53 protein-coding genes (1 of these 53 cut by a window edge) are annotated in these 54,940 nt (G+C 70.5%); 35 read left to right on the top strand and 18 right to left on the bottom strand.

Annotated features, from left to right (window positions below; genetic code table 11):
* Positions 1 to 11: 11 nt before the first annotated feature.
* Positions 12 to 1,109: a hypothetical protein gene (locus ACNYS0_RS16175; RefSeq protein WP_422474352.1), complete on the bottom strand. Its 1,098-nt coding sequence runs from the start codon at positions 1,107 to 1,109 to the stop codon at positions 12 to 14.
* A 107-nt stretch (positions 1,110 to 1,216) separates the two neighbouring features.
* On the opposite strand from ACNYS0_RS16175, the gene ACNYS0_RS16170 reads away from it, so the two are divergent.
* Entirely contained in the window at positions 1,217 to 2,392 is a 1,176-nt protein-coding gene (locus ACNYS0_RS16170) for a cystathionine gamma-synthase (protein ID WP_422474350.1), read from the top strand.
* 1 nt (position 2,393) lies between these two features.
* Here the strand turns inward: ACNYS0_RS16170 and ACNYS0_RS16165 are convergent, their stop codons facing one another.
* The 3 genes from ACNYS0_RS16165 to ACNYS0_RS16155 form a co-directional block, all read right to left on the bottom strand.
* Positions 2,394 to 2,648, bottom strand: a complete 255-nt coding sequence (locus tag ACNYS0_RS16165; protein WP_422474348.1) for a hypothetical protein — start codon at positions 2,646 to 2,648, stop codon at positions 2,394 to 2,396.
* A complete protein-coding gene (locus ACNYS0_RS16160; protein WP_422474346.1) occupies positions 2,645 to 3,124 on the bottom strand; it encodes a sigma factor-like helix-turn-helix DNA-binding protein in 480 nt (159 codons plus the stop codon). The genes ACNYS0_RS16165 and ACNYS0_RS16160 overlap by 4 nt, the downstream gene beginning before the upstream one ends.
* Positions 3,125 to 3,202: 78 nt before the next feature.
* Positions 3,203 to 3,688, bottom strand: coding sequence for a MarR family winged helix-turn-helix transcriptional regulator (locus ACNYS0_RS16155; protein ID WP_326018767.1), 486 nt, complete (start codon positions 3,686 to 3,688; stop codon positions 3,203 to 3,205).
* A gap of 175 nt (positions 3,689 to 3,863) precedes the next feature.
* Between ACNYS0_RS16155 and ilvA the strand changes: the two genes are divergently transcribed.
* From ilvA to ACNYS0_RS16140, 3 genes are all read left to right on the top strand, one after another.
* Positions 3,864 to 5,105: a threonine ammonia-lyase gene (ilvA, locus tag ACNYS0_RS16150; RefSeq protein ID WP_422474344.1), complete on the top strand. Its 1,242-nt coding sequence runs from the start codon at positions 3,864 to 3,866 to the stop codon at positions 5,103 to 5,105.
* Positions 5,106 to 5,231: 126 nt separating this feature from the next.
* The gene (locus ACNYS0_RS16145) at positions 5,232 to 6,227 is read left to right on the top strand and encodes an ATP-binding cassette domain-containing protein (protein WP_422474342.1); all 996 of its coding nucleotides are present in this window, start codon (positions 5,232 to 5,234) and stop codon (positions 6,225 to 6,227) included.
* Complete coding sequence (locus ACNYS0_RS16140) at positions 6,224 to 7,030, top strand: ABC transporter permease (RefSeq protein ID WP_422474340.1); 807 nt, start codon at positions 6,224 to 6,226, stop codon at positions 7,028 to 7,030. Before ACNYS0_RS16145 ends, ACNYS0_RS16140 begins: the two co-directional genes overlap by 4 nt.
* A gap of 73 nt (positions 7,031 to 7,103) precedes the next feature.
* Here the strand turns inward: ACNYS0_RS16140 and greA are convergent, their stop codons facing one another.
* Together greA and ACNYS0_RS16130 are read right to left on the bottom strand one after the other, a co-directional pair.
* Positions 7,104 to 7,601, bottom strand: coding sequence for a transcription elongation factor GreA (gene greA, locus ACNYS0_RS16135; protein WP_422409291.1), 498 nt, complete (start codon positions 7,599 to 7,601; stop codon positions 7,104 to 7,106).
* A 195-nt stretch (positions 7,602 to 7,796) separates the two neighbouring features.
* Positions 7,797 to 8,201 carry a DUF4307 domain-containing protein gene (locus tag ACNYS0_RS16130; RefSeq protein ID WP_422409293.1) on the bottom strand — a complete coding sequence of 135 codons (405 nt, stop codon included), beginning with the start codon at positions 8,199 to 8,201 and terminating at the stop codon, positions 7,797 to 7,799.
* Positions 8,202 to 8,332: 131 nt separating this feature from the next.
* On the opposite strand from ACNYS0_RS16130, the gene mca reads away from it, so the two are divergent.
* Together mca and ACNYS0_RS16120 are read left to right on the top strand one after the other, a co-directional pair.
* Positions 8,333 to 9,214 carry a mycothiol conjugate amidase Mca gene (gene mca, locus ACNYS0_RS16125; RefSeq protein WP_422474338.1) on the top strand — a complete coding sequence of 294 codons (882 nt, stop codon included), beginning with the start codon at positions 8,333 to 8,335 and terminating at the stop codon, positions 9,212 to 9,214.
* Entirely contained in the window at positions 9,207 to 9,449 is a 243-nt protein-coding gene (locus tag ACNYS0_RS16120) for a hypothetical protein (RefSeq protein ID WP_422409296.1), read from the top strand. Before mca ends, ACNYS0_RS16120 begins: the two co-directional genes overlap by 8 nt.
* 127 nt (positions 9,450 to 9,576) lie before the next feature.
* Here ACNYS0_RS16120 and ACNYS0_RS16115 read toward each other — a convergent pair whose 3' ends face one another.
* Complete coding sequence (locus ACNYS0_RS16115; protein WP_422474336.1) at positions 9,577 to 12,837, bottom strand: tetratricopeptide repeat protein; 3,261 nt, start codon at positions 12,835 to 12,837, stop codon at positions 9,577 to 9,579.
* 119 nt (positions 12,838 to 12,956) lie between these two features.
* Between ACNYS0_RS16115 and ACNYS0_RS16110 the strand changes: the two genes are divergently transcribed.
* On the top strand, positions 12,957 to 14,987 hold the full coding sequence (locus ACNYS0_RS16110) for a thioredoxin domain-containing protein (protein WP_422474334.1): 2,031 nt from the start codon (positions 12,957 to 12,959) through the stop codon (positions 14,985 to 14,987).
* Between the two features lie 42 nt (positions 14,988 to 15,029).
* Here ACNYS0_RS16110 and trhA read toward each other — a convergent pair whose 3' ends face one another.
* Positions 15,030 to 15,713 carry a PAQR family membrane homeostasis protein TrhA gene (gene trhA / locus ACNYS0_RS16105; RefSeq protein ID WP_422474332.1) on the bottom strand — a complete coding sequence of 228 codons (684 nt, stop codon included), beginning with the start codon at positions 15,711 to 15,713 and terminating at the stop codon, positions 15,030 to 15,032.
* A gap of 229 nt (positions 15,714 to 15,942) precedes the next feature.
* Here trhA and ACNYS0_RS16100 point away from each other — a divergent pair, with 229 nt between their 5' ends.
* Positions 15,943 to 17,781 (top strand): phosphoenolpyruvate carboxykinase (GTP), encoded by a 1,839-nt coding sequence (locus tag ACNYS0_RS16100; protein ID WP_422474330.1) that lies wholly within the window; start codon positions 15,943 to 15,945, stop codon positions 17,779 to 17,781.
* 62 nt (positions 17,782 to 17,843) lie between these two features.
* Here ACNYS0_RS16100 and ACNYS0_RS16095 read toward each other — a convergent pair whose 3' ends face one another.
* Both ACNYS0_RS16095 and ACNYS0_RS16090 read right to left on the bottom strand, forming a co-directional pair.
* A complete protein-coding gene (locus ACNYS0_RS16095) occupies positions 17,844 to 18,254 on the bottom strand; it encodes an SCO4983 family protein (protein ID WP_422474328.1) in 411 nt (136 codons plus the stop codon).
* A gap of 126 nt (positions 18,255 to 18,380) precedes the next feature.
* Complete coding sequence (locus tag ACNYS0_RS16090) at positions 18,381 to 19,592, bottom strand: pyridoxal phosphate-dependent aminotransferase (RefSeq protein ID WP_385763448.1); 1,212 nt, start codon at positions 19,590 to 19,592, stop codon at positions 18,381 to 18,383.
* A gap of 251 nt (positions 19,593 to 19,843) precedes the next feature.
* On the opposite strand from ACNYS0_RS16090, the gene ACNYS0_RS16085 reads away from it, so the two are divergent.
* Both ACNYS0_RS16085 and ACNYS0_RS16080 read left to right on the top strand, forming a co-directional pair.
* Positions 19,844 to 20,461, top strand: a complete 618-nt coding sequence (locus ACNYS0_RS16085; protein WP_422474326.1) for an alpha-ketoglutarate-dependent dioxygenase AlkB — start codon at positions 19,844 to 19,846, stop codon at positions 20,459 to 20,461.
* Between the two features lie 76 nt (positions 20,462 to 20,537).
* A complete protein-coding gene (locus tag ACNYS0_RS16080; RefSeq protein ID WP_422474324.1) occupies positions 20,538 to 21,191 on the top strand; it encodes a hypothetical protein in 654 nt (217 codons plus the stop codon).
* Positions 21,192 to 21,200: 9 nt separating this feature from the next.
* On the opposite strand, the gene ACNYS0_RS16075 is transcribed toward ACNYS0_RS16080, so the two are convergent.
* Entirely contained in the window at positions 21,201 to 22,805 is a 1,605-nt protein-coding gene (locus ACNYS0_RS16075; RefSeq protein WP_422474322.1) for an N-acyl-D-amino-acid deacylase family protein, read from the bottom strand.
* 257 nt (positions 22,806 to 23,062) lie between these two features.
* Positions 23,063 to 24,373 (bottom strand): amino acid deaminase, encoded by a 1,311-nt coding sequence (locus tag ACNYS0_RS16070; RefSeq protein ID WP_422474320.1) that lies wholly within the window; start codon positions 24,371 to 24,373, stop codon positions 23,063 to 23,065.
* 133 nt (positions 24,374 to 24,506) lie between these two features.
* On the opposite strand from ACNYS0_RS16070, the gene ACNYS0_RS16065 reads away from it, so the two are divergent.
* From ACNYS0_RS16065 to ACNYS0_RS16040, 6 genes are all read left to right on the top strand, one after another.
* Positions 24,507 to 25,583, top strand: coding sequence for a sugar kinase (locus tag ACNYS0_RS16065; RefSeq protein WP_422474318.1), 1,077 nt, complete (start codon positions 24,507 to 24,509; stop codon positions 25,581 to 25,583).
* Positions 25,580 to 26,329, top strand: coding sequence for an IclR family transcriptional regulator (locus ACNYS0_RS16060; RefSeq protein ID WP_422474316.1), 750 nt, complete (start codon positions 25,580 to 25,582; stop codon positions 26,327 to 26,329). The genes ACNYS0_RS16065 and ACNYS0_RS16060 overlap by 4 nt, the downstream gene beginning before the upstream one ends.
* A gap of 26 nt (positions 26,330 to 26,355) precedes the next feature.
* Positions 26,356 to 26,766, top strand: coding sequence for a RidA family protein (locus tag ACNYS0_RS16055; protein WP_422409318.1), 411 nt, complete (start codon positions 26,356 to 26,358; stop codon positions 26,764 to 26,766).
* A gap of 113 nt (positions 26,767 to 26,879) precedes the next feature.
* Positions 26,880 to 28,361 carry a GntP family permease gene (locus ACNYS0_RS16050; RefSeq protein WP_422409320.1) on the top strand — a complete coding sequence of 494 codons (1,482 nt, stop codon included), beginning with the start codon at positions 26,880 to 26,882 and terminating at the stop codon, positions 28,359 to 28,361.
* Between the two features lie 77 nt (positions 28,362 to 28,438).
* Positions 28,439 to 28,936 carry a hypothetical protein gene (locus ACNYS0_RS16045; RefSeq protein ID WP_422474314.1) on the top strand — a complete coding sequence of 166 codons (498 nt, stop codon included), beginning with the start codon at positions 28,439 to 28,441 and terminating at the stop codon, positions 28,934 to 28,936.
* 52 nt (positions 28,937 to 28,988) lie between these two features.
* Positions 28,989 to 30,320: an Nramp family divalent metal transporter gene (locus ACNYS0_RS16040; RefSeq protein WP_422474312.1), complete on the top strand. Its 1,332-nt coding sequence runs from the start codon at positions 28,989 to 28,991 to the stop codon at positions 30,318 to 30,320.
* A 64-nt stretch (positions 30,321 to 30,384) separates the two neighbouring features.
* Here ACNYS0_RS16040 and ACNYS0_RS16035 read toward each other — a convergent pair whose 3' ends face one another.
* A complete protein-coding gene (locus ACNYS0_RS16035) occupies positions 30,385 to 31,404 on the bottom strand; it encodes a chitinase (protein WP_422474310.1) in 1,020 nt (339 codons plus the stop codon).
* A 280-nt stretch (positions 31,405 to 31,684) separates the two neighbouring features.
* Between ACNYS0_RS16035 and ACNYS0_RS16030 the strand changes: the two genes are divergently transcribed.
* The 11 genes from ACNYS0_RS16030 (at position 31,685) to ACNYS0_RS15980 (ending at position 41,070) form a co-directional block, all read left to right on the top strand.
* Entirely contained in the window at positions 31,685 to 32,626 is a 942-nt protein-coding gene (locus tag ACNYS0_RS16030) for a hypothetical protein (RefSeq protein WP_422474308.1), read from the top strand.
* 46 nt (positions 32,627 to 32,672) lie between these two features.
* Positions 32,673 to 33,392: a Flp pilus assembly protein CpaB gene (cpaB, locus tag ACNYS0_RS16025; RefSeq protein ID WP_422474306.1), complete on the top strand. Its 720-nt coding sequence runs from the start codon at positions 32,673 to 32,675 to the stop codon at positions 33,390 to 33,392.
* A 157-nt stretch (positions 33,393 to 33,549) separates the two neighbouring features.
* Complete coding sequence (locus ACNYS0_RS16020; protein WP_422474304.1) at positions 33,550 to 35,133, top strand: CpaE/TadZ family protein; 1,584 nt, start codon at positions 33,550 to 33,552, stop codon at positions 35,131 to 35,133.
* 104 nt (positions 35,134 to 35,237) lie between these two features.
* Positions 35,238 to 35,570, top strand: a complete 333-nt coding sequence (locus tag ACNYS0_RS16015) for a TadE/TadG family type IV pilus assembly protein (RefSeq protein ID WP_422474302.1) — start codon at positions 35,238 to 35,240, stop codon at positions 35,568 to 35,570.
* 9 nt (positions 35,571 to 35,579) lie between these two features.
* The gene (locus tag ACNYS0_RS16010) at positions 35,580 to 36,962 is read left to right on the top strand and encodes a TadA family conjugal transfer-associated ATPase (protein WP_422474300.1); all 1,383 of its coding nucleotides are present in this window, start codon (positions 35,580 to 35,582) and stop codon (positions 36,960 to 36,962) included.
* Positions 36,959 to 37,912 carry a type II secretion system F family protein gene (locus ACNYS0_RS16005; RefSeq protein WP_422474299.1) on the top strand — a complete coding sequence of 318 codons (954 nt, stop codon included), beginning with the start codon at positions 36,959 to 36,961 and terminating at the stop codon, positions 37,910 to 37,912. Before ACNYS0_RS16010 ends, ACNYS0_RS16005 begins: the two co-directional genes overlap by 4 nt.
* 7 nt (positions 37,913 to 37,919) lie before the next feature.
* Positions 37,920 to 38,822 carry a DUF5936 domain-containing protein gene (locus ACNYS0_RS16000; RefSeq protein WP_422474297.1) on the top strand — a complete coding sequence of 301 codons (903 nt, stop codon included), beginning with the start codon at positions 37,920 to 37,922 and terminating at the stop codon, positions 38,820 to 38,822.
* A 189-nt stretch (positions 38,823 to 39,011) separates the two neighbouring features.
* Entirely contained in the window at positions 39,012 to 39,215 is a 204-nt protein-coding gene (locus ACNYS0_RS15995) for a hypothetical protein (RefSeq protein ID WP_422482665.1), read from the top strand.
* Positions 39,216 to 39,250: 35 nt separating this feature from the next.
* Positions 39,251 to 39,823 carry a pilus assembly protein TadG-related protein gene (locus ACNYS0_RS15990; RefSeq protein ID WP_422474295.1) on the top strand — a complete coding sequence of 191 codons (573 nt, stop codon included), beginning with the start codon at positions 39,251 to 39,253 and terminating at the stop codon, positions 39,821 to 39,823.
* Positions 39,824 to 39,844: 21 nt separating this feature from the next.
* Positions 39,845 to 40,432 (top strand): hypothetical protein, encoded by a 588-nt coding sequence (locus ACNYS0_RS15985; protein ID WP_422474293.1) that lies wholly within the window; start codon positions 39,845 to 39,847, stop codon positions 40,430 to 40,432.
* 2 nt (positions 40,433 to 40,434) lie between these two features.
* Positions 40,435 to 41,070: an OmpA family protein gene (locus ACNYS0_RS15980; protein WP_422474291.1), complete on the top strand. Its 636-nt coding sequence runs from the start codon at positions 40,435 to 40,437 to the stop codon at positions 41,068 to 41,070.
* Between the two features lie 26 nt (positions 41,071 to 41,096).
* On the opposite strand, the gene ACNYS0_RS15975 is transcribed toward ACNYS0_RS15980, so the two are convergent.
* Positions 41,097 to 42,407, bottom strand: coding sequence for a cytochrome P450 (locus tag ACNYS0_RS15975; protein ID WP_422474289.1), 1,311 nt, complete (start codon positions 42,405 to 42,407; stop codon positions 41,097 to 41,099).
* A 199-nt stretch (positions 42,408 to 42,606) separates the two neighbouring features.
* Between ACNYS0_RS15975 and ACNYS0_RS15970 the strand changes: the two genes are divergently transcribed.
* Both ACNYS0_RS15970 and ACNYS0_RS15965 read left to right on the top strand, forming a co-directional pair.
* Positions 42,607 to 43,428 (top strand): class I SAM-dependent methyltransferase, encoded by an 822-nt coding sequence (locus ACNYS0_RS15970; protein WP_422474287.1) that lies wholly within the window; start codon positions 42,607 to 42,609, stop codon positions 43,426 to 43,428.
* 61 nt (positions 43,429 to 43,489) lie between these two features.
* Positions 43,490 to 44,182, top strand: coding sequence for a DUF6882 domain-containing protein (locus ACNYS0_RS15965; RefSeq protein ID WP_385763497.1), 693 nt, complete (start codon positions 43,490 to 43,492; stop codon positions 44,180 to 44,182).
* Positions 44,183 to 44,203: 21 nt separating this feature from the next.
* Here the strand turns inward: ACNYS0_RS15965 and ACNYS0_RS15960 are convergent, their stop codons facing one another.
* Positions 44,204 to 44,554, bottom strand: a complete 351-nt coding sequence (locus ACNYS0_RS15960) for an ArsR/SmtB family transcription factor (protein ID WP_399227676.1) — start codon at positions 44,552 to 44,554, stop codon at positions 44,204 to 44,206.
* Positions 44,555 to 44,633: 79 nt separating this feature from the next.
* Between ACNYS0_RS15960 and ACNYS0_RS15955 the strand changes: the two genes are divergently transcribed.
* Positions 44,634 to 46,625, top strand: coding sequence for a heavy metal translocating P-type ATPase (locus ACNYS0_RS15955; protein WP_422474285.1), 1,992 nt, complete (start codon positions 44,634 to 44,636; stop codon positions 46,623 to 46,625).
* A 481-nt stretch (positions 46,626 to 47,106) separates the two neighbouring features.
* On the opposite strand, the gene mgrA is transcribed toward ACNYS0_RS15955, so the two are convergent.
* Positions 47,107 to 48,144 carry an L-glyceraldehyde 3-phosphate reductase gene (gene mgrA / locus ACNYS0_RS15950; RefSeq protein WP_422474283.1) on the bottom strand — a complete coding sequence of 346 codons (1,038 nt, stop codon included), beginning with the start codon at positions 48,142 to 48,144 and terminating at the stop codon, positions 47,107 to 47,109.
* Between the two features lie 108 nt (positions 48,145 to 48,252).
* Between mgrA and ACNYS0_RS15945 the strand changes: the two genes are divergently transcribed.
* The 4 genes from ACNYS0_RS15945 to ACNYS0_RS15930 all read left to right on the top strand — a co-directional run bounded on the left by ACNYS0_RS15945 (position 48,253) and on the right by ACNYS0_RS15930 (position 53,276).
* Positions 48,253 to 49,026, top strand: coding sequence for an isoprenyl transferase (locus tag ACNYS0_RS15945; protein ID WP_422474282.1), 774 nt, complete (start codon positions 48,253 to 48,255; stop codon positions 49,024 to 49,026).
* 302 nt (positions 49,027 to 49,328) lie between these two features.
* Complete coding sequence (locus ACNYS0_RS15940) at positions 49,329 to 50,654, top strand: RNA 5'-3' helicase PhoH2 (RefSeq protein WP_422409363.1); 1,326 nt, start codon at positions 49,329 to 49,331, stop codon at positions 50,652 to 50,654.
* A 417-nt stretch (positions 50,655 to 51,071) separates the two neighbouring features.
* The gene (locus tag ACNYS0_RS15935; protein ID WP_461858460.1) at positions 51,072 to 51,794 is read left to right on the top strand and encodes an aggregation-promoting factor C-terminal-like domain-containing protein; all 723 of its coding nucleotides are present in this window, start codon (positions 51,072 to 51,074) and stop codon (positions 51,792 to 51,794) included.
* A 108-nt stretch (positions 51,795 to 51,902) separates the two neighbouring features.
* Positions 51,903 to 53,276, top strand: coding sequence for an AI-2E family transporter (locus ACNYS0_RS15930; protein ID WP_422474278.1), 1,374 nt, complete (start codon positions 51,903 to 51,905; stop codon positions 53,274 to 53,276).
* A gap of 95 nt (positions 53,277 to 53,371) precedes the next feature.
* On the opposite strand, the gene ACNYS0_RS15925 is transcribed toward ACNYS0_RS15930, so the two are convergent.
* Together ACNYS0_RS15925 and ACNYS0_RS15920 are read right to left on the bottom strand one after the other, a co-directional pair.
* The gene (locus ACNYS0_RS15925) at positions 53,372 to 53,902 is read right to left on the bottom strand and encodes an alkyl hydroperoxide reductase (RefSeq protein ID WP_422474276.1); all 531 of its coding nucleotides are present in this window, start codon (positions 53,900 to 53,902) and stop codon (positions 53,372 to 53,374) included.
* Positions 53,903 to 53,904: 2 nt separating this feature from the next.
* Positions 53,905 to 54,459, bottom strand: a complete 555-nt coding sequence (locus tag ACNYS0_RS15920; protein ID WP_389269919.1) for a peroxiredoxin — start codon at positions 54,457 to 54,459, stop codon at positions 53,905 to 53,907.
* Between the two features lie 132 nt (positions 54,460 to 54,591).
* On the opposite strand from ACNYS0_RS15920, the gene ACNYS0_RS15915 reads away from it, so the two are divergent.
* A protein-coding gene (locus ACNYS0_RS15915; RefSeq protein WP_422474274.1) for a LysR substrate-binding domain-containing protein crosses the window boundary here: on the top strand, positions 54,592 to 54,940 show its 5' portion. Its footprint extends 614 nt past the window's final position; 349 of the gene's 963 nt are visible here — the first part of the coding sequence; it begins with the start codon at positions 54,592 to 54,594; the stop codon falls past the right edge of the window.

The following is a 54,940-nucleotide window of genomic DNA, read 5'->3' as shown; positions in this document are numbered from 1 at the left end:
ACGGCACCGGGTCAATGGCGAAGCGTCGCCGGGCTTCCGCCGTTCGCCTCGTAACCGGCGACCGCGAGCGCCCGGTACACCGCGTACGACGCGGCCGGGTCCGGCTCCGCGGTCCACGGGATCGCGCCCACGTGCCCGTCCACGTGCACCAGCTGCTGCATCGCCTCGGACCAGCGCTCGCTGCGCACCAGGAAGAACACCAGCAGGTGCCGGACGTGCGCGAGCATCGGGTCGTCCGGCCGCGCGGAGTGCACCGCGAACAGCGCGCCGTGCAGCGCCTTCGTGACGACCTCGCTCTCGTAGAAGCCGCGCACCAGGTTCACGTCGGGCACGTGCTCGTACAGCGCGAACAGCGGCAGCGCTGCGAGCAGCGAACCGCGCGGCGCACGCGCGGCGGCGGCCTCGGCGAACGAGAAGGCCTGCTCGCGCGAGCCGTGCCACTTCTCCGTCCAGTACCGCAGACCGGCCAGATGCGCGCCCATGTGTCCCGGCGCGGTGTCGAGGATCTTCAGCCACAGCTGCTCGAACTCGGCCTGCGAATAGCCGAGTCCGCGCGCCACGGCGAGGTGCGTGATGTGCGGGACGGGGTCGCCCGGAGCCAACAGCGCCGCCTGGTCACAGGCGCTGCGCGCCTCCTCCAGGACGATCCGCTGCTCGTCGGGGGTGCCGCCGCCGCGCCACGCCTGCTGCACCAGGAACTCGGCGAAGACCTGCGCCCCGCCCGCGTCCTTCGGTGCCTGCGAGCGCCACGCGTGCAGCCACCCGGCGCCGAGCCGCGGCGTCTGCTGGGCCTCGAGGGCGGCGGCCCCGGCGACCGCCTGCACCCGCTCCCAACGGGTCTCGGTCTCCTTGCCGGTCCCCGCGAGCAGCTGGGAGGCGGCCGTGAAGTCCTGATTGCGCTGCACGACCGCCATCACGTCGAGCAGGTCCTGGTCGGGCCCCGGCAGCCGCACGTCCAGGTCCTCCTGGAGCATGAACCCGTAGTCCGCCGGGTCCGCGGCGTCCGGGGACCCGGGCGCGACCTGACGAATCCCGCCGCGGCGGCGCATCAACTGCGACACCACGAGCCCGATCATGACCGCGGACATCAGCCCCCAGAGAATTCCCATATCAACAACGCTAACGTGCCGGTCCGACACCGGGTTCCCGACGGCGGTGGCGACAAAAGGGCGCTGCGCCCCACCTCCGCGCTCCCGAGCGCCTACGCTCGGGCGCCATGAGCGACACGCACAGCCACAGCGGCAGCACCCCGCGCGGCTTCGAGACCACCGCCATCCACGCAGGCAACACGGCCGACCCCGTGACAGGCGCCGTCGTCCCGCCGATCTACCAGGTCTCCACGTACAAGCAGGACGGCGTGGGCGGCCTGCGCGGCGGCTACGAGTACAGCCGCAGCGCCAACCCGACCCGTACCGCACTCGAAGAGAACCTCGCCGCCCTCGAAGGCGGCCGGCGCGGGCTCGCCTTCGCCTCCGGGCTCGCCGCCGAGGACTGCCTGCTGCGCACGCTGCTCGGCCCCGGCGACCACGTGGTCATCCCGAACGACGCGTACGGCGGCACGTTCCGGCTGTTCGCGAAGGTCGTGACGCGGTGGGGCGTCGAGTTCTCGGTGGCCGACACCGGCGACGTCGAGTCGGTGCGCGCCGCGATCACCCCGCTGACCAAGGCCGTGTGGGTGGAGACGCCCTCCAACCCGCTCCTCGGCATCACCGACATCGCGGCCGTCGCCCAGGTCGCCCACGAGGCCGGGGCCCTGCTCGTCGTCGACAACACCTTCGCGAGCCCCTACCTCCAGCAGCCGCTCGCCCTCGGCGCCGACGTCGTCGTGCACTCGATGACCAAGTACATGGGCGGCCACTCCGACGTCGTCGGCGGCGCCCTCGTCGTCAACGACGACGCCCTCGCCGACGAGCTCACGTTCCACCAGAACGCCATGGGGGCCATCGCCGGGCCCTTCGACGCCTGGCTGGTGCTGCGCGGCATCAAGACGCTGCCCGTGCGCATGGACCGGCACAGCGAGAACGCGACCCGCGTCGCCGACATGCTCACCCGCCACCCGCGGGTCACGAAGGTGCTCTACCCGGGTCTGCCCGAACACCCCGGGCACGAGATCGCGGCCAAGCAGATGAAGGCCTTCGGCGGCATGGTGTCGTTCCAGGTCGAGGGCGGCGAGGAGGCGGCCGTCGAGGTCTGCAACCGGGCGAAGCTGTTCACCCTGGGCGAGTCCCTCGGCGGCGTCGAGTCGCTCGTCGAGCACCCCGGCCGGATGACGCACGCCTCCGTCGCGGGCTCCGCCCTGGAGGTCCCCGCCGATCTCGTACGCCTCTCCGTGGGCATCGAGTCGGTCGACGACCTGCTGGCCGACCTCCAGCAGGCGCTCGACAAGAAGTAGGTCACCAGCCGGTGAGCTGTGGAGTCGTCTTCGACGGCGGCTCCACCCACGGCCGCTCGACCGTCGCCCACACCACGAACGCCACGACGGCGACGATCAGCACGCACCACATCAACCGGGCCACCGCCCTGCGCCGCCTCCGCACGCGGCCGCCCCTGCGCATCGCGTCCGCGCACAGCTCCGCCGGCACCACGGGCGCGGGCCCGTGGTCGAGCACGGCACGCACGGCCGCCTCATTGCGCTCCTGAAGACTCATGCCGGGGCCGCTCCCCGCAGGTCCTGTACGGAGTTCTGGCGCGGCGGGTGCAGGACGAGGGCCATCGCCCGCGCGTGCACGGTACGGACGCGCTCCGCGGGAAGGCCGAGCAGCGAGGCGGTCTGCTCCTCGCCGACCCCTTCGAAGAGCCGCAGCACGAGGACGAGGCGCTCCTGCGGGCTGAGCCGTGCGAGCGCGCCGCCCCGCGCGCGGTGCCGGCGCCAGGCGCCGCGGGCGAACCGGACGGCCAGTTCCTTGCGCGCGCAGTCGTAGGGATCCTCGCCCCGAAGGCGGTCCCAGGAGGCATACGTCCGGCCGAGGGCGGCCGTGAGCAGCTTCCGCGCGCGGGGGTTGGCGTCCGCCGGTTCCCCCGTCAGGAGTGTCGCGGCACGCAGCAGCCGCCCGGCCGCGCCCGCGACGAACGCCTCGAACTCACGGGCCCGGCGGGCGTCCTGCAACGCCTGCCGTTCTCGCACCCTTCATATGAGGCCGACCGCGGCTCCCCGGTCAAGAGGCGGGAGCCGCTCATGCCGTACCGGTGTGCCCGGGAACCGTCAGGAGTCGGCGGGCGGCGTCGGCTGGCCGTGGCGCGCGGAGAGCGCGGAATTGAAGCGTGCGAGGAGCGCGCAGAACTGCTCGCGCTCCTGCGGCTCCCACTCCTGCGTCAACTGCGCCATCAATTCCTGCCTGGAAGTGCGTACCTCGTCGAGCCGGGCAGCACCGCGCGGCGACAGCTGCAACACCACCGCACGTCCGTCCTCCGGGTGAGAGGTGCGCTTGACGAGACCCGTGTCGACGAGCGGGGCGACCTGGCGGGTCACCGTCGAGGAGTCGATCCCCATGCTCGACGCGAGCGCCTTGACGCCCATCGGGCCTTCCTTGTCGAGGCGGTTGAGCAGCAGGTAGGCCGCTCGGTCCATCGAATTGCGCACCTGCCCGACCCCGCCGAGCCGGGTCTGTTCGGCGCGACGGGCGAAGACCGCCACCTCGTGCTGGAGCGTTTCGAGGAGGCCGGTGTCGCCGGCGGTCGTCATGTCCATCGTTTCCTGTGGTGTGGGCATGGCCGGGGGCTCACTTCATGCGTGGGTGGTGGATTGCACTGGATTGGCCCACAGGGTACGCGGCGAAAGCGCTGGCCGTACCGGCCGTGCGCAATCCGGTCTCGCAGCGTGAGCATCACGAGAGGCGTGCGCCGTGAGCTGCAAGACTTTCGTCATGAGCAACAGCGCGTCTGACTACTTGCCGGCCCCGACGCCCGCGGTGACCCTCGACGATGTCCGCGGCGCCCAGAAGATGCTTTCCGGGGTGGCGCGCGTGACGTCGATGGCGCACAGCCACCACCTGTCCCAGCTGGCCGGGACGCCGGTCCACCTCAAGTGCGAGAACCTCCAGCGCACCGGATCCTTCAAACTGCGCGGCGCCTATGTGCGGATCGCGGGCCTGCTGCCGGAGGAGCGGGCCGCCGGGGTGGTGGCCGCGAGCGCGGGCAACCACGCGCAGGGAGTGGCCCTCGCCTCCTCGCTCCTCGGCGTGCGCTCCACGGTGTTCATGCCGGTCGGTGCGCCCCTGCCGAAGGTCGCCGCGACCCGCGAGTACGGCGCCGAGGTCCGGCTGCACGGCCAGGTGGTCGACGAGACCCTCGCGGCGGCCCAGCAGTACGCGGAGGAGACGGGGGCGGTGTTCATCCACCCCTTCGACCACCCGGACATCGTCGCGGGCCAGGGCACGCTCGGCCTGGAGATCCTGGAGCAGTGCCCGGAGGTGCGGACCATCCTGGTCGGCGTCGGCGGCGGCGGACTCGCGGCCGGCATCGCCGTCGCGGTGAAGGCGCTGCGGCCCGACGTGAAGGTGATCGGTGTCCAGGCCGCGGGCGCGGCCGCGTACCCGCCCTCGCTGGCCGCCGGGCACCCGGTCGCGATCGAGTCCCTGTCGACGATGGCCGACGGGATCAAGGTGGGGCGGCCCGGCGACGTCCCGTTCGAACTCGTCTCCGGTCTGGTCGACGACGTCCGCACGGTCTCGGAGGACGCGCTCTCCAGCGCCCTGCTGCTCTGCCTGGAGCGCGCCAAGCTGGTCGTCGAGCCCGCGGGCGCGAGCCCCGTCGCGGCGCTCCTGAGCGAGCCCGGGGCGTTCGAGGGCCCGGTCGTCGCGCTGCTGTCCGGCGGCAACATCGACCCGCTCCTGATGCAGCGCGTGCTCACCCACGGCCTGGCCGCCGCGGGCCGCTACCTGTCGCTGCGGCTGCGCCTGACGGACCGCCCCGGCGCCCTGGCCACGCTCCTCCAGGTGTTGTCAGTGGCCGACGCTAACGTCACCGATGTGAGCCACGTACGGACCGATCCGAGGCTGGGGCTCACGGAGGCGGAGGTGGAGCTGCACCTGGAGACCAAGGGTCCCGCGCACTGCACGGAGGTCGAGGCGGCGCTGCGGGAGGCGGGCTACACGGTCATCGGGTAATTCCGTGGCGGTACGCGATACATCGCGATAGCGTGTGGCGGGCTTCACGGCTTTGCCGGGCGCGGGGAACCCGACAAATTTACACTTTCCTCACAAAGGTAGTCATCGACACACTGGGGGAACGGCATGCCAGGCGCTATCTACGCCGAAGGCCTGGTGAAGACCTTCGGCGATGTAAAGGCTCTGGACGGCGTCGATCTGGACGTACCGGAGGGCACGGTCCTCGGCCTGCTCGGGCCGAACGGGGCGGGGAAGACGACGGCCGTGCGCTGTCTGACGACGCTGCTCACGCCGGACAGCGGCAAGGCGGTCGTCGCGGGGATCGACGTACTGAAGAACCCGAACGAGGTCCGGCGCTCCATCGGCCTGTCCGGCCAGTTCGCCGCGGTCGACGAATACCTGACGGGGCGCGAGAACCTCCAGATGGTCGGGCAGCTCTACCAGCTGTCCAAGAAGGCCGCCAAGCAGCGGGCCGGCGAACTCCTCGAGCGCTTCAACCTCACGGACGCCGCCGACCGCCCCTCCAAGACGTACTCCGGCGGCATGCGCCGCAGGCTCGACCTCGCGGCCGCGCTCGTCGTCTCCCCGCCGGTGATGTTCATGGACGAGCCGACGACGGGCCTCGACCCGCACAACCGGCAGCAGCTCTGGGAAGTGATCCAGGAGCTGGTCGCCGGCGGCACGACGCTGCTGCTCACGACGCAGTACCTGGAAGAGGCCGACCACCTGGCGCACGACATCTGCGTCGTGGACCACGGCCGCGTCATCGCCCGCGGCACCGCCGACCAGCTCAAGGCGCAGACCGGCGGCGAGCGCGTCGAGGTAGTGGTGCACGAGCAGGAGCACATCGAGGCGGCCCGAGAGATCCTGGCCGGCTACGGCAAGGGCGAGACGACCGTCGCCGAGCACACCCGCAAGCTGACCGTCCCGGTCACCGGCGGCGCGAAGCTCCTCGCGGAGGTCATCCGCGACCTGGACGCGCGCGGCATCGAGATCGACGACATCGGCCTGCGCCGCCCGACCCTGGACGACGTGTTCATCTCGCTGACGGGCCATGTCGCCGAGGAACCGGCGGCCGACGCGGCCGAGCCGGCCGAGGGCCCGAAGGGGGCGAGGAAATGAGCGCCTGGAGCGACTCCCTGGTCGTCGGCAAGCGCAATCTGATCCGGATGACCCGGATCCCCGAGATGATCCTTTTCGGGATCATCCAGCCCGTGATGTTCGTGGTCCTGTTCACGTACGTCTTCGGCGGCTCCATGAGCGTGGGGGGATCGACCGACCCGGACGTCTACAAGAACTTCCTGATGGCCGGCATCTTCGCCCAGACCGTCACCTTCGCCACAGCGGGATCGGCCGCGGGGATCGCGGACGACATGCAGAAGGGGCTCGTCGACCGTTTCCGCTCGCTCCCGATGGCCCGCGGCGCGGTCCTGACCGGTCGGACGATGGCCGACCTCGTACAGACCGCCGTCACGCTGCTCGTCCTCGCCGTCGTCGCCCTGATCGTGGGCTGGCGCACGGGTGCCCCGGACCCGACCAACGCGGGGCGGGTCCTGGGAGGCTTCGGCCTGTTGCTGCTCCTGGGCTACGCGTTCACCTGGATCGGCGCGCTGATCGGCCTGTCGGTGCGTACCCCGGAGGCGGCGACCTCCGGCGGGATCATCTGGCTCTTCCCGGTGACGTTCATCTCGAACGCCTTCGTGGACACCGGCATGATGACGCCCTGGCTGCGCCACGTGGCGGACTGGAACCCGTTCAGCGCCACCGTGCAGGCCTGCCGCGTGCTGTTCGGCAACCCGGGCGTCTCACAGTCCTCGGCCTGGCCCATGCAGCACCCGGTATGGGCATCCCTCATCTGGTCCGTGCTGATCATCGTCGTCTTCCGCACCCTCGCTGTGCGCAAGTACCGCAACGCGACGGCCTGACACCCGGGCCCTGACACACGAGTGGGGCCCCGCGGCACGCATGCCGCGGGGCCCCACTCGTGTCCGTCGTGCGTCAGCCGTTGAAGGGCTCCGCCTTGAGGATCTTGACCGAGGCCTTCTTGCCGTTCGGCAGTTCGTACTCGGCGTCCTCGCCGACCTTGTGGCCGTTGACCCCCGTGCCGAGCGGGGACTGGGGCGAATACGTCTCGAAGTCGCTGCTCGCGTACTCGCGCGAGGCGAGCAGGAACTCCAGGGTGTCGTCCTCGTCGCCGTCGAAAGCGATCGTGACGACCATGCCGGGCGCGACGACGCCGGTCGCCGCCGGGGCCTCACCGACCTTGGCCTTCTCCAGGAGCTGGGTCAGCTGGCGGATGCGGAGCTCTTGCTTGCCCTGCTCCTCCTTGGCCGCGTGGTACCCGCCGTTCTCCCGCAGGTCGCCCTCCTCGCGCGCCGCGGCGATCTTCTGGGTGATCTCCTCGCGCGCGGGACCAGACAGGTACGCCAGCTCGTCCCTGAGCTTGGTGTACGCCTCCTGCGTCAGCCAGGTGACGTCTTCGCTGGTCTGGGTCACAGGTCGCTCCTCGTAGGTACTGGGTATACAAAGCATCGCCCTACTCAGAAGGATGTTCCCTACTGAGTGGGCGAAACCACGAGCCTAACAATTCAGGCGTGAAAGGGGGAGGACAAAAGGCATCAGTGTTGCGTCGGCGCAGGTCAGCGCCCGCGCCAGGTATCGACAATTGGTCGGATCGTCGGACCGGGCCGATCAGTCGGCGTGACAGCCGATGAGCTCCGCGGACGTGGCCCTGCCGGTGGTGCGCAGCGTGACGACCTTGTCGATCCGGTCCTGCTTCTGGTCGAAGCGGAAGTCCGCGCGGCCCACCTCGGCGCCGTCCTCGCTCTGCGAGCGGATCGTGCAGTAGCCGGTGGCGTCGGAGTCCTTACGGATCTCCATGTGCACCTGGACGTTGTTCTTGTTCGTGTCGAAGGCGATGAGCTCGCCGCTGAACTTGCTGCCGCCGACGACGTAGTACCAGCCGAACCAGACCATCATGGCCGCGAACAGCGTGCCGAGGACGATTCCGGCGATCTTCAGCTTGCGGTCGGCGCGGGCGTCGGCGGAACGCGAGGATCCGTATCGGCCCTCGGGCAGCTGCTGCACGGCGCTCATCGCCCAGTTCCTCTCGCGTCGCCCGACCGTGGACGGGCACCGGAATTTTCCGCCCCCCGGTTCCGTCACTATAGAAGCTGCCCGTTGCACTCCAGGCATCCGGGCGCCCACATCTCACCGAGGAACTTGTCTTGACTGAGCAGCTGCGACTCATGGCCGTTCACGCCCACCCCGACGACGAGTCGTCGAAGGGCGCGGCCACGATGGCCAAGTACGTGTCCGAGGGGGTGGACGTGCACGTCGTGACCTGCACGGGCGGTGAACGCGGCTCCATCCTCAACCCGAAGCTCCAGGGCGACAGGTACGTCGAGGAGAACATCCGGGAGGTCCGCCGCAAGGAGATGGACGAGGCGCGCGAGATCCTCGGCGTGAAGCAGGACTGGCTGGGCTTCGTCGACTCGGGGCTGCCCGAGGGCGACCCGCTGCCGCCGCTGCCGGAGGGCTGCTTCGCCCTGGAGGACGTCGACCACGCGGCCGGCGCCCTGGTCAAGCAGATCCGCAGCTTCCGTCCGCAGGTCATCACGACGTACGACGAGAACGGCGGCTACCCGCACCCCGACCACATCATGACCCACAAGATCACGATGGTGGCCTTCGAGGGCGCGGCCGACGCCGAGAAGTACCCCGAGGCCGAGTTCGGCCCCGTCTTCCAGCCGAAGAAGCTCTACTACAACCAGGGCTTCAACCGGCCCCGCACCGAGGCGCTGCACAATGCGCTCCTCGAGCGCGGCATGGAGTCCCCGTACGGGGACTGGCTCAAGCGCTGGGACGACATGGCGCGCACCGAGCGCACGCTGACCACGCACATCCCGTGCGCCGACTTCTTCGGGATCCGGGACAAGGCGCTGATCGCGCACGCCACGCAGATCGACCCGGACGGCGGCTGGTTCCGCGTGCCGATGGACATCCAGCAGGAGGTCTGGCCGACCGAGGAGTACGAGCTCGCGAAGTCGCTCGTCGATACCTCCCTCCCCGAGGACGACCTCTTCGCGGGCATCCGACACAATGCCTGATGTGAACGCGAATCTGGCATTGACCCATCTCGTCCCCCTTGCCGCCAAGGAGGTCGACGAGAACAAGGTGACTCCGGGTGTGCTCGGCTTCATCGTCTTCGCCGTGATGGCCGTCGCGGTGTGGGGCCTGATGAAGTCGATGAACAGGCACATGGGCAAGGTCGACTTCAAGGAGAAGTCGGACGAGCCCGCCGGCGCGACGAGCGGCAAGGACGCCGGGCAGAAGTCCGCCTGAACCCGCCGTCGGCCCCGTGCGCCCAGGGTGCGCGGGGCCGCTGTGCTGTCCTTCGCGCCCGCCCGCCTGTCATGTTCAGGGCGGGCAGGGGGCGGGGAGAGCCGGGCGTGCGGGGAGAGTGCCGCGCCTATGAGCGCTGGGCCTCCTTGGCGACGCCCATCACGTCCCGCGCGTGCCGGTTCGGCACCATGCCGAGGCGCCAGGCCTGCCAGCCGGCGTCCAGGTCCACGCCCCGCTCCAGAAGCAGCTGGTACGCCTCCACGTAGTCGTCGAGCTTGCCGTCGCGGGCCGGATGCGTGGCCGCGGCGAGCTGGGACAGCTCCTCCTGGGCGACCGCCGTGCCGACCTCCGAGCCGCCGGGGGAGGCGTACGGGAGCAGCGTGCAGCGCAGGAACGTCGCCCAGTCCTCGCCCCTTCGGTCCTCGTACCCGGCGAAGATGGCCGCCGCCTCCTCGCACAGCTCCATCGCCTGCGCGAGCCGCGCGTTGCCCGCGTCGACCACCGCGAGCTCCAGGATCGTCCACCCCTCGCCGTGCGGCACGCCGATGCGTTGGAAGTCGGCGCGCGCGTCGACCAGGAGCTGCCGCGCGAAGCCGGAATTGCGCAGCGAGCCCGTCTGCGCCGCCCGTTCGTCACGGGTGACCCGCGCCGAGTGGTGGCGGGCGCAGGCGAGCCCGTACACGTCACGCATCCGGGAGAACATCGTGCGCGAGCGCTCCAGCTCCCGCACCGCCTTGTCGAGGTCGCCGGTCTCCTCCAGGGCCTGGCCCAGGTAGTAGTACGTCCACGCCTCGCCCCGCGCGTCCTCGTTCTCACGGTGCCGGGACGCCGCCTGACGCAGCCCGTCGACCGCCGCGGACGCCTCGCCGTCGATCAGCCGGGCGCGGGCCAGCTCGGTCAGCGCCCAGGCCTGGCCGCGGTTGTCGCGGGTCTGCCCGTACAGATCGAGCGCCTCGCGCAGCTCCTGCTCGGCGCGCGGCACATTGCCCATCCGCAGGCAGAGCTGGCCGAGCTGGAAGTGCGCCCACGCCTCGCCGTGCAGCGACTCGTTCTCGCGGTGCAGGGCGAACGCGTCGGTGAGCAGGGCCAGCGACATGCGGACGTTCGCGCGGTCGCGCTCGACCGCCGCGAGCGCGTGCAGCGTCCAGCCGCGGTCGCCCTTCGTCTCCGGCGTCGTCTGAAGGTCGAGCGCCTCCCGCAACTTGGCCGCCGCCTCGGTCAGTTGGCCCTGGTGGTGCAGCGTGATGCCGAGGGAGCACAGCGCGCGGCCCTCGCCCGCCCTGTGGTGCGCCTCGCGGTACAGGTCGACCACCGAGGTCAGCGTCGTACGCGCCTTGTCGAGCTCGCCGAGCTGGCGGGCCGCGATACCCGTGCGCCACTGGACCGAGCGCATGAGCAGGCCCTGGTCGATGGACTGCGTCAGCTCCTGGATCTCGCCGAGCCGGTAGAGGTCGCCGCGCAGCAGGCAGTAGTCGCACAGCGCGCCCAGCAGGCCGAGGACCGCGTCCTGGTTGACGCCCTCCGCGTGCCGCAGCGCCGCCGTGATGAAGCTCGACTCGTCGTCCAGCCAGCGCAGCGCCGCGTCCAGGGACGTGAAGCCGTGCGGCCCCGTCTGGCCCGCGCGCGTCGACATGTTGCCGTCGACCAGGCGGATCACCGAGTCGGCCAGATCCGCGTAGTTCTGGATCAGGCGTTCCTGCGCGGCCGTGCGCTCCGCGGGCTCCTCCTCGTCGGCGAGCCGGGCCTGGGCGAAGGCGCGGACGAGATCGTGCAGCCGGTAGCGGCTGCCGCGCACGTGGTCGACGAGCCCGGCCCCCGCAAGCGCCGTCAGATACCGCTCCGCCTCCGCGGTCGTGGTGGCGAGCAGTGCGGCCGCCGCGGCAGCGCCGAGCGAGGCACGCCCGGCGAGCGCGAGCCGCCGCAACAGACGCCTGCCCTGCTCGGACTGGTCGGTGTAGCGCAGCCACAGCACCCGCTCGACCGGGTCCACCGGACCGTACGCGCCGAGGTCCGCGGCGAGCTGACGCGTCGTCCGCGGCCCGATCGCGGAGCCCGCGACCCGCAGTGCCAGCGGCAGGCCGCCGCACAACTCCCTTACGGCATCCGAGGATTCGGCGTCGTACGTCCCGCCCGTCTCCCGCCGCCGCCCCTCCAAGGAAGTCGCTTCGCTCTCCATCCCTTTCGGGTCCTCCGCGGCCTCCCGCAGCAGTTCCTCCGCGCCCGCCGCGTCGAGCGCCTGAACGGGCAGGTGGTGCACCCAGGCGGGCGTGTCGTCGCCGAGGTCGAGAGGCTCGCGGGACGTGACGATCACGAGACTGTCGGAGCGCTCGGGAACAAGTGTGCGCACCTGCTCGGCACTCGCCGCGTCGTCGAGGACGATCGTCACCGGCAGCCCCGTCAGATGCTGGTGGTACAGCTCGCTGAGCCGCTTGACCTGCTGCTCCTGCGAGGACCGCTCACGGAACAGCAACTGCTCGCGCGGCGCCCCGAGCCGGTTCAGCAGATGCAGCAGGGCGTCCCGCGTCGGCAGCGGCGGAGTGTCCGGGCGGTCGCCGCGCAGATCCACCACGCACGCCCCGCGGAACTGGTCCCGCAGCTCGTGCGCCGCCCGCACCGCGAGCGTCGTACGCCCGGATCCCGGGTCCCCGTGCAGCACCACCACGGTCGGCCGGGTCTCGGTACTGGCCCGCGCCGCGTGCACCCACTGCGCGATCTGCGACATGGCGACCCGGCGGCCCGCGAACGGCCCCTCCGGCTCCGGCAGTTGGCCGAACGACTGCTCAAGGACGCTGCGCCGCCGCGCCGCCGCGCTCTTGTCGGTCCGCCGCAACTGCGGCCCCACCGTCTTCTTCGACGTCCCGGTGCTCGCGGCGAGCACCCGCTGCTGATCGAGGAACGGCCGGATGCCCCGCACCTCGAGCGCCGTCAGCCACTGCAACCGCAGCTGCTCGGGCCCGCCCGGCTGATTGCGCGCCCCGGCACTGCGGCTCGCGGCCGGCACGTGCGAAGCGGTCACCTTCGCGACGGTCGCGGCGGAACCCAGTACGGCGACGGCGACACCCGCGCCCACGGCCGTCCCGGCCCCGGCGCCCAGCACCAGATCCGCCACGCAGGCCGTGACCGCGCCGACCCCCGCCACCATCAAAGGAGTTGACCCGCCCTCCTTGGCGAACCGCTGCCCGAACGTCATCCGCCCGGCATCGGCCTCGTCGAGGGCCCGCGTGAACGCGTCGTACTCGTCCGCCGCGCTGCGCCCCATGGAGTCGAGCGCACCCTTCGCCCGCGACAGCAGCACGGCCCCGTCCGCACGCCCTCCCGAACGCCTGACCTCTTCCTCCACGGCCCGAGCCAACAGCCGTTCGGCTTCCGCCCGATGGCTGTCCCGCATCTTCGGTCCCCCTCCGGTGGCGACAGTACGGGGTCAAGTGTGCTGCGTATGGGGTGTCGGCGCGAGGGTCCCGGCGATCGGAGACGCGACGTGGATCGCCATGAGCGAGGATGGGAGGCATGCCGAACCGACTGGCCCATGAGACGTCCCCCTACCTCCTCCAGCACGCCGACAACCCGGTGGACTGGTGGCCCTGGTCGGCCGAGGCCTTCGCGGAGGCGCGGCGGCGGGGGGTGCCGGTGCTGCTCAGCGTCGGGTATTCGAGCTGTCACTGGTGCCATGTGATGGCCCACGAGTCCTTCGAGGACGGGGCCACCGCCGCCGTCCTGAACGAGAACTTCGTCAACATCAAGGTCGACCGCGAAGAGCGCCCCGACGTCGACGCCGTCTACATGGAGGCCGTGCAGGCCGCCACGGGCCAGGGCGGCTGGCCGATGACCGTGTTCCTGACGCCGGACGCCGAGCCGTTCTACTTCGGTACGTACTTCCCGCCCGAGCCGCGCCACGGCATGCCCTCGTTCACCCAGGTCCTGCACGGTGTGCGGGACGCGTGGACCGATCGGCACGGCGAGGTCACCGAGGTCGCCGGGAAGATCACCGCCGATCTGGCCGCGCGGGAACTGCCCTTCGGGAACACGGAGTTGCCGGGCGAGAACGAGCTGGCGCAGGCGCTGCTCGGGCTCACGCGCGAGTACGACGCGACGTACGGCGGCTTCGGCGGCGCGCCCAAGTTCCCGCCGTCCATGGTGATCGAGTTCCTGCTGCGGCACCACGCGCGCACCGGCGCCGAGGGCGCGCTTCAGATGGCCGTGGACACCTGCGAGCGGATGGCGCGCGGCGGGATCTACGACCAGCTCGGGGGCGGGTTCGCGCGGTACTCGGTGGACCGGGAGTTCACGGTGCCGCACTTCGAGAAGATGTTGTACGACAACGCGCTGCTGTGCCGTGCGTACGCGCATCTGTGGCGCTCGACCGGCAGTGAGCTGGCCAAGCGGGTCGCTCTGGAGACCGCCGACTTCATGGTGCGTGAGCTGCGGACGAACGAGGGCGGCTTCGCCTCCGCGCTCGACGCCGACAGTGAGGACCCGGTGAGCGGGAAGCACGTCGAGGGCGCGTACTACGTGTGGACTCCGGCGCAGTTGAACGAGGTGCTCGGCGAGGAGGACGGTGCCGTCGCCGCCCGCCACTACGGCGTCACGCCGGAGGGCACCTTCGAGGAGGGTGCCTCCGTGCTCCAGCTTCCGCAGGAGGACGGGGTGCTCGACGCCGGGCAGGCCGAGCGGATCCGGGAGCGGCTGCGCGAGGCCCGGTCGCGGCGGCCCGCGCCCGGCCGGGACGACAAGGTCGTCGCCGCGTGGAACGGGCTGGCGATCGCCGCACTGGCGGAGACCGGTGCGTACTTCGGTCGCCAGGATCTCGTGGACGCCGCCGTGTGCGCGGGTGACCTGCTCGTACGCCTGCACATGGACCCGCTCGCCCGGCTCGCGCGGACCAGCAAGGACGGGCGCGTCGGCGCCAACGCGGGTGTCCTGGAGGACTACGCGGACGTTGCCGAGGGCTTCCTCGCGCTCGCGTCGGTGACCGGCGAGGGCGTGTGGCTGGAGTTCGCCGGGTTCCTGCTCGACCACGTCATCGACCGGTTCACGGACCCGGAGAGCGGCGCCCTGTACGACACCGCGAGCGACGCCGAGCAGTTGATCCGGCGGCCCCAGGACCCGACCGACAACGCGACGCCCTCCGGGTGGACCGCCGCGGCGGGCGCCCTCCTGTCGTACGCCGCGCACACCGGTTCCGAGCCGCACCGCACCGCCGCCGAGCGCGCCCTCGGCGTGGTCAAGGCGCTGGCCCCGCGGGCGCCGCGGTTCATCGGGAACGGGCTCGCGGTCGCCGAGGCGCTGCTCGACGGGCCGCGCGAGGTCGCGGTCGTGGGGGAGGTCGGCGGGCGACTGCATCACGCGGCGCTCACCGGGACCGCTCCCGGGGCCGTCGTCGCGGCGGGCGAGGAGGGCAGCGGCGAACTGCCGCTGCTGGCCGACCGGCCGCTGGTCGACGGGGGCGAGGCGGCCTATGTCTGCCGCCACTTCGTGTGCGACGCGCCGGTGACGGACGCCGACGGCCTGAAGCGGGCCCTGGGCGAGACGCAGGAGTAGAGCAGGGGTGGAGAAGGCGCGGGCTGACCCCGGCTTCCGGGGTCAGCCGTGCTGGTACGCGACCAGCGAGATGCCGACGTAGTGCACGACGAACGCCGCGAGGGTGAGCGAGTGGAAGACCTCGTGGAAGCCGAACCAGCGCGGTGAGGGGTTCGGGCGCTTGATGCCGTAGATGACGCCGCCCGCGCTGTAGAGCAGCCCGCCGACGATCACCAGGACGAGCACCGCGATGCCGCCCGTGCGCATGAAGTCCGGCAGGAAGAAGACGGCGGCCCAGCCCATCGCGATGTAGCAGGGCGTGTAGAGCCAGCGCGGGGCGCCGACCCAGAAGACCCGGAAGATGATCCCTGCCGCGGCGGCCGCCCAGATGCCCCACAGCAGCCACTGGCCCTTGGCCTCGGGCAGCAGCAGCATCGTCAGCGGCGTGTAGGTGCCGGCGATGATCAGGAAGATGTTCGCGTGGTCCAGACGGCGCAGTACGCCGCCGGCGCGCGGGCCCCAGTTCCCCCGGTGGTAGAGCGCGCTCACGCCGAACAGCAGGCAGGCCGTGAGGACGAAGATCCCGCATGCCACCCGGCCGCGCGTGGAGTCCGCGAGGGCCGTGAGGAAGATGCCCGAGATCAGCACGGCGGGGAACATGCCCGCGTGCAGCCAGCCGCGCAGTCTCGGCTTCAGCGCGGAGGGCTGGGAGGCGGGGACTTCGGGGTGCTCGGTGGCGACACTCATCCCCGCATGGTACCTACGCGACCGTAGGTAACGGGCCCCGTACGTGGTGATGCTCACCTCGCTCACCTGTGAGGCCCCCTGGACAGATGGGCGTTTCGGTCGGATGATCAAATGAGTGCGGTCGGCACCGGATGAGCGCCCACTGAGCTCCAGTGGACTGGGAGGCGCAGCGTCCGGGTCGCAGCCCCCACGGGGCATCAACCTCAAAACCCCTCATTTAGGAGCGATCGTGGCGCGCGACATCGCGGCTCCCTCCCTGGACACCCTCCCGACGAACCACCAGGAACTGATCTCGTGGGTCAACGAGATCGCCGAACTGACGCAGCCGGACAGTGTCGTCTGGTGTGACGGCTCAGAGGCCGAGTACGAGCGCCTCGCCGAGGAGCTCGTCGTGAAGGGGACGTTCAAGAAGCTCGACCCCATCAAGCGCCCCAACTCGTACTACGCCGCCTCCGACCCGTCCGATGTCGCGCGGGTCGAGGACCGTACGTACATCTGCTCCGAGAAGGAGGAGGACGCGGGTCCCACGAACCACTGGAAGGCCCCCGCCGAGATGCGGGAGATCTTCCGGGGCAACGAGGGGAACGGGGGGATCTTCCGCGGCTCGATGCGCGGACGGACCATGTACGTCGTCCCGTTCTGCATGGGACCGCTCGGCTCGCCGCTGTCCGCGATCGGCGTCGAGATCACCGACTCGGCCTACGTGGCCGTCTCCATGCGCACGATGACCCGGATGGGGCAGCCGGTCCTCGACGAACTGGGCGAGGACGGCTTCTTCGTGAAGGCCGTGCACACGCTGGGCGCCCCGCTGGGTCCCGACGAGGCGGACGTGCCGTGGCCGTGCAACTCCACGAAGTACATCTCGCACTTCCCCGAGGACCGCGAGATCTGGTCCTACGGCTCCGGCTACGGCGGCAACGCCCTGCTCGGCAAGAAGTGCTACGCGCTGCGCATCGCCTCCGTCATGGCGCGCGACGAGGGCTGGCTCGCCGAGCACATGCTGATCCTCAAGCTCACCCCGCCGACCGGTGAGTCGAAGTACGTCGCCGCGGCCTTCCCGAGCGCCTGCGGCAAGACGAACCTCGCGATGCTGGAGCCCACGATCTCCGGCTGGACCGTCGAGACCATCGGTGACGACATCGCCTGGATGCGGTTCGGCGAGGACGGCCGGCTCTACGCGATCAATCCCGAGGCCGGTTTCTTCGGCGTCGCGCCCGGCACCGGCGAGCACACCAACGCCAACGCCATGAAGACGCTGTGGGGCAACTCGGTCTTCACGAACGTCGCGCTCACCGACGACGGCGACGTGTGGTGGGAGGGGATGACCGAGGAGACCCCGGCTCACCTCACGGACTGGAAGGGCAACTCCTGGACCCCGGACTCCGGCGTCCCGGCCGCGCACCCCAACGCCCGCTTCACCACCCCCGCCTCGCAGTGCCCGATCATCGCGCCCGAGTGGGAGGACCCGAAGGGCGTGCCGATCTCGGCGATCCTCTTCGGCGGCCGCCGCGCCTCGGCCGTGCCGCTGGTGACCGAGTCCTTCGACTGGAACCACGGCGTGTTCCTCGGCGCCAACGTGGCGTCCGAGAAGACCGCCGCCGCCGAGGGCAAGGTCGGCGAGCTGCGCCGCGACCCGTTCGCCATGCTGCCGTTCTGCGGCTACAACATGGGGGACTACATGGCGCACTGGGTGAAGGTGGGCGCCGGCAAGGATGCCGCCAAGCTGCCGAAGATCTACTACGTCAACTGGTTCCGGAAGAACGCGGACGGCAAGTTCGTGTGGCCCGGCTTCGGTGAGAACTCGCGCGTCCTGAAGTGGATCGTGGACCGCCTCGACGGCCGCGCCGAGGGCGTCGAGACGCCGATCGGCATCCTGCCGACCAAGGAGTCCCTGGACACGAACGGCCTCGACCTGGCCGAGTCCGACCTGGACTTCCTGCTGACGGTGGACAAGGAGGCCTGGCGCGACGAGGCCTCGCTGGTTCCCGCGCACCTCAACACGTTCGGCGACCACACGCCGACGGAGCTGTGGGACGAGTACCGCAAGCTGGTGGACCGGCTCGGCTAGAGCCGTGCGACATGCAGAAGGGGCGCGGCGGAAGCCGCGCCCCTTCTGCATGTCCACGTCGGTCACACAGCGACGAGATCCCCCGCGGAGGCGTGCGCCTCCATGCGCTGCGCGGCCAGAATCGCGGCCGCCGTGTCCGCGCGGGACGCCGCGACCACCAGAGCGCGACCCGCGAGGGCGTGCGCCCGCTGATGCAGCGCCGCGACGTGCGGCTCGTGGACCGAGGCCGCCACGGCCGAGCGGACCGGAGTGTGGCCGCCGCGGAGCCGGGCGACCTGCGCGGCCAGCGCGTCGGCCGCCTCGTCGAGGTCGGCCGCGGACTCCAGTGCGCGCAGCTCGTCGGTGATCGCGAGCAGCGCGCTCAGATGCCCGGCGAGCTGGATGTCCAGCTCCTCCTCGCGGGAGCGGTGCGGGAATTCGCCGCTGTCGGCCGCCGTCGAGTGGACCGACTTGGTGCGGATCGGCTCGTACATGGGAGGCCTCCAGGGCATGCGTGTCAGCTTGGCCTCCATCGTACCTTAGATCTTGTCTAAGTTAGAACCTGTCCAAAGTAGGAGTGTCGCGAAGGGAATGGGGGTGTCACGGCTGGAGCGGGAGCGTCACGGCTGGCTGTAGCCGTCCAGGAAGTTTCCGATCCGGGTGACCGCCTCCGTCAGCTGCCGGGTGTCGGGCAGCGTGACGACGCGGAAGTGATCGGGCTCCGGCCAGTTGAAGCCGGTGCCGTGCACCACCATGATCTTCTCGGCCCGCAGCAGGTCGAGCACCATCTGCCGGTCGTCCTTGACCTTGAACACCTTCGGGTCGAGCCGCGGGAAGAGGTACAGGGCACCCTTGGGCTTCACGCAGGTCACGCCAGGGATCTGCGTCAGCAGCTCGTACGCGACGTCCCGCTGCTCCTTCAGCCGCCCGCCGGGCAGCACCAGATCGTTCACCGTCTGGCGTCCGCTGAGCGCCGCGACGACGCCGTGCTGGCCCGGCATGTTCGCGCACAGGCGCATGTTGGCGAGGATCGTCAGGCCCTCGATGTACGACTCGGCGTGCGCGCGGGGCCCGGAGATCGCCATCCAGCCCACCCGGTAGCCGGCCACGCGGTACGCCTTCGACATGCCGTTGAAGGTGAGCGTCATCAGATCCGGGGCGATGGCGGCGGTCGGGGTGTGCGTGGCGCCGTCGTAGAGGATCTTGTCGTAGATCTCGTCGGAGCAGACGAGGAGGTTGTGGCGGCGGGCGATGTCGGTGATGCCGCGCAGCATCTCGTCGCTGTACACGGCGCCGGTGGGGTTGTTGGGGTTGATGACGACGATCGCCTTGGTGCGGTCGGTCACCTTGCGCTCGATGTCGGCGAGGTCCGGCATCCAGTCCGACTGCTCGTCGCAGCGGTAGTGCACGGCGGTGCCGCCGGAGAGCGAGACCGCGGCCGTCCACAGCGGGTAGTCCGGGGCGGGGACGAGGACCTCGTCGCCGTCGTCGAGCAGTCCCTGCATGGCCATCACGATCAGCTCGGAGACGCCGTTGCCGATGAAGACGTGCTCGACGTCGGTCTCCACGCCGAGGGTCTGGTAGTGCATCATCACGGCGCGGCGGGCGGCGAGCAGGCCCTTGGCGTCGCCGTAGCCGTGCGCGTCCCCGAGGTTGCGGAGCATGTCCTCGAGGATCTCCGGCGGGCACTCGAAGCCGAACGCCGCCGGGTTGCCGGTGTTGAGCTTCAGGATGCGGTGCCCTGCCGCCTCCAGCCGCATCGCTTCCTCGAGAACCGGGCCACGGATCTCGTAGCAGACGTTGGAGAGCTTGGTCGACTGGATGAGCTGCATCCCCAAACTTTACGGCCGTGTTTCGGGATGCCGCGCGCCGTTTGTCGGCCGGTGGAGCGGTGGGTCCGGCGCGGGTTTCGGATGCGGTGGCACGGGGTGCCGGATACCTCCGGAACGGCGGGTTCCGGGGTGGGCGCGGCTTTGATGGGGCGGGTCGGCGGGGCGGGTGAGATGGGCCACGCCCTCGCCCGCGGGGGCGGCGCGACTCGATTAATCGAGCGAACGTTCGAAACATTGGTTACGGTGGGGCCATGCTTCAGGGATCGCTGTTCGACCAGGCCGAGGAGATCGCACTCGGGTCGCTCGGAGCGGTGCGGCGCACCGCGCTCGGCGACGGTGCCTGGATCGACGTGCTGCCGGGCTGGCTGAGCGGGGCCGACGCGCTGTACGAACACCTCGCCACCGCCGTGCCGTGGAAGGCCGAGCGGCGGCAGATGTACGAGCGGATGGTCGACGTGCCCCGGCTGCTCAAGTTCTACGGGGCGGGGGAGCGGCTGCCGCATCCGGTGCTCGACGCGGCGCGGGACGCGCTGTCCGCGCACTACGCGCGGGAGTTGGGCGAGCCGTTCAGGACGGCGGGCCTGTGCCACTACCGGGACGGCCGGGACAGCGTCGCCTGGCACGGCGACCGGATCGGACGCGGCGCCCGCGAGGACACGATGGTCGCCATCCTGTCGGTGGGCACGCCGCGCGACCTCGCGCTGCGGCCCGTCGGCGGCGGCCCGGTGGTGCGCCGCCCGCTCGGGCACGGCGACCTGATCGTCATGGGCGGGTCCTGCCAGCGGACCTGGGAGCACGCGATCCCCAAGTCGGCCCGCGCGGCCGGCGGCCGGATCAGTGTCCAGTTCCGGCCGCACGGGGTGCGTTGAGGCCGGTTCGCGCGGTCTGTGGACGTATCGCCGACGACTGTCCCACGGACCCCCACAGTCCCTACACTTCGCCCTCATGTCCTGGCAGCACTCTCGTCCCGGTGACGAACCCGTCGTTCCCGAGGTCGTCTACGACCCGGACCGGGCGGCCCACGCGTACGACGGGTACGTGGATCCGGCCGCCGCGCACGGCTGGCAGGAGCCGGCCGACGCCTCGGGCGACACGGCGCCGCTCCCGCGCGTACCGGCCGCCGGACGCGGGCCCGCGCACGCGCGGAGCAGTGCGGTGTTCGCCGACGGCTCCGGGCGTCGTCGCCGCCTCATGCGGGTCGGCGGCATCGCGCTCGGGGGTGTCTGTGTCGTCTTCCTCGGCGCCGTCGTCACCGGGCTCTTCGGGTCGAGCCCGTCGGGCGGTCCGCTGCCCTGGGGCGGCGAAGAGGACGGCAAGAAGCAGCGCGCCGAGCACTCCGCGCCCGCGTCGACCGGGCCCGCGCCCGCCCCGAGCGGCTCCGTGTCGAGGCCCGGCCCGTCGGCCACGCCGACCGGCACGGCCGGCGCGGCGTCCAAGAAGCCGAAGGAGAAGGCCGCGGACCCGACCGGCTCTCCGTCGGCGTCCGCGACGGCGGCGCCGACGGCCACTGCGTCCACCACCGCGCCCGCCCGGGGGAACTCCGGGAACAACCCCGGACGGGGGAACGCCTCACCGGGGGCCGGCAAGGGCCCCAAGTGACCGGACGGCTCAGCCGCCGACGGTCCTGCGCACCGACCGGCCCGCGAGGACGTCCGTGCGCTTGCCGTCCTCGATCACGAACTTTCCGTCGACGAGGACGTGCGGGATGCCGACCGGCAGCGTGCGCGGCGCCTCGAACGTGGAGCCCGCGGCGACCGTCTCGGGGTCGAACAGGACCAGGTCGGCGCGGTAGCCCTCGCGCACCAGGCCGCGGTCGGGGAGCCGCAGCCGGGCCGCGGGACGCGAGGTCAGATGGGCGACCGTCTCCTCCAGCGACATGACGCCGAGATCGCGGGCGTAGTGGCCGAGGTAGTGCGGGAACGTGCCGTACGCGCGCGGGTGCGGCTTGTAGCCCTGGAGGATGCCGTCGCTGCCGCCCGTGTGCACGGAGTGCTGCATGATCGCGCGGACGTTGTCCTCGTGACCCACGTGCTGAAGGATCGACGAGCCGAGGTTGTCGTTGATCAGCAGGCGGCGGGCGGTGACCCACGGGGCCTCGCCGCGCTCCGCGGCGGCCTGCGCGACGGTCTTGCCGACGCAGGAGGCAAGGCCCGGGTCGGAGACGCCCGAGATCTCGATCTTGTCCCACTCGATCGGCACGCCGTGGCAGCCGTCCGCGCCGATCTCCTCGACGTGGTGCCGGATCCGCTCGGCGATTTCGTCGTCCTTGAGGCGGGCGAGCGTGGCGTCGGGGCCGCCCTCGTTGGCCCAGCTCGGCAGCATCGCGACGAGCGTGGTCGCGCCCGGGGTGTACGGGTACGTGTCCAGGCTGATGTCGGCGCCGTCCGCGATGGCCCCGTCGAGCAGGGCGAGCAGGTCGACGCCCTTGCCCTTGTTCACACCGAAGTTCATGGTGGCGTGCGCGAGGTGCAGGGAGCAGCCCGCGGTGCGGGTCAGCTCCACCATCTCCCGGTACGCGTCGAGCGCGCCGGCGCCGTAACTGCGGTGGTGCGGGCAGTAGTAGCCGTCGTACTCGGCCACCACCCGGCACAGCTCGGTGAGTTCGGCGTCCTTCGCGTACATGCCCGGGGTGTAGGTCAGCCCGGAGGACATTCCCACGGCGCCCTGCTCCATGCCCTCGGCGACGAGCTGCTTCATGCGCTCCAACTCGGCCGGGGTGGCGTCCCGGTCGTCCCAGCCGACCGCGTACATGCGCACGGTGCCCTGCGGGATCAGGTACGCGGCGTTCACCGCGATGCCCTGCCGGTCGATGCGGTCCAGGTACTCGCCGACCGTGCGCCAGTCGAAGTCGATGTCCGAACCGTCGCCGTTCCAGCCGGTGATGGCCTGGCGGACCTGGGCGAGGGTGCGGTCGTCGACGGGGGCGTACGACAGGCCGTCCTGGCCGAGGACTTCGAGGGTGACGCCCTGGGCGGCCTTCGCGCTGTGGTCCGGGTCGCGGAGCACGGCGAGGTCGCTGTGCGCGTGCATGTCGATGAAACCGGGGGAGAGGGCGAGCCCTTCGGCCTCGACGGTTCGCTCCGCGGTGGGGCGGGGGCCGGTCCCCTCGGGGGTGATCCCGGCGATGCGGCCGCCGTCGACGGTGACGTCGGCTCGGTAGGAAGCGCCGCCGCTGCCGTCAATGACGCGCGCGTCGCGGATGACCAGGTCCATTTGGGGTGCCTCTCTTGTTCAAGCCCCTGTGGCACGTTGCCGCAGGCGGGGGGTGGGCAAATCAAGCCCCTGCGGCGATTGAGCAGCGGGGTCCGGGGCGGAGCCCCGTGGCGTGAGCGGCGGCGGGGTTGGGGCCGTCGTATCGGCGCGCGGCACCGGGGCCGCCTTGCCCACCCTGCCTTCCCCAAGCTCTCCGACAAGCTCCGAGCAGGGGAGACCCCATGAGGCGGCAGATTGCCCAAGGCGGCGCAGGGCGCCTAGAAGTACGTGCGGATGTAGTCGACGACCGTGCCGTCCGATTCCACCAGCGGGATCAGCTGCCACTTGTCGAAGGACGTGCACGGGTGCGAAAGACCCATGCCGAGCCAGTCGCCCACCTCGACGTTGGCGCCCGGCTCCGTGCGAACCCACCCGTGCTGGTCGGAGAGCCCGGTCACCGCGACCCCCGTGGCCTCCCGGACCTCGCCCGTCCGCGCGTCCCGCACGACCTGCGCCTCCGGCAGATCGATGTCGTACGCGGCGTCCCGCTTGCCCGCGTTGGTGAACGCCTGCCCCTCGTTCGGCCGCGAGACGAACTGCGCCCACAGCCGGAACGCCGGCTCAAGGGCGCCCTCCTCCGGGACCCGGTTGAACGGGGTGAGGTGCCGGTAGTGGCCGTCGTCGTGCGAGACATACGCGCCCGAGCGCAGCAACTTCAGGACCGGGGCGCCCAGTTCGGGGATCTCCGCGAACACATCGGCCACCGCGTCGAACCACGCGGAGCCGCCCGCGCTCACCACGATCTCGTCGAGGCCCGCGAAGCGCCCCGCCTTGTCGAAGTCCGCCGCGAGCGCCACAAGGCGACGCAGCCAGGCGCGCACCCGCTCGCCGTCGGCGTCCGGCACCTCGCCCTCGTACCCCGCGACGCCGACAAGGCGCAGTGCGGAGGAGGCCGCCACCGAGTCCGCGATCTCCGCGCAGTCCGCCTCGGAGCGGGCCCCGGTGCGCGCGCCGTCGCCCGCGCCGAGCTCCACCACGACGTCGACCGGGCGGCCCGCGCCGGCCTCGGCCAGGGCGGCCTGCATCAGTTCGACGCCGCGCACGGAGTCGACGTAGCAGATGAAGCGGAAGGACGGGTCGGCGTCCAGCTCCTTCGACAGCCACTTCAGGGCCGCCGCGTCGACGAGCTCGTTCGCCAGGAAGATCCGGTCGATGCCGAACTCCCGTGCCACGCGCACCTGGTGGGGCACGGCGAGGGTGATGCCCCACGCGCCGTGCTCCAGCTGCCGGTGGAAGAGCTGCGGCGCCATGGACGTCTTGCCGTGCGGGGCGAAGGCGAGGCCGTGCCGGGCCGAATAGGTCTCCATGAGCGCGAGGTTGTGCTCCAGGCGCTCGGCGGAGAGGGCGAGGACGGGGGTGGTGAAGCCGTCCGTGAAGAGATTCAGGCGGCGGGCGGCCAGCTCGCCGACCGTCGCGCCGTCCGCCTCGGGAGGCAGTCCCTTGAAGCGGAAGTCCACCCGCTCCGTCGCCAGCTCCTCAAGACGAGCGGTGCGGCGCTCGAAGGCATTGTCGGCGTTCTGGGCGGTCACGGCGCCTCCTCCAGGCAGCCCGTTGCACCATTTGCAACGGTCATTGCGTATGTCGCTTCATGCTGTCTAACATCCGAGCCAACGTCGGGTCAACGGAGCCCGAGGACCCCTGCCGCGAGGAGTGCGACCCACCGTGACCGCCACCGGACCCGCAGTACCGACCAGCGCCGTCGATGTCGCCGATGGCGCCGACGTAGTCGCGCTCGGCGAGTCCATGGTCACGTTCCGGCCCTCCGTCCCCGGGCGGCTCGCCGACGTGCCCTCGTTCGATCGCGGGATCGGCGGCGCCGAGTCCAACGTGGCGTGCGTGCTCGCCGCCGCCGGGCACCGCTCCGCCTGGGTCAGCCGGGTCGGCGCCGACGGCTTCGGCGACCACCTCGTGGAGGCCATCGGCGCGTACGGCGTCGACACCTCCGCCGTCCGCCGTGATCTGCACCGGCCCACCGGCATCTACTTCCGCACCGCGGGTGACCGGGCCACCGCCGCCCACGAGGTCGCCTACTACCGCGCCGGGTCCGCCGCCTCCGCGATGTCCACCGCCAACCTGGACCAGGACGCGCTGCGCTCCGGCCGGATCCTGCACCTGTCCGGGATCACCGCCGCGCTCTCCGCCACCTGCCTCGGCCTGCTGCGCGAGCTGACCGCCCCGAGCGCCGGACGCCCCCTCGTCTCCTTCGACGTCAACTACCGGCCCGGCCTGTGGCCGGGGTCCGACGAGGGCCCCGAGGTGCTCCTGGAGCTCGCGCGCGGCGCCGACATCGTGTTCGTCGGCGACGACGAGGCCGAGGACGCCTGGGGCATCACCGGCGGCCCCGACGCCATCCGCGAGGCCCTGCCCGAGCCCGCGCTGCTCGTCGTCAAGCGCGGCGCCGACGGCGCGGTCGCGTACGACGAGGACGGACGCCACGAGGAGCCCTCCCCGCGCGTCGACGTCGTCGCCGCCGTGGGCGCGGGCGACGCCTTCGCCGCGGGCTTCCTCTCCGCCACGCTGCGCGGACTGCCCGTCGCCGAACGCCTCCGGCACGGCCACCTCTGGGCCGCCGTCGCCCTCACCGAGCCCGGCGACCTCGCCGCCCCGCCGAGCCGCGCCCGGGCGGACCGCCTGGTCGGCCTCGACGCGGCACAGTGGGGGACACTGCACGTCGGCCCCGGTTGGGCGGCAGCCGATGCCACCGACGAGCCGGCCGCAGAGGAGGTACGTACGCCATGAGCCAGACCGTCGACCGCGCGCTCAGCATCCTGCCGCTGCTCGCCGAGGGACCCGCCGACCTGGGACAGGTCGCCGACCGCCTGGGCGTGCACAAGTCCACGGCGCTGCGCCTGCTGCGGACGCTGCACGAGCACGGCCTGGTCTACCGGCAGACCGACCAGCGCTACCGCCTCGGCGCCCGCCTCTTCGCGCTCGCCCAGGAGGCCGTCGAGAACCTCGACGTCCGCGAGATCGCCCACGCCCATCTCGTCGAACTCAACGAGAAGGTCGGGCACACCGTCCACCTCGCGGTGTACGCGGAGAACGAGGTCCTCTACATCGACAAGGTCGAGAGCCGCTACCCGGTGCGCATGTACTCGCGCGTCGGCAAGCCGGTCGCCATCACCGTGGCCGCCGTCGCCAAGCTGCTCCTCGCCGACCTCCCCGAGGCCGAGCGCCGCGCCCTCGCGGAGAAGCTCGACTACCCCATGTACACGGCCCGTTCGACCCCCAACGCCGCAGCGTTCCTGCGGGAGTTGGAGAAGGTGCGCGAACAGGGCTGGGCCACCGACCTCGGTGGCCACGAGGAGTCCATCAACTGCGTCGGCGCCCCCATCCGCGGCGCGGACGGCCGGGTCGTCGCCGCCATGTCGGTCTCCGCGCCGAACGTCGTCGTCACCGCCGAGGAACTCCTCACCCTGCTCCCGCTGGTGCGCCGCACGGCGGAAGCCATCAGCCGGGACTACTCCGGTACCCCTCCCAAGTAACACCCCTCCGAAGGAAGCCAGTTCACATGTCCGAGAAGACCGCTCTCACGCCCGCCACCCACACCACCCCGCCGGCGAAGTTCTCGCACGGCGTCAAGAAGGGCAACATCCTTCAGGTCGCAGGACAGGTCGGCTTCCTGCCGGCCGAGGAGGGCAAGGCCCCGACCCCCGCGGGCCCGACCCTCAAGGAGCAGACCCTCCAGACCTTCGCCAACGTCAAGGCGATCCTCGAAGAGGGCGGCGCGAGCTGGGACGACGTCATGATGATGCGCGTCTACCTGACGGACGTCGACCACTTCGCCGAGATGAACGCCATCTACAACGAGTACTTCGAGGGCGAGGGTCTCAAGGAGGCCCCCGCCGCCCGCACGACCGTCTACGTCGGTCTGCCCAAGGGCCTGCTCATCGAGATCGACGCGCTCGCCGTCCTGAGCTGAGCCACCCCCTCCGCGCCACGGTGCGGCGCCCCGCGGGGCGCCGCACCGCGATCCCACCTGTCTGAAAACGCTGGAAACGCCCCGCATCCCCACATGTACTTACGAGGTCAACGATGTCCCCGTACGCCCCCCTCACGTCCGCCGCCGCGGACGCGCCTGAGCACACCGGTGGTCTGCTCCTCCTCATACCCGGCACCGCCGGCCTGCTGACCGTTGCCGTCCTCGGCATCGTGCTGCTGCTCTTCCTGATCATCAAGGCCAGGTTGCAGCCCTTCGTGGCCCTCCTGACGGTCTCCATCGCCGTCGGCCTCGCGGCCGGCCTCTCCGTCACGGAACTCTTCGGCACCGTCCAGAAGTCCACCGCCACCTCCGTCATCGAGGACGGAATGGGCGGCACCCTCGGACACATCGCGATCATCATCGGCCTGGGCACCATGCTCGGCGCGATCCTGGAAGTGTCCGGCGGCGCCGAAGTACTCGCGTCCCGCCTCATCCACCTCTTCGGCGAGAAGCGCGCCCCCATCGCGATGGGCCTCACCGGACTCATCTTCGGCATCCCGGTCTTCTTCGACGTCGGCATCTTCGTGCTCGCGCCGATCGTCTACGCGGCCGCCAAGCGCGGCGGCAAGTCGATCCTGCTGTACTGCCTGCCGCTGCTCGCCGGCCTGTCGATGACCCACGCGTTCCTGCCCCCGCACCCGGGGCCCGTCGCCGCGGCCGGTCTGCTCCACGTGGACCTCGGCTGGGTCATCCTCATGGGCATCGTCTGCGGCATCCCGGCCGTGCTCGCCGCCTGGGGCTGGGCCGCCTGGATCGGCAAGAAGATCTTCGTGCCCGTTCCGCAGGACATGGTCGAGGCCGCCGACGAGGCGAAGGCCGCGCTCGCCGAGGAGCAGCGCAAGGACGGCATCACGCCCCGCGAGGACCCGGTCCCGCTCGGCATCGTCTTCACGATCATCGCCATCCCGCTGGTGCTGATCCTCGCCGCCACGTTCTCCTCGATCGCCATGGACCCGTCCACGGCCCGCTCGGTCATCGAGTTCTTCGGCAACCCGTTCGTGGCGCTCACCATCGCGCTGTTCGCCGCGTACTACCTGCTCGGCCTGCGCCGCGGCTGGTCCCGCAAGTCCCTGGAGACGGTGTCCACCGCGTCCCTGAAGCCGGTCGCCAACATCCTGCTCGTCGTCGGCGCGGGCGGGGTCTTCGGCGCCGTCCTCCAGGCCAGCGGCATCGCGCAGGCGCTGTCCGACACGTTCAGCAGCATCGGCCTGCCGATCATGGTCCTCGCGTACCTGATCTCGCTGGTGCTGCGCGTCGCGCAGGGTTCGGCGACGGTCGCCATCGTCACCACGGCCGGCATCGTCGGCCCGCTGCTCCAGGCCGGCGACTACTCGCAGCCGTACACGGCCCTCGTCATCATGGCGATCTCGGCGGGCTCCATCTTCGCCTCGCACGTCAACGACGGCGGCTTCTGGATGGTCTCCAAGTACTTCGGGATCTCCGAGCGGGACACCCTGCGCACGTGGACGGTCCTTGAGTCGGTCCTCTCGGTCGCCGGATTCGTGGTGGCCCTGGTGATCGGCTTCTTCGTCTAGCGCCCCGTGCCCCGAGCCCGTGCCGCACCCACCCCTGGGGGAGGTGCGGCACAGGCTTGTCCGCCATACTTCCGCCCGTGGAGCAGCGTATGGAGAACGAGAAGGTCACGCCCGTCACCGGTGCCGGCTTCGACCCGGCGCACATCCCCGGCCTGACGCCCCCCGTCGGGGAGCAGGAGTCCGAGGAGGCCACGAAGGCCGCGGAACCGGCGCAGGAGGTGACGCCGGAGCCGGAGGAGGGGCCGGAGGAGCCCACGCGGGAGGAGCCCTCGGAGGCCTCCGCCGAGAAGGAGCCCGACACCGAAGGGCCCGTCCTCGAAGCCAAGGACCGGCGCGGCTCGATCACCGTCGACGCGAGCGGTGTCCGGTTCACGTTGGACGACCAGGAGGCCGACTTCACCTGGGACGAGATCAGCGCCGTCGAGTTCGGCACCGCCCGCAAGCGGCTCACGGTGACGGTCCACATGCCCAACAGCCGCTGGTTCCCGAACGACGTCGAGGCCCCCGACAAGGCCCGCCTCAACGAGTGGACGGACCAGCTGGACAAGGCGCTGGACGCGTACTTCGAGGAGTGAGTTCCTGACGGGCCTCTTGCCAGCGGCGCCGCTTTGCGCACCCTTGGTGTTCATGGCGGACACCACGGGCACCCCAGGAACCGGCAGTACCACCTCCTCCGACCCAGGCCCCCGCAAATCCAGCTGGAAGTACATCGGCCCCGGCATCGTCGTCGCCGCGACGGGTGTCGGGGCGGGCGACCTCGTCGCCACCCTCATCGCGGGCAGCAACTTCGGCTACACCCTGCTCTGGGCCGCGGTCCTCGGCTGCCTCGTCAAGATCAGCCTCGCGGAGGCGGCGGGCCGCTGGCACCTGGCCACGGGGCGCACCCTCTTCGACGGCTGGGCGAGCCTCGGCAAGTGGACCACGTACTTCTTCGTGATCTACGCGGTGATCTGGGGCTTCGTGTACGGCGCCGCGGCGATGTCGTCGAGCGGACTGCCCCTCCAGGCGCTGTTCCCCGACGTGTTCCCGGCCGAGTGGTCGATCAAGCCGTGGGCGATCCTGTCCGGCGTGGTCGGCCTGGTCTTCGTCTGGCTGAACAAGTACAGCGTCTTCGAGAAGGTCATGACGGTGCTCGTCGGCGTCATGTTCGTCGTCACCGTCTATCTGGCGATCCGCGTCACCCCGCACCTCGGCGACGCGTTCGCGGGCCTGCTCCCGGTCCTCCCCGACGAGAAGGACTCGATCCTCAACACGCTGGGCCTGATCGGAGGCGTCGGCGGCACCATCACCCTTGCCGCGTACGGCTATTGGGTCAACGCGAAGGGCTGGACCAACACCTCGTGGATGAAGGTGATGCGCCTCGACAACCGGGTCGCGTACATCACCACCGGCATCTTCGTCGTGGCGATGCTGTTCGTCGGCGCGGAGCTGCTGCACTCCTCGCACACGGCGATCGCCGAGGGCGACAAGGGACTCGTCGACCTCTCCAAGATCCTTGAGGCCCAGTACGGCACGGCGACGGCGAAGCTCTTCCTGGTCGGCTTCTTCGCGACGTCGTTCACCTCGCTGATCGGCGTCTGGCACGGCGTGAGCCTGATGTTCGCCGACTTCGTCGAGCGCTACCGGCTCTCCCGCGTCGTCACCGGCGAGGAGGTGGCGCGCGGCGACCGCGAGAAGGGCTGGCCGTTCCGCGCGTTCCTGCTGTGGATGACCTTCCCGCCGATCATCCTGCTCTTCCAGGGCCAGCCGTTCCGTCTGGTCATCATCTACGGAGTCCTGGGCGCGGCCTTCATGCCGTTCCTGGCGCTCACCCTGGTCTGGCTCCTGAACTCCTCGCGCACGCCCGCGAGCTGGCGCAACGGCTGGCTGAGCAACGGCATGCTGACCGTCGCGGGCCTGCTGTTCGTCGTCCTGTGCGTGAAGCAGGTCTGGGACGTGCCCTGGTCGGAATTCTTCTGATCCGTACGGGGACCGGGCGTTGGCAGCGCCGCCGGGGGAGCGGCGGCGCTGCCAACGCGGGGGACTACAGGCCGTCGACGTGCGGTCCGACGGCCGAGGACCACGCGTTGCCGGAACTGGCATCCCAGTTGGTCGACCAGGTCATCGCGCCGCGCAGGCCCGGGTAGGTCTTCGACGGCTTGAACGAACCGCAGTTCGTGCCCTTGGTGAGGCAGTCGAGTGCGTCGTTCACGACGGAGGGCGCCACGTATCCGCTGCCCGCCGCGCTCGACGAGGCCGGCGTGCCGATGCCGACCTGCGAGGGGTCGAGCCCGCCCTCCAGCTGGATGCAGGCGAGGGCGGTCAGGAAGTCCACGGACCCCTGGCTGTAGACCTTGCCGTCGCAGCCCAGCATCGAACCGCTGTTGTAGTACTGCATGTTGACGACGGTGAGGATGTCCTTCACGGCCAGGGCGGTCTTGAAGTACTCGGCCGAGGTCGACTGCATGTCGATGGTCTGCGGCGCCATGGTGAGCACGAAGTCGCCGCCCGCCTTTGCCGCGAGCGACTTCAACGCCTGCGACATGTACGTGGAGTTGAGCCCGTTCTCCAGGTCGATGTCGACGCCGTCGAAGCCGTACTCCTGCATCAGCGCGTACACGGAGTCGGCGAAGTTGGCCGCGGAGGCCGCGTCGCTGACCTGGATGGTGCCCTTCTCGCCACCGATCGAGATGACCACGGACTTGCCGGCCGCCTGCTTGGCCTTGATGTCGGCCTTGAAGGCGTCCTCCGTGTAGCCGCCGAGACCCGCCGAGTCGAGCGTGAAGTCGACGGCGCCGGGCGTCGTGGTGGCGTCGGCGAAGGCGATGGCAACGATGTCGTAGGCGTCCGGGACGTCGGAGAGTTTCTGCACCGTCGCGCCGTTGTCGAAGTTCTGCCAGTACCCGGTGACGGCGTGCGCGGGAACGGCGGCCGTGGAGCTTTCCGCCGTACTCGCGGCATTGGCCGTACTTGTCGTGGCGAGAGCGCCCACGGCGAGCGCCGCCGCCGTGAACGCGCCCAGAAGCACGCCGATCCGGGATCGTCTGCGATGGGAATGCGCCATTTCTTCCTCCAAGTGGGGGGAGGTCTCCGGCACCGAAGTGGGGGAGATGTGGGGGGAGTTGGGGAAGCGACTGCTGGCCGTACAAACTGGTCCAGACCATTGAACTTGTCAAGGGTTGTCACCGACGCTTCTTCGCCAACCGGCTGCGGGACCGCCCCGATCGCCCCGTGAACAGTGCGAAGTGGGGTGTTGCGGGGCGGCTGCGTGGATATGGTGCTGGAGCAACGGCACCGCGAGGTGCCGCTGGAGGGACGCAGAGCGACGACCGGGGGGTTCACGCGTGCCGACCGCCATAGCCGTGACCGACCCCGACCTGGTCCTCGCCTCGCCGGACCGGCACACACCGACCGCCACCGTGCTGCCCGTGGGCGAACCGCAGCAGAAGTATCCGCTCGACAGGGCCCTGACCGACGTCCACACGCTGATCGAACAGCACGGATACGTGATCGTGCTCTGTCCGGAGTCCGCGCCGGACGCGACCGTGCACCGGCTGCATTCGATCCGTTCGGTGCTGGAAACCGACCGAATGGCGATCCTGCGCCCCGCGCTCCCGCCCCTCGGCCTCGCCGTCCTCGCGCTGCAATTGCGCCAGTTGTCGATCTGCGACTTCAGCCCCGGGGTCCTGGCCTCCTCGGCCCGCCTGCTCGCGCACTACGTCTACGCGGGCGCCGTCGTCGGTTCGGTCGCCAAACTGGACCGGGTCCCGGTCTCCCTGAAGGCGCACGCGAAGTCCTGGTCCCCGAACGCCCAGTTCGCGGTGGTCGCCTCACCGCAACCCCAACTCCTGCGTCTCACGGGCTCGGAGACCCCGACGGGCCCCGCCTTCGGCACCCGCATGGTCTACGCCGTCGGCCAGCACACCCCGGACTGGCTCACCGGCGTGCTCGCCCCCGCCTGGCGGGTGCAGAGCGTGTCGCGCACGCGACTTCCGGCCGACTCGCCGCGCTGGTGGGCGACGGGCAAGCCGGGCGGCCCCGGCCGGATCGTCGAGTTCGCGGCGGCCATCCCCGACATCTCCGTGCTCTACCAACTGGTCTCGTCCGTCCGCCGCGAGCAGTGCCACTGGTGCGGCCTCGAACTCATCGGCGACCGCTGCGGGTTCTGCTCCGCGCCGCTGGCCGGCGAGTCGCCACCCGAGAGCGCGGGCGCCACGGCACGCTCCGCGCTCGCACCGGCGGCCGGCCCGACCCGAACGGCGCTCCCACGCGCACATCACCACTGACCCCACCCCGACCCCACTGGCCCCTACCAACGAGGTTGCTCGGTCCATGAACTCACGTCAGCGCCGCGGCGTCATACTCCTGGTCGTCTCGGCCCTGTGTGCCATCGGCGCGTTCGCCGGTGTGCTGGCCGTGATCCGTGACGTGGACTCGAAGGTGGGGTCGGAGACGGACGCGTACGAGCTGAAACAGGACGTGTCCCCGTACAAGCAGCTCACGGCGGACCAGTTCGAGAAGGTGCGGATGCCGAAGCGGTGGCTGTCCGACACTGCCGTCACCGACCTCGGCGAGATCCGCGGCAAGATCGCCGTCACGCAGCTCAAGAAGGGCTCCCTGCTCCAGTCCGACATGATCGTCGACCGCCCGAAGCTGGAGGCGGGTCAGCAGGAGATCGCCATCATGATCGACGCGGAGACCGGCGTCGCCGGAAAGATCAACCCCGGCTCCAAGGTCAACATCTACGCCACCTTCAAGGCCGAGAACGACAAGCAGCGCGACCAGTCCAAGGTCATCGTGGAGAACGCCGGCGTCATCGACGTCGGCAAGCTCACCCCGATCGACCAGCAGGGCGCCGCCGACAGCGAGAACGCCACGCGCAGGCAGGGCGAGGCGGTCCCGATCACCTTCGCCCTCGGCCCCGCGGACGCCCAGCGCGTGGCCTACGCGGAGTCGTTCGCGACCCACGTCCGCCTGGCCCTGGTGGCCCCGGGCGACGACGAGAAGATCACCCCGGAGGACCGCTCGTACACGCTGGAGGGCGACAAGTGAGGGCAGCTCCCGCATTTCAAGCCACGGTGGCGGCACGGTCATTTCAAGGATCGGCGGCGATTCCGGCACATCAAGCCCCTGCGGCGTTTGAGCAGCGGGGTCCGGGGCAGAGCCCCGAGTCGTCAACCCCGGTGCCGCGGAACGGAGCGTCCCGCCGATGACCACCCGCATCCTCCCGGCGGTATCGGACCCGGAAACCGCCAGAGGCCTCGTCACCCTCCTCTCCCAACTCCCCGACGCCGAACCCGCCCCACCCGTCGCCGACGCCACCGCCCTCCTCGACACCCTGGCCGGCCTCGCCGCCGAGTCCCTGGACGAACTCCCCGAGGTCGTCCTGGTCCACGAACGCATCGGCCCGGTCCCCGCGCTCGACCTGATCCGCGACCTGGTCCTCCGCTTCCCCGCGGTGGGCGTCGTCCTGCTCACCGCCGACACCGGCCCCGCCCTCCTCACCGCCGCGATGGACAGCGGAGCGCGCGGCATCGTCGCGTTCCCCCTCGGCTACGACGCCCTCGCGGAACGCGTGCAGGCGGCGGCATCCTGGTCGGCAGGCATGCGCCGGCACTTGGCGGGCAGCACGGGAACGGAACTCGTCCCGGCGGGCGGCGGCGGCCGGGTCGTCGCGGTGGCGGGCGCGAAGGGCGGCGTGGGGACAACGGTCACGGCGGTCCAACTGGCCCTCGCGGCCAGGGCGTCGGGCCGCGCCACGGCACTGCTCGACCTGGACCTCCAGTCCGGCGACGTGGCCTCCTACCTCGACGTCCAGTTCCGCCGCTCCGTCGCCGACCTCGCCGCGATCCGCGACATCACGCCCCGCGTCCTCCAGGACGCCGCCTTCGCCCACGAGTCCGGCGTCGACCTGCTCCTGGCCCCCGCCGACGGCGAACGCGGCGAGGACGTCACGGACCGCGTGGCCCGCCAGGTCATCCACGCCCTGCGCGCCCGCTACGACGTGGTGATCATCGACTGCGGTACGCAGATGAGTGCGGCGAACACCACCGCCATCGAACTCGCCGACCAGACGGTCCTCCTGGTCACCCCGGACGTCGTGGCGGTACGCGCGGCGAAACGCATGGTCCGCCTCTGGGACCGCCTCCAGGTCCGCAAGGCGGAGGAGACCCTCACGGTCGTCAACCGCCACGCCCGCTCGGCGGAGATCCAGCCGTCACTCGTGGAACGCGTCACGGGCACGAAGACGGCCCGCACCTCGATCCCGGCCGCGTACAAGGAACTCCAGGCGGCGGTCGACGCGGGCCGCATGCAGGACCTCGACAACCGCTCGACGGTCAAGCAGGCGATGTGGGCGCTGGCGGCGGACCTGGACCTCGTGGCGACGCCCGCACCCCCGACGTCCGGCCGCCGGGCCCGCCGCCGCGGCGACAAGGGCGCGGTGACCCTCGAATTCGCGGCGATGTTCCCGCTGGTCCTGGTCGTCATGGGCCTGATGTGGCAATGCGTCCTGTGGGGCTACACGTACTCCCTGGCCGGGAACGCGGCGGACGAGGCGGCACGGGCGGCGACATCAGCTGCCGCGGGAACCGGGAACATGGCGGGCGCCTGCGACGCGGCAGGCCGCAAGAACCTGCCGGGGTCCTGGCAGGGCGCCCAGATCACCTGCACGGACGACGGCACGGTGACCCGAGCAACGGTCAACGTGGATGTTCCTCTGTTCTTCCCCGGCGTGAACCCCGGCTGGAAGGTCACGGGCGAGGCAGGCGCAGCAACGGAGGCGGTCCGGTGACGGTTTATCAAGCCCCGCCGGCGATTGAGGCGCGGGGCCCGGGGCAGAGCCCCGAGACGTCAACCCCGCGGCGGCGAAAGGTATCCGGCGACCGCGGAGTCTCCATGCTGGAGTTCGCCGGCTTCCTCCCCTTCCTCCTGGTGATCGGCATGGCCGCGATCCAACTCGGCCTCGTCGGCTACGCCGCGAACCAGGCGGGATCCGCCGCCCGCGCGGCGGCGAGAGCCGAATCGCTCACCCCCGGGTCCGCCCAGACGGCCGCGTCCGCCGCGACGAGCGCCTGGCTGGACCCCAAGGCGGAACCGGCGGGTGGCGAGGACACGGTGACGTACACCGTCACCGTCCACGTACGACCGATCATCCCGTTGCTCGGCGACGGCTGGTACATCCACCGCACCGCGACCATGCCGAACGACCGCGAGAACGTGGGGAGTTGATCTGAGGACATGAGCCTGCGCTCACGAGTGATCGCCACCCGCGACCCCGCTCTCGGCGGCCCCGACGCCCCCACGCCCCCCGACCGCGACGAGGGCCTGGTCGCCGTCTACCGCACCAAGCTGCTCGAAGAGATCGACCTCGCCGAGATGTCGTCCCTCCAGGCCGCCGAACGCCGGGTCCGCCTGGAGCGCGTGCTCGGCCACATCATCAGCCGCGAGGGCCCGGTCCTCTCCTCGACGGAGCGCACCCAGCTGATCCGCCGCGTCGTGGACGAGGCCCTCGGCCTCGGCATCCTCGAACCCCTCCTCGCGGACGCCTCGATCACCGAGATCATGGTGAACGGCCCGGACTCGATCTTCGTGGAACGCGCCGGCCGGGTCGAACAACTCCCGCTCCGCTTCACATCCTCCGAGCAGCTCATGCAGACGATCGAACGCATCGTCTCGACGGTGAACCGCCGCGTCGACGAGTCCAACCCCATGGTCGACGCCCGCCTGCCCACCGGCGAACGCGTCAACGTGATCATCCCGCCGCTCTCGCTCACCGGCGCCACGCTCACGATCCGCCGCTTCCCGCGCGCGTACAGCCTGAACGAACTCCTGGAACTCGACTCGCTCGACGAGCACATGCTGATGTTCCTGGCGGCCTGCGTCCGAGCCCGCTTCAACATCATCGTGAGCGGCGGTACGGGCTCCGGAAAGACGACGCTCCTGAACGCACTCTCGGCGCTCATCCCGTCCCACGAACGCATCATCACGATCGAGGACTCGGCAGAGCTCCAACTGCAACAGGATCACGTGATCCGTCTCGAATCCCGCCCCGCGAACGTCGAGGGCAAGGGCCAGATCACCATCCGCGACCTGGTCCGCAACAGCCTGCGCATGCGCCCCGACCGCATCATCGTCGGCGAGGTCCGCGGCGGCGAGACCCTCGACATGCTCCAGGCGATGTCGACCGGCCACGACGGCTCGCTCGCCACGGTCCACGCGAACACGGCGGAGGACGCCCTCACCCGCCTCCAGACCCTCGGCTCGATGTCGGAGGTCGACGTCCCCTTCGAGGCGCTGCGCGACCAGATCAACTCGGCGGTGGACGTCCTCGTCCAGCTCACGCGCGCCGCCGACGGCTCCCGCCGGATCACGGAGATCGCCCTCCTCGTCTCGCACGGCCGCGAACAGTTCCGGATCGCGACCGCGACCCGCTTCGTCGCGCAGCCCTACGTCTCCGGGGCCACCGACGACGAGATCCGCCGGGTCCGCGGCTACTACGAACATCTCCCGCTGCCCCGCCTCCTCGCCGACCGGCTGTACGTGGCGGGGGAGGCGGTGCCACCGGCGTTCGGCGTCGTGGAGTCGGTGGACGTACGCAACACGAGGGAGGCGACGGGATGACGACCCCTGTCCTGCTGGCCCTGGGCGCCACGGTCCTCGCCTGCGTCGTCGCGATCGCGGGCGTCCACGCGCTGGCGTCGGGGCGGGCCCGGAGCCAGGAGCTGGCCGACCGCCTGGACGCGTACCCGGCGGGCGGCGCCCCGTCCGCCGCCGCGGGCGGCCGGGCCCGCCGCTTCACCACCATCGACCGCCGCCTGCGCCGCACCCGGCTCGGCCGCTCGGTGCACCTGCGCCTGTCGGCGACGGGCCTGGACGTGACGGCGGGCGAGTTCTCGGTCTACGTGGCCGTGGTCGCGGTGGGCCTGTGGCTGCTGGCGGCGTCGACCCTGGCGCCGTTCTTCGGCCCGATCGCGGCACTGGTGACCGTCTACAGCGCGCTCATCTTCCTCAACTGGCAACGCCAGAAACGCATCGAGGCCTTCATCAACCAGCTCCCGGACGTCGCCCGCCTCCTGGCGAACGCGACGGCTGCGGGCCTCGCGCTGCGTACGTCACTGGCGATGGCGGCGGAGGAGCTGGAGGCGCCCGCGGGCGAGGAACTCTCACGGGTGGCGGACCAGTTGGCGCTCGGCCGCTCGGTGGACGACGCCCTGGACGAACTCGCGACCCGCCTGCCCTCGCGCGAACTGGTCGTCCTCGTGACCACCCTGGTCCTGTCCAACAAGGCGGGCGGCACGGTCGTCTCCTCCCTCCGCAACCTCACAAAAACCCTGGAGGACCGGAAGGAGACCCGCCGCGAGATCCGCACGATGCTCTCCGAGGTCAACGCGACGGCCTTCACGGTCCCGCTCCTCGGCCTCGGCTCCCTCATCATGGTCAACGCCTCGAACGACGGGGCACTGGCACGGGTGACGGACTCCGGGGTGGGCCGCACGCTGATCCTGATCTCACTGGGCCTCTACGGCATCGGCTTCTTCGTGATCCGCCGCCTCGGCCGAATCGAGGTGTGAGCGGACGATGTCGACAACGATGGTGGGCGTACTCCTCGCGGCGCTCGCGGGGGCGGCGGTCCTGGGTATCTGCCTCGGCGTCCGCATGTACCGCGCGGACGCCAAGGTCCCCAGCGACCTGGCCCTGGCCCTGGAGGTCGGCGCGACCCGCGTCTCGACCACCGGCTCGGCGGTCGACCGCATCGGCATGCGGTTCGCGCCGCTGGTGCTGCGCCTGATGGGCCCGCGCCGCGTGGACGCGAAGCGCCGGAAGATCGACCAGGCGGGCAACCCCGGCGGCCTGACGATCGACCGCTACGCGGCACGGCGCGCGGTCTACGGAGCGTTCGGCCTGGTCATGGGCCTGGTCTTCCTCTCCGCCGACAGCCCCCTCTTCGGCCTCCTGACCTTCGCGTTCGGCGCGCTGGCGGCGGACGCGCTCATCTGGCAGGCGGTACGGGACCGCAAGGAGGTCATCGACCGCACGCTCCCGGACTTCCTGGACGTCCTCGCGGTCGTCGTCTCGGCGGGCCTCGGCTTCCGCCAGGCCCTCGACCGGGTCTCGGAGAGGTACGAGGGCCCCTGGGCCGACGAACTGCGCATCACCCTGCGCCAGATGGACATGGGCGTCCCCCGCCGCCAGGCCTTCGACGAACTCCGCCGCCGCAACGCCTCCGAGCAGGTGGCCCAGTTCGTCTCGGCGCTCCAACAGGGCGAGGAACTGGGCTCCCCGATCGCGGACACCCTCATCCAACTCGCCACGGACATGCGCCGCACAGACGCCCAGAACTCCCGCCGCCGGGCAGCGAAGACGATCCCGAAGGCGACGATGGTGACGCTGGTCTTCATGCTGCCGGCGACGATGATCCTCATCGGAACGGGCATGTTCCTGGGGTCGGGCACCAACTTCGGTTCGATCCTGGGGCGTTGATGGTGATGGGGCGGAGGGTGCCGGTGGCGAGCAGGGCAATGCGTCGACCACTTCCGGTCAAGCGCGCCCCCTTACTTGGCGAATACGGGCGCAGAGGGTTGCGCTCCACGTACGTTGCGTGTGTTGATTTGGTTGCCTTGGCGAGAGTGCCGGAAGTAGTGAAAGGGGGATCCCGTGATCAGGGACAAGATGCTGCGGGCGTGGGTGACGTGGACCAATGCGGTGGGGGAGAGGGTTCGGGGTACTCGGCGGGATTCAGGGGCCGGGTTCGTGGAGTATGCGGGCCTGATGATTCTGATCGCTGGGATTTTCGTGGCGATCAAGGGTTTGGGCCTGGACGGGAAGATCGGCACGGCCATCGGCACCGCGGTGAATCGCGTCACGGGCGGCTGAGTTGTCACCTCCGGCGCGGTGACCGGGGGTCGACGTTGCCGATCTATATCTGGTTGACGGGCATTCTGCTGTTCGCCGCGTTCGCCTTTTTCGCTTTCGCCCAGGCTGCTTCTGTGCGCAATGGGGCTCAATCCGCAGCGGACGCGGCAGCACTGGCGGCGGCACAGTCGGAGCGGGACGAGCTGATGCTGGGGCTGGGCGAAGCGCTCGAAAGTGGCGACGACTGGCCGGACTGGCTGGGCGGCACGGGGGCCGTCACGGGCGCCGATGCGAAGGCCGCAGCGGATCGGCTGGCGGAAGCCAACGACGCCACCGTCCAGGGGCTTCCAGTCCGCAGGGACGTGAACGGGTTTCCCGGCTATCAGGTCGAAGTGGAGACCCGCTACACGGTCGGCGACACGATCATCCCCGGCACGGAGAACAGGCGGGCGAAGGCGCACGCCACGGCGGTGATTCAGCCACGCTGCGACGTCCCACTGGACGTCGACCCGAAGAAGCCGCTCGAACTCTCATGTGATGGTGAAGAGTTCGAGTTCGACCCCGAAGACTTCGATCTGGACGATCTGCCGGACGCGTCGGCCTTGTTCGCCGTCCGTCTGGCCGACTGACAAGAGAGGGAAGCCGCAGCGATGAACCTTCGGCGTACGAAGACCACCCGTCGGGCACTGGCTGCGGCGACGATCGCGGCGGGCCTGGCCCTGTCCGTGACCGGTTGTGGAGGAGACGGTGACAAGGCGGAGGGGGATGCCGCGAAGTCCTCGGCACCCGCGCAGCAGGGCAGCGACGACAAGGCGGAGCCCTCGGCGCCCGCGACGGACAAGACGCTGACCGAGGTGAAGGGCAATGGAATGACGCTCGCGATCACGTCGGTAGCGCGTGACCAGGGCGGCTTCCTCAACATCACCGGCAGAGTCACCAACGGGACTTCCAAACTGTGGATCGGCACGGATTGGAAGAGCGAGGAGACCGAACTCCAGGGAAACAGCAACTCCATGGCCGGTGCCAGCGTCGTCGACCAGAAGGGCAAGAAGAAGTACCTGGTCCTCCGCGACACCGAGGGCCGATGCCTCTGCACCAAGTTCGAAGGCGGTATCGACCAGGGCAAGAGCGCCGACTGGTTCGCTCAATTCCCCGCCCCGCCCGAGGGCACGAAGTCGGTTCAGTTCCAAGTGCCGACGATGCCCCCGGCCCAACTCACCATCACCGAGGGCGAGTAACCATGCCCCGACGTCATCGAGTCGCCACGGCCGCCACCGTCCTCACCGCCGCGACCGCCCTCCTGCTCACCACCGGAGGAGTGGTGGCGGTCGCCGACGACGACCCCACCGGCGCCCCGCCCGGCAGCACCAGCAGCTCTCCGCCGCCGTCCGTGGACGCGAACAGCCCCGGGCTCAAGCTCGCCGACGGGGCGACGCTCGCGCCGGCCAAGGTGCTGGACATCAAGTCGGTCGTCGAGGACCTGTCCGGCGACGAGCGGCGCACGGACACCAACGAGGACGTGACGTTCGCCCTCCAGGCCGAGGTCCTCTTCCCCAAGGACAGCGCCAAGCTGAACCCGGACGGGAACTCCAGGATCCAGGCGATCGCCGACGAGATCGAGAACCAGAAGGCAAGCTCCGTACGGGTCTTCGGGTTCACCGACAACCTCGGCTCGTACGCCCACGGCCTCAAGCTGTCGAAGAATCGCGCGGAGGCCGTCCACGACGCCCTGACCGCGGCGCTGGGCGCCAAGGGCGGGGACATCACGTTCCAGGTCCGCGGCTACAGCGAGGACTACCCGATCGCGGACAACGGCTCGGAGCAGGGCCGCAAGAAGAACCGCCGGGTGGAGGTCTCCCTCCCGAAGTCGAGCTGAGTCGCGCACCCGGCAGCGCGGCGCGGTCAGTCCACGCGCACCGGCAGCCGGTCCACCCCGTACACGATGGACAGCTTCCGGAACTCCAGTTCCGCGGGCTCCACCGCGAGCCGCAACTCCGGGAAGCGCCGCACCAGTTGGGGGAAGGCCGCGCGCAGTTCCATCTTGCCGAGTTCCGCGCCGATGCAGCGGTGGATGCCGTAGCCGAACGCCAGGTGGGAGGAGGTGGGCGGGCGCGCGGGCAGAAAGGCGTCCATGTCGTCGCCCTCCGCGCCGAGCCGGGGATCGCGGTCCGCCGCGCTCAGCGAGACGATGACTATGTCGCCGGCGGAGAGCGTGACCCCGCCGATCTCGGTGTCCTCGCGGGCGAAGCGCGGGAAGGCGGTCTGGACGACCGTGAGGTGGCGCAGGAGTTCGTCGACGAACGGGGCCGCGACCGTCGCCGGGTCCTCCGCGTCGCGCAGCGCCGTGAAGTGCTCGCGGTCCTTGAGCATGATCATGGTGCCGAGGGCGATCATGCTCGCCGTCGTCTCCAGGCCGCCGGTCAGGACGCCGTCCGCGAGGCCGGTGAGCTCCTCGTCGGTGATGTTGTCGCCGTGCTCGCGGACCAGCATGCCGAGCAGCCCGTCGCCGGGATCGCGGCGCTGTTCCGCGACGACGCCGCGCAGGTAGTCCAGCGACTGGGAGACCGCGCCGAAGGAGGCTCCCGCGCCGCCCAGCACGTCGAAGCGGGCTACCGAGAACTGCTGGAACGCGTCGCGCTCCTCGTACGGGACGCCGAGGAGCTCGCAGATGACGAGCGCGGGGACCGGCATCGCGAAGTGCTCGACGAAGTCGGCCGTGCCGTCGGGCGACTCGCGGGCCGCCTTCTCCAGCTGCGCCAGCTGTTCCTCGACGATCGCGTGGATGCGCGGCGTGAGCCTGGAGAGGCGGCGCATCGTGAACTCGGGCGTCAGGAGGCGGCGCAGCCGCGTATGGTCCGGCGGGTCGCAGAAGCCGAGGCCGCCGGGGTGCTGCTCCGCCTCGGCGCCGCCCACCCCCACCAGGTTCCGGAAGTCGTTGCTGAACGCCTTCGCGTTGCCGAGGACCTCCTTCGCCTCGTCGTATCCGGACACCAGCCATACCGTCATGCCGGGGATCGGCAGTTTGCTCACGGGTTCCCGGTCGCGCAGCACGCCGATCTCGGGAACGGGGTCGACGCCCTCACGGCGCAGCGGCAGCAGTGCGGCGTCGGGGAGTTTCGACAGTACGGAGAGGTCCAGGCTGCCCCCCTTCTTGCGCAGCCGTGAGAAGTAGAGGCGGGTCAGCCAGGTCGCTATCGCGGAACGTACGGACATGTGCTCGCATTTCTGCGGTGAGGCGGTAGGACGGACGGGCCTGATGGGGGTTGGGGAATGCCAGTGGGGAACGCCAAGGGTACGTGCGATCCCCCTGTTCTACGGAAGAGGGGCAACCCCCGGCCCCAGCCGGGGGCTACCCCCAGTACAGGCGAAATCGAGATGAATCCGGCCCGGCGTGACTGCGATCATGCGCGGCATGAGCACTTCCGACAACTTTCGTCCCTCGCACGCGGCCGATCCCTATGGGGACCGTCCTCACGCGGACCGTCCCTACGACGAGCTCGTCGCCGAGGCCGTCGCCGCGCCCACCGAGGGCTGGGACTTCTCCTGGTTCGACGGGCGGGCCACCGAGGAGCGGCCCTCGTGGGGCTACGCCCGCCTCATGGGCGAGCGGCTCGCCGTCGTGGAATCCGCGCTCGATCTGCACACCGGTGGCGGCGAGGTGCTGAACCTGGCACCGAAGCTGCCGCCGCTGATGGCCGCGACCGAGGGCTGGCCCCCGAACGTCGAGAAGGCCACCCGCCTCCTGGGCCCCCGCGGTGTGGTCGTCGTCGCCGCGCCCGACGACGCCCCGCTGCCCTTCGCCGACGCGGCCTTCGAGCTGGTCACCGCCCGCCACCCGGTCAAGGCCCCGTTCGCGGAGATCGCCCGCGTGCTGCGCCCCGGCGGCACGTACTTCGCCCAACACGTGGGCCCCAGCAGCGTGTTCGAGCTGGTCGAGTACTTCCTGGGGCCGCAGCCGGCCGAGGTGCGCGCCGGCCGTGACCCGGACGCGGAGCGGCGCGAGGCCGAGGCGGCGGGTCTTGAGGTGGTCGATCTGCGCGCCGAGCGGCTGCGCATCGAGTTTCACGACATCGGCGCCGTTGTCCACTTTCTGCGCAAGGTTGTGTGGATGGTGCCGGACTTCACGGTTGACGCGTACGAGTCCCAACTGCGGTCCCTGGACGCGCAGATCACGGCGGACGGGCCGTTCGTGGCGCACAGTACCCGGCATCTCTTCGAGGCCCGCAAGCCGTAAGGGGCCCCGGACACCTCCGTAAATCTGGCCTCTACAGCCGTCTCGCGTAAGGTCCCGCCCCATGAGCCACACGCAATTCAGCCAAGCTTTCCTGTACGAGACCGAGCGCCACGCGGCGTGGGGTGGCGCTCAGCTCGAAGCTCTCATGGGGTTCCTGCCCGAAGGGGCGTCGTGGACGGCCGACCTTCCGACGTGCCGGTACCGGCAGGGCCATGTGGACCTGCGCGTCGGCGTCCTCGGGACCTACGACGCCGCCCAGCGGTCGTGGATGTGGGGCTGGGCCAACCCCGAACTGCGCGGAACGCCGATCGCGGCGCTCTCCGAACAGGTGGGGCGTTTTGGCCAGAGCCAGGGGATATCCGAGTTCACGACCCAGGTGCTCGACCTGTCCGGCTTCCCGGACCCCCGGCGGGCCGCCGAGACGCTCGCCTTCGCGGGGATGGGTGTGACGGGCGCCCCCGGGTACATCGGCGTGCCCGCGAACCCCGAGACCCAGGTCTACTTCCTGCCCGAGGACCCGCAGGTGCCGCGCGCCGCCCTCGACCCGGTCACGCTGCCGCGCACCCTCGTACAGGCCGAAGGGCTGCTCGGCGTCGACGCCCGGCGCCTGGTCACGGGCTTCTTCGACCACCACGGGGTGGCGTACCGGGACAACGGCGGGCAGATCGCCGCCGAGCTGCCCGGCTCCGTCCCGGCCGAGATCGGCTTCGACGAGGCGGGCCGCATCGCGGGCATCCGCCTCGCCTTGCACTGAAGGCGGCACGACCGCGGGAAGCTACGCCTCGTCGCGCAGTCCGAGGCGCAGGTGCTCCACATGGAAGAGCGCCTGGTCGAGAAGCTGCGCGACGTGGTCGTCGTACAGCGCGTAGACGATCGAGCGCCCCTTGCGCTCACTGCTGACCAGACCCAGATTGCGCAGCAGCCGCAGCTGGTGCGAGCACGCGGACTGTTCCAGGCCGGCCGCCTCGGCGAGGTCGCCGACCGCGCACGGCCCTTCCTGAAGACGGGCCAGGATGCGCAGGCGTGACGGGGTCGCGAGGGCCTGGAGCGTCGCCGCGACATCGGCCGCGCCCACGGCGTCGAGCCGCTCGCGCGTGCTGCTCTTGTGATCGATTCCATGGCCCATGGGCTCATCGTATCCAGGTGGTGGCCGCTTTCCATGGCATGCATGAAGAGGTCTTCATGTGTTCCTGTATCGTGGGCCCATGCCTGCACCCGTGTCCGCCTCCGCCCCGGCCGAGAGCGCCGCGCCCGCCCCCGCCGCGCCGCGCGCAGCCGCCCGCGGCGCCCGCACCCCCGTCCTGGCCCTCCCGGAGGCCCGCTGGGCGGCGGCCGCGACCGTCGCCTTCCTCCTCGCCCTCCCGCTCCAACTCCTGGACGCCACCGCCTGGTTGTGGGGCCCGCTGTACGCCGTCGCCTACGTGGCCGGGGGCTGGGAACCCGGGCTCGAAGGCCTCAAGGCGCTGCGCGAGAAGACCCTCGACGTCGATCTGCTGATGGTCGTGGCCGCGCTCGGCGCCGCCGCGATCGGACAGGTCATGGACGGCGCCCTGCTCGTCGTCATCTTCGCGACCTCCGGCGCCCTGGAGGCCCTCGCCACGGCCCGCACCGAGGACAGCGTGCGCGGGCTGCTCGACCTGGCCCCCGCGACCGCCACCCGGCTCGGCCCGGACGGGACGGAGGAGACCGTCCCGACCTCCGAACTCGCCGTCGACGAAATCCTGTTGATCCGACCCGGTGAACGCGTCGGCGCGGACGCCCGCGTCGTCGACGGGGCCAGCGACGTCGACCAGGCCACCATCACGGGCGAGCCCCTCCCCGTGCCCAAGGCCGTCGGCGACGAGGTGTTCGCCGGCACCCTCAACGGCACCGGCGCGCTGCGCGTCCGCGTCGCCCGCGATCCCTCCGACACGGTCATCGCCCGCATCGTCGCCCTCGTCGAGGAGGCCACCCGCACCAAGGCGCCGACCCAGCTGTTCATCGAGCGCGTCGAGCAGCGCTACGCGCTCGGTATGGTCGCCGCGACCCTCGCGGTCTTCCTGGTCCCGCTCGCCTTCGGCGACGCGCTCACGGACGCGCTCCTGCGGGCCATGACGTTCATGATCGTGGCCTCGCCGTGCGCCGTGGTGCTCGCGACGATGCCGCCGTTGCTGTCGGCGATCGCGAACGCCGGGCGGCACGGTGTGCTCATCAAGTCGGCGGTGGTGATGGAGCGCATCGGCCGCACCGACACGGTCGCCTTCGACAAGACGGGAACGCTGACGGAAGGCGTCCCCCAGGTGACGGAGATCCGCCCCGAATCCCCGTACACCGAGGCCGAGTTGCTGACCCTGGCGGCCTCCGTGGAGCAGCGGAGCGAACACCCGGTGGGCCGGGCGATCGTGGCGGCGGCAAGGGAGCGGGGCCTGCCCCTGTACCCCGTAGAGGCGTTCGCCTCGGTGCCGGGCAGGGGCGTCTCGGGGAGGGCATTCAGGGGCGCGGGGAACCGCGCACCGTTCCACGGCTCCGCCGAATTCGCGGACACCCCCACCAAAATCGCGGCGGGCTCCCCGCGCCACCTGGGGGTGCAACCCACAACGACCCCCGGCACCGAGGTGGCCGTCATGGCAAATGACACCCTCGCAGGCCGCATCACCCTCACCGACACCCTGCGCCCCACTGCCCCGGAGGCAGTCCGCGCCCTCGCGGCCCGCACGGGCACGGCACCCTTCCTCCTCACCGGAGACCACACCCACGCCGCCCTCCCCGTCGCGGAGGCGACCGGCATCGCCCCGGGCGACGTACGGGCGGGTCTGCTGCCCGACGGAAAGGCACAGGCCGTACGGGAACTGGCGGACGCGGGCCGCACCGTCCTCCTGGTCGGTGACGGGGTCAACGACGCACCGGCGCTCGCCGCCGCGCACACCGGCGTGGCCATGGGCCGCGGCGGCTCCGACCTCGCCCTGGAAACCGCGGACGCCGTCCTCGTGCGGGACGATCTCGGCGCCCTGGAGCGCACGGTGGCGCTGTCCAGGCGCGCGCGCCGCCTCGTCGTCCAGAACCTCGTCATCGCGGGTGTGTTCATCGCCGGACTGGTGATCTGGGACCTGGCGGGGCATCTGCCGCTGCCGCTCGGCGTCGCGGGGCACGAGGGCTCGACCGTCCTGGTCGGCCTCAACGGCCTGCGCCTGCTGCGCGAGCGCGCCTGGACGCGCTGAGCGGCCGATCCGGATCGTTATCGATACGCGATCGAATGCGGCCTAAGAATCACGTAAGTTCAGACCAACGGCAATTCGCGTGAGCAAAGCTGCGCGTCGGTACCGCGCGGTGGAGGGGGCCGCGCGGTACCCGGCCGTAATCGCGCCATTCACCCGTGGCAGGGCCCGAAGGGGCGCCCGTGCGTCAACCGCGCGCGTGACACGGGAGAGGGACGCCACGCCGAGGGCGCCGACCCCGTGAATCCCCGGGAATCCGGGCCCCGCACCCCCGCGAACCTGCTGCGGGACGGCTTGAAACCCCCCTCCGGGTGTCGCCGGGCGACTTCGGAGCGTAGTTGTGGCACGCCGATGCGAGCGGCGGCACTTACGAAGGGTTATGGTGGAAACCCCCCCTCGGGCCGGTCCGTATCCCCCCCCACGGACCGGCCCGTTTTTCTGTCCCGGGACAGTCCGGGCGAACGCCCGCTCCCGGGACGAGAATTCAGCGCCGACCGTTCCAGATGTTGGTGCCCGCCGTGGAGACCGCGAACGAGTCGATTTCGGTCAGCTCCTCGTCGGTCAGCTTCGGCCCTTCGAGCGCCGCCAGATTCTCCTCCAGCTGCTTCACGCTGGACGCCCCGATCAGCGCCGACGTCATCCGCTCGTCCCGCAGCACCCAGCTCAGCGCCATCTGCGCGAGCGACTGGCCGCGGCGCTGCGCGATGTCGTTCAGCCCGTTCAGCCGGCGGACCACGTCCTCGCTCAGCAGGCCCGGGTCGAGCGACTTGCCCTGCGTCGCGCGCGAACCCTCCGGGATCTCCTTCAGGTACTTGCCGGTCAACAGGCCCTGCGCGAGCGGCGCGAAGGAGATGCAGCCCATTCCGGCCGCCTCCAGCGTGTCCAGCAGGTTGTCGTCCTCGGTCCAGCGGTTGAGCATCGAGTACGAGGGCTGGTGGATGATCGCCGGAACGCCCATCTCCCGGAGCAGGCGCGCCGCTTCGGCCGTCTGTTCACTGCTGTACGAGGACACGCCCACGTACAGCGCCTTGCCCTGCTGGACGGCCGAGGCGAGCGCGCCCATCGTCTCCTCGAGCGGGGTGTCCGGGTCGAAGCGGTGCGAGTAGAAGATGTCCACGTAGTCGACGCCCATCCGCTTCAGGGAGGCGTCGAGCGACGACATCAGGTACTTGCGGCTGCCCCACTCCCCGTAGGGGCCGGGGTGCATGCGGTAGCCCGCCTTGGTCGAGATGACGAGTTCGTCACGGTACGGCGCGAAGTCCTGGGCGAAGATCTTGCCGAAGTTCAGCTCCGCGCTGCCGGGCGGCGGCCCGTAGTTGTTCGCGAGGTCGAAGTGTGTGACGCCCAGGTCGAAGGCGCGGCGCAGGATCGAGCGCTGGCCGGCGAGTGTGCGGTCGTCACCGAAGTTGTGCCACAGTCCGAGGGAGACGGCGGGGAGCTTGAGGCCGCTGCGGCCCGTGCGCCGGTACTCCATGGAACCGTACCGACCCGCCGAGGCGACATAAGGAGAGGTGTCGTTCATGGACACGAAGCTACGTCAGGCCACTGACACCCCATAGCCGGCACCAAGCTACGCCCGAGTAGGCTTCCGCCTTCGGGGACTTCCATCAGCACGGAGGGCAAAGAGACCGTGAACCTGCGCGACAGGCTGCGCGGCCTGCTGGTCAGGCTGTACGCACGCCGGGTGGAAGGCCACCTGGACCACGCCCAGGTGCCCAAGCACATCGGCGTCATCATGGATGGCAACCGCCGTTGGGCCAAGGCCGCCGGATCCACCACCGCCCAGGGCCACCAGGCGGGCGCGGCCAAGATCGAGGAGTTCCTCGGCTGGTGCAGCGAGACGGATGTCGAGGTCGTCACACTCTGGCTGCTCTCGACGGACAACTTCGACCGCCCCCAGGAGGAGCTGGTCCCGCTCCTCGGCATCATCGAGGACACCGTGCACACGCTCGCCGAGGACGGCCGCTGGCGCGTGCAGCACGTGGGCAACACCGACATCCTCCCCTCGGGCATGCAGTCCGTGCTCAAGGAGGCCGAGGAGTCCACCGCGGGGCGCGACGGAATAGTGGTCAACGTCGCGATCGGCTACGGCGGCCGCCAGGAGATCGCCGACGCCGTCCGCTCGATGCTGCTCGACGCCTCCGACAAGGGGAGCTCGCTCGAGGACGTCGCCGAGACGGTCACCGTCGACGCCATCGGCAAGCACCTCTACACCAAGGAGCAGCCCGACCCGGATCTGGTCATCCGCACCAGCGGGGAGCAGCGCCTGTCCGGCTTCATGCTCTGGCAGACGGCCCACTCCGAGTACTACTTCTGTGACGTCTTCTGGCCGGCCTTCCGGAAGGTCGACTTCCTGCGCGCGATGCGCGACTACGCGGTGCGCCACCGCCGTTTCGGCGGCTGACCTCCGCTCCCCGGGAGACGTACGTCATCAGGAGTTAACGAACGCGCCGTCATGTGCCTTTGCATGGCGGCGCTTGTTCGAGGGAATAAGCCTTCCAAGTCGGTGCCCGCACCAAGGACACCGCATCTCAGCGGACGGCCCGGGCCGTCCGCCCGGGAGGCCCTTTGCACCAGGACGACCGTACGCAGATGGGTACGGATGACGACTTGGAGGGCCGGTTCTCGGCCCGCGCATCGCGGCCGACGAACCGGCCCCGAAAAATCCGTCGCTCCCCGACCTCATCCGAGGGGGTACGTCCTTCCGTGGTGACCAGCAACAAGCGCCTTCCCAAGCCCGACCGGCGCACCTATGTTCTCGACACCAGCGTCCTGCTGGCCGATCCGAACTCCATGACCCGATTCGACGAACACGAAGTGGTCCTTCCTGTCGTCGTGGTCACGGAACTGGAGGCCAAGCGGAATCATCCGGAGCTGGGTTACTTCGCCAGGCAGGCACTGCGCCTGCTCGACGACTACCGGATCCGCCACGGACGCCTGGACGCGCCGATTCCCACCGGCGAACTGGGCGGCACCCTGCGCGTCGAGCTCAACCACTCCGATCCCAGCGTGCTGCCCTCGGGCTACCGCCTGGGGGACAACGACAGCCGGATCCTGGCGGTCGCCCGCAACCTGCAGGCCGAGGGATACGACGTGACCGTCGTGTCGAAGGACCTGCCGCTGCGGATCAAGGCGTCCTCCGTGGGCCTCCTCGCCGAGGAGTACCGCGCCGAACTCGCCATCACGGACTCCGGCTGGACCGGCATGTCCGAACTGACGCTGCCCGCCGAGCAGGTCGACCTCCTCTTCGAAGAGGACACCCTCTACGTTCCCGAGGCCGCCGACTTCCCGGTGCACACGGGGCTGACGATCCAGTCCGAGCGTGGAAAGGCGCTCGGCCGCGTCACGCCCGAGGGCAACGTCCGCCTGGTGCGCGGCGACCGGGAGGCCTTCGGTCTCAAGGGGCGCAGCGCCGAGCAGCGGATCGCCCTCGATCTGCTGCTCGACCCGGACGTCGGGATCATCTCGATGGGCGGCAGGGCCGGCACCGGCAAGTCCGCGCTCGCGCTCTGCGCGGGCCTGGAGGCCGTCCTGGAGCGGCGCCAGCACCAGAAGGTGATGGTCTTCCGTCCCCTCTATGCGGTCGGCGGTCAGGAGCTCGGCTATCTGCCGGGCAGCGAGGCCGAGAAGATGGGTCCGTGGGCGCAGGCGGTCTTCGACACGCTGTCCGCCGTCACCTCGCGCGAGGTGATCGAAGAGATCACCGCGCGCGGGATGCTGGAGGTCCTGCCGCTCACCCACATCAGGGGCCGCTCGCTGCACGACGCGTTCGTGATCGTGGACGAGGCGCAGTCCCTGGAGAGGAACGTCCTGCTGACGGTCCTTTCACGCATTGGGGCGAATTCGCGTGTCGTCCTCACCCATGACGTCGCGCAGCGCGACAACCTCCGGGTCGGCCGGTACGACGGGGTGGTCGCGGTCGTCGAGAAGCTGAAGGGACATCCGCTCTTCGCGCACGTCACGCTCACCCGATCGGAAAGGTCGCAGATCGCGGCCCTGGTGACCGAAATGCTGGAGGACGGTCAGATCTAGGCCGTACAGGGCCTGTTCGTCCCATTTGGCGCCGTTCGGCAAGGCGGGAGAGCCTAGCCGGGCGGCGCCGCGGCGTGTGCTCGTTTCCGAAAAACCCGTGGAGCAAACGGGGTGTGACCTTTCACACGCGGTGGAGAATTGCCTTGCCATGCTCCGATGCGGCAGAGTCACGGTCCTGTCAGGCCCCGCATACGACACTTGCGTGCCCCCAGCGGTACGAAACCACAGCAGCACCTGCTGCACCTGAACTACATAGAGGCCGTCGTATGCCGCCCGAGCACCATGCGGCGCTCCCGTCACGGGAGTTGTCCACCGGGCCCGTGTCTCCCGTGACCCCGCAGTTGGGAGACCAGTGCCAGGGGCACGATTGCGTCCGCGACGGTCACACTCAAGCGGGCGATGCTGGAAGGAAACCGTGTGAGCCGGATTTCGGTCCGGGGATTCGCAGTGGCCTCGGCCACCGCGGTCACCACCGTCGGCGCTGTTGTTGGTGTTGCCTCGGGCAGCACCGGTCAGCCCTCTCACGAGGCTGAGGCAACGGCGAGCGACGCGACTCTCCTCGCTGACATCCCCGCTGGACAGCAGGCGCAGGTGCAGACCTCGTCGCTGAAGCAGCAGGCGCAGACCCAGGCCATCGCGGCCGACACGGCTGCGCAGAAGTCCGCCGAGGAGACCGCCCGGAAGCAGGCAGCCGAGGACGCGGTCGCGAAGCAGCAGGCCGCACAGGACGCCAAGGCGGCCAAGGAGAAGGCCGAGAAGGAGGCCAAGGAGCGGGAGGCAGCCAAGAAGGCGGCCGCCAGCCGCTCGGCCACCCGCGACGCCTCCGACTTCGCCACCCAGGGTTCGTACAGCGTCGCCCAGGTCCAGTCGATGGCCCGTCAGATGGTGCCGTCCGGACAGTTCCAGTGCTTCAGCAACATCGTGGACCACGAGTCCAGCTGGAACTACAAGGCCACCAATGCCTCATCCGGTGCCTACGGTCTCTTCCAGGCGCTGCCCGGAACCAAGATGTCGTCGGCCGGCGCCGACTGGCAGACCAACCCGGCCACGCAGATAAAGTGGGGCCTCGGTTACATGAACGACCGCTACGGCAGCCCCTGCGAGGCCTGGTCCTTCTGGCAGGCCAACAACTGGTACTGAGCAACCAGTAGTTCGCAACCTCGCGAAGCCCCTCACCGTCCTCTCGGTGAGGGGTTTCGGCGTTTCCACGCGATACGGTCGGTGCCAAAGGCTCAAAGGGGACGGATGATGTCGCGAGTTCCAGGGTGGCTCGGCCGGGTCGGCGCGGGAATCAGCAAGATGGGCGAGCGCCTGGACGAGCGCCGCGCGGAGGCGGAGCGCGCCGAGGAGGCCGAGCTGCCGCCCCGGCCGACGCGCGCCCCCGACAGGCTCCCTGACCCGGAGTCGGGTGCGCGGGGCCCGGACGGACCGGGGGCCGAAGAGCACGATGCGGACCGGGTGCCCGCCCCGCCCGCGTACGCACCGTCCGTCTCCCCGCGCCCCGAGCCAGCCGTCGCCGTGCCGTGGGGCCTGCGGGTGGCGGCGGAGGCGGGCTGGCGGTTCCTGGTGCTCGCGGGGACGCTCTGGGTGCTGATGAAGGTCATCAGCTCGGTGCAGCTGGTGATCTTCGCGTTCATCGCGGCGCTGCTCATCACCGCGCTGTTGCAGCCGACGGTGGCGCGGCTGATGCGCCGCGGCGTGCCGCGCGGCCTCGCGACGGCCCTGACGGCGATCCTCGGCTTCGTCATCATGGGGCTCGTCGGCTGGTTCGTGGTCTGGCAGGTCCAGGAGAACATCGACCAGCTCTCCGAACAGGTCCAGGACGGCATCGACGACCTGCGCCGCTGGCTGCTCAACAGTCCGTTCCACGTCACCGACGGCCAGATCAACGACATCGCCAAGTCGCTGCGCGACGCGGTCGGCGCGAACACGGACGAGATCACGTCCGCGGGCCTGGAGGGCGTCACCGTCATCGTCGAGGCGCTGACGGGCGTGCTCCTCACGATGTTCTCGACGCTGTTCCTGCTCTACGACGGCCGGCGGATCTGGCAGTGGACCCTGGGCCTCGTCCCGGCGCAGGCCCGTCCCGGTATCGCGGGCGCGGGGCCGCGGGCGTGGCGCACGCTCACCGCCTACGTCCGCGGAACGGTGATAGTGGCCCTGATCGACGCCATCTTCATCGGCCTCGGCATCTTCTTCCTGGGCGTGCCGATGGCGGTGCCGCTCGCCGTCTTCATCTTCCTGTTCGCGTTCATCCCGCTGGTGGGCGCTGTCGTCTCGGGCGCGCTCGCGGTGGTCGTCGCGCTGGTGACGCAGGGCGTGTTCGCCGCGGTGATGACGCTGGGCGTGGTGCTCGCGGTGCAGCAGATCGAGGGCCACATCCTCCAGCCGTTCATCCTGGGCCGCGCGGTCCGGGTCCACCCGCTGGCCGTCGTCCTGGCGGTCGCCGCGGGCGGCATGGTGTCCGGGATCGGGGGAGCGGTGGTGGCGGTGCCACTCGTCGCGGTCACCAACACGGTGGTCGTCTATTTGCGGGCGTGGTCCCGCGAGGCCCATCTCAGCGGCACACCGGAGCCCAGGGGCGCGACAGCGGTTGACGCGGCGCCGAAGTCGACCCCATAAAGCCCCTGCGGCGATTGAGCAGGCGGTGCCGTGGCTGAGGTCTCGGGGCTCTGCCCCGGACCCCGCTGCTCAATCGCCGCAGGGGCTTAATCGGGTTACGCCAGCGCGTCTTCCGCGTCCAGCGTGACGCCGACCGCCTGGATCACAGACGCGATCTTGAAGGCCTCCTGGACGACCTCACGGTCGACACCGGCCTTGCGCAGCACCTGCTCGTGCGAGTCGAGGCACATCCCGCAGCCGTTGATCGCCGAGACCGCGAAGGACCACAGCTCGAAGTCGACCTTGTCGACCCCCGGGTTGCCGATGACGTTCATCCGCAGACCGGCGCGCATCGTCCCGTACTCGTTGTCCGAGAGCAGGTGACGCGTGCGGTAGAAGACGTTGTTCATCGACATGACGGCGGCAGCCGACTTCGCGGCGGTGTACGCCTCCGCCGACAGGTTCGCCTTCGCCTCGGGCTCCAGCTCGCGCAGCACGCGCGGGGAACGGGAGGCGATGGCGGTCGCCAGGACCGTGCCCCACAGCTGCTGGGCCGGAAGGTCCGAGTTGCCGATGACCGAGCCCAGGTTGAGCTTCAGGTCCTTGGCGTAGTCCGGAACGGCGGACTTCAGCTCATCGAGGGCCATGCTCACTCACCGGCCAGCAGCGCGACCGGGTCCAGGGTGTTCTCGCCCTGGGTCCAGTTGCACGGGCACAGCTCGTCCGTCTGGAGGGCGTCGAGGACCCGGAGGACCTCCTTGGGGTTACGGCCGACGGAGCCGGCGGTCACCATCGTGAACTGGATCTCGTTGTTCTGGTCGACGATGAAGACGGCGCGCTGCGCGAAGCCGTCCTCGCCCTCGATGCCGAGGTCACGCATGAGCTCGTGCTTCGAGTCGGCCATCATCGGGAAGGGCAGGTCCGTCAGGTCCGGGTGGTCCTTGCGCCAGGCGTGGTGCACGAACTCGGAGTCGCCGGAGAAGCCGAGGATCTGGGCGTCACGGTCGGCGAACTCCTCGTTCAGCTTGCCGAACGCGGCGATCTCGGTGGGGCACACGAAGGTGAAGTCCTTGGGCCACGCGAAGACGATCTTCCACTTGCCCTCGTAGGTCTTGTGGTTGATCTGCTCGAACTCAGAGCCCTTCTCCAGCGAGACGCAGGCGGTCAGGTCGAACTCGGGGAACTTGTCACCGACAGTGAGCACACGAACTCCTTGCAGTAGGAGACATCCCTTTTGGGGCTGTTTCCATGGGTTGGACTGCTCAAGATCGTGGCACAGGGTGCATTGATTACGGAAATAGCTAGACTCGGTCATGTTGATCGGAGGTGGCTATCAGTGGCCGTACAGAACGGAAAGCCCGTGGGGGCCCGGCGCAGGCAGCCGAGCCTGGCGCAGCTGCGGGCGTTCGCCGCGGTCGCGGAGCATCTGCACTTCCGGGACGCGGCGGCGGCGATCGGGATGAGCCAGCCCGCGCTCTCGGGCGCGGTCTCGGCGCTCGAGGAGGCGCTGGGGCTGACCCTTCTCGAGCGTACGACGAGAAAGGTGCTGCTCTCGCCGGCCGGTGAGCGGATCGCGGTGCGGGCCAAGGCGGTCCTCGAAGAGGTCGGCGCGCTCGTCGAGGAGGCCGAGGCGGTGCGGGCGCCGTTCACGGGAGTGCTGCGGCTCGGGGTGATTCCCACGGTGG

The organism is Streptomyces anthophorae, assembly GCF_049310305.1.
Classification (GTDB): Bacteria; Actinomycetota; Actinomycetes; order Streptomycetales; family Streptomycetaceae; genus Streptomyces.
Note: the sequence above shows the minus strand (reverse complement) of the source record. Positions and strands in the feature narration are given on the sequence as shown.

Bases quoted from the DNA above. Each gene is read 5' to 3' on its own strand.
- ACNYS0_RS16175 (WP_422474352.1), bottom strand. From the start codon at position 1,109: ATGGGAATTCTCTGGGGGCTGATGTCCGCGGTCATGATCGGGCTCGTG.
- ACNYS0_RS16170 (WP_422474350.1), top strand. From the start codon at position 1,217: ATGAGCGACACGCACAGCCACAGCGGCAGCACCCCGCGCGGCTTCGAG.
- ACNYS0_RS16165 (WP_422474348.1), bottom strand. From the start codon at position 2,648: ATGAGTCTTCAGGAGCGCAATGAGGCGGCCGTGCGTGCCGTGCTCGAC.
- ACNYS0_RS16155 (WP_326018767.1), bottom strand. From the start codon at position 3,688: ATGGACATGACGACCGCCGGCGACACCGGCCTCCTCGAAACGCTCCAG.
- ilvA (WP_422474344.1), top strand. From the start codon at position 3,864: ATGAGCAACAGCGCGTCTGACTACTTGCCGGCCCCGACGCCCGCGGTG.
- ACNYS0_RS16145 (WP_422474342.1), top strand. From the start codon at position 5,232: ATGCCAGGCGCTATCTACGCCGAAGGCCTGGTGAAGACCTTCGGCGAT.
- ACNYS0_RS16140 (WP_422474340.1), top strand. From the start codon at position 6,224: ATGAGCGCCTGGAGCGACTCCCTGGTCGTCGGCAAGCGCAATCTGATC.
- ACNYS0_RS16130 (WP_422409293.1), bottom strand. From the start codon at position 8,201: ATGAGCGCCGTGCAGCAGCTGCCCGAGGGCCGATACGGATCCTCGCGT.
- ACNYS0_RS16120 (WP_422409296.1), top strand. From the start codon at position 9,207: ATGCCTGATGTGAACGCGAATCTGGCATTGACCCATCTCGTCCCCCTT.
- ACNYS0_RS16115 (WP_422474336.1), bottom strand. From the start codon at position 12,837: ATGCGGGACAGCCATCGGGCGGAAGCCGAACGGCTGTTGGCTCGGGCC.
- ACNYS0_RS16110 (WP_422474334.1), top strand. From the start codon at position 12,957: ATGCCGAACCGACTGGCCCATGAGACGTCCCCCTACCTCCTCCAGCAC.
- trhA (WP_422474332.1), bottom strand. From the start codon at position 15,713: ATGAGTGTCGCCACCGAGCACCCCGAAGTCCCCGCCTCCCAGCCCTCC.
- ACNYS0_RS16095 (WP_422474328.1), bottom strand. From the start codon at position 18,254: ATGTACGAGCCGATCCGCACCAAGTCGGTCCACTCGACGGCGGCCGAC.
- ACNYS0_RS16090 (WP_385763448.1), bottom strand. From the start codon at position 19,592: ATGCAGCTCATCCAGTCGACCAAGCTCTCCAACGTCTGCTACGAGATC.
- ACNYS0_RS16085 (WP_422474326.1), top strand. From the start codon at position 19,844: ATGCTTCAGGGATCGCTGTTCGACCAGGCCGAGGAGATCGCACTCGGG.
- ACNYS0_RS16080 (WP_422474324.1), top strand. From the start codon at position 20,538: ATGTCCTGGCAGCACTCTCGTCCCGGTGACGAACCCGTCGTTCCCGAG.
- ACNYS0_RS16075 (WP_422474322.1), bottom strand. From the start codon at position 22,805: ATGGACCTGGTCATCCGCGACGCGCGCGTCATTGACGGCAGCGGCGGC.
- ACNYS0_RS16060 (WP_422474316.1), top strand. From the start codon at position 25,580: ATGAGCCAGACCGTCGACCGCGCGCTCAGCATCCTGCCGCTGCTCGCC.
- ACNYS0_RS16055 (WP_422409318.1), top strand. From the start codon at position 26,356: ATGTCCGAGAAGACCGCTCTCACGCCCGCCACCCACACCACCCCGCCG.
- ACNYS0_RS16050 (WP_422409320.1), top strand. From the start codon at position 26,880: ATGTCCCCGTACGCCCCCCTCACGTCCGCCGCCGCGGACGCGCCTGAG.
- ACNYS0_RS16040 (WP_422474312.1), top strand. From the start codon at position 28,989: ATGGCGGACACCACGGGCACCCCAGGAACCGGCAGTACCACCTCCTCC.
- ACNYS0_RS16035 (WP_422474310.1), bottom strand. From the start codon at position 31,404: ATGGCGCATTCCCATCGCAGACGATCCCGGATCGGCGTGCTTCTGGGC.
- cpaB (WP_422474306.1), top strand. From the start codon at position 32,673: ATGAACTCACGTCAGCGCCGCGGCGTCATACTCCTGGTCGTCTCGGCC.
- ACNYS0_RS16020 (WP_422474304.1), top strand. From the start codon at position 33,550: ATGACCACCCGCATCCTCCCGGCGGTATCGGACCCGGAAACCGCCAGA.
- ACNYS0_RS16015 (WP_422474302.1), top strand. From the start codon at position 35,238: ATGCTGGAGTTCGCCGGCTTCCTCCCCTTCCTCCTGGTGATCGGCATG.
- ACNYS0_RS16010 (WP_422474300.1), top strand. From the start codon at position 35,580: ATGAGCCTGCGCTCACGAGTGATCGCCACCCGCGACCCCGCTCTCGGC.
- ACNYS0_RS16005 (WP_422474299.1), top strand. From the start codon at position 36,959: ATGACGACCCCTGTCCTGCTGGCCCTGGGCGCCACGGTCCTCGCCTGC.
- ACNYS0_RS16000 (WP_422474297.1), top strand. From the start codon at position 37,920: ATGTCGACAACGATGGTGGGCGTACTCCTCGCGGCGCTCGCGGGGGCG.
- ACNYS0_RS15995 (WP_422482665.1), top strand. From the start codon at position 39,012: ATGCTGCGGGCGTGGGTGACGTGGACCAATGCGGTGGGGGAGAGGGTT.
- ACNYS0_RS15985 (WP_422474293.1), top strand. From the start codon at position 39,845: ATGAACCTTCGGCGTACGAAGACCACCCGTCGGGCACTGGCTGCGGCG.
- ACNYS0_RS15980 (WP_422474291.1), top strand. From the start codon at position 40,435: ATGCCCCGACGTCATCGAGTCGCCACGGCCGCCACCGTCCTCACCGCC.
- ACNYS0_RS15975 (WP_422474289.1), bottom strand. From the start codon at position 42,407: ATGTCCGTACGTTCCGCGATAGCGACCTGGCTGACCCGCCTCTACTTC.
- ACNYS0_RS15970 (WP_422474287.1), top strand. From the start codon at position 42,607: ATGAGCACTTCCGACAACTTTCGTCCCTCGCACGCGGCCGATCCCTAT.
- ACNYS0_RS15965 (WP_385763497.1), top strand. From the start codon at position 43,490: ATGAGCCACACGCAATTCAGCCAAGCTTTCCTGTACGAGACCGAGCGC.
- ACNYS0_RS15960 (WP_399227676.1), bottom strand. From the start codon at position 44,554: ATGGGCCATGGAATCGATCACAAGAGCAGCACGCGCGAGCGGCTCGAC.
- ACNYS0_RS15955 (WP_422474285.1), top strand. From the start codon at position 44,634: ATGCCTGCACCCGTGTCCGCCTCCGCCCCGGCCGAGAGCGCCGCGCCC.
- mgrA (WP_422474283.1), bottom strand. From the start codon at position 48,144: ATGAACGACACCTCTCCTTATGTCGCCTCGGCGGGTCGGTACGGTTCC.
- ACNYS0_RS15930 (WP_422474278.1), top strand. From the start codon at position 51,903: ATGTCGCGAGTTCCAGGGTGGCTCGGCCGGGTCGGCGCGGGAATCAGC.
- ACNYS0_RS15925 (WP_422474276.1), bottom strand. From the start codon at position 53,902: ATGGCCCTCGATGAGCTGAAGTCCGCCGTTCCGGACTACGCCAAGGAC.